The sequence below is a fragment of the Clostridioides sp. ES-W-0018-02 genome (genome assembly GCF_020658175.1).
Classification (GTDB): domain Bacteria; phylum Bacillota; class Clostridia; order Peptostreptococcales; family Peptostreptococcaceae; genus Clostridioides.
In genome coordinates this window covers 1-57671 of sequence record NZ_JACVVY010000012.1, presented here as the reverse complement: position 1 = coordinate 57671, position 57671 = coordinate 1, and the positions used below count along the sequence as shown (strand labels likewise).

The 57671-nt window shown below is 28.4% G+C and carries 50 protein-coding genes, 1 pseudogene and 1 riboswitch (1 of these 52 running past the window's edge); of the genes and pseudogenes, 33 read left to right on the top strand and 18 right to left on the bottom strand.

Translation table 11 applies throughout. The features are described 5' to 3' along the window. The 8 genes and pseudogenes from IC219_RS18320 to IC219_RS22095 all read left to right on the top strand — a co-directional run. Nucleotides 1-452, top strand: the 3' portion of a protein-coding gene (locus IC219_RS18320) for a beta-glucoside-specific PTS transporter subunit IIABC (RefSeq protein WP_227825109.1). 1420 nt of this gene lie to the left of the window's left edge; only the last 452 of its 1872 coding nucleotides appear in the window; the start codon falls outside the window, past its left edge; the stop codon is at nucleotides 450-452. An 85-nt stretch (nucleotides 453-537) separates the two neighbouring features. Beyond that, nucleotides 538-1944, top strand: coding sequence for a glycoside hydrolase family 1 protein (locus tag IC219_RS18315; RefSeq protein ID WP_227831728.1), 1407 nt, complete (start codon nucleotides 538-540; stop codon nucleotides 1942-1944). Nucleotides 1945-1968: 24 nt separating this feature from the next. After that, the gene (locus IC219_RS18310; RefSeq protein ID WP_227435366.1) at nucleotides 1969-2817 is read left to right on the top strand and encodes a PRD domain-containing protein; all 849 of its coding nucleotides are present in this window, start codon (nucleotides 1969-1971) and stop codon (nucleotides 2815-2817) included. 426 nt (nucleotides 2818-3243) lie between these two features. Next, entirely contained in the window at nucleotides 3244-3723 is a 480-nt protein-coding gene (locus tag IC219_RS18305) for a GyrI-like domain-containing protein (RefSeq protein ID WP_227435363.1), read from the top strand. 128 nt (nucleotides 3724-3851) lie between these two features. After that, complete coding sequence (locus IC219_RS18300) at nucleotides 3852-4301, top strand: hypothetical protein (RefSeq protein WP_227831727.1); 450 nt, start codon at nucleotides 3852-3854, stop codon at nucleotides 4299-4301. Between the two features lie 336 nt (nucleotides 4302-4637). Next, the gene (locus IC219_RS18295) at nucleotides 4638-5492 is read left to right on the top strand and encodes a helix-turn-helix transcriptional regulator (RefSeq protein WP_227435346.1); all 855 of its coding nucleotides are present in this window, start codon (nucleotides 4638-4640) and stop codon (nucleotides 5490-5492) included. A gap of 251 nt (nucleotides 5493-5743) precedes the next feature. Next, complete coding sequence (locus IC219_RS18290; protein ID WP_227831726.1) at nucleotides 5744-7861, top strand: 3'-5' exonuclease; 2118 nt, start codon at nucleotides 5744-5746, stop codon at nucleotides 7859-7861. Nucleotides 7862-7981: 120 nt separating this feature from the next. Beyond that, nucleotides 7982-8254: pseudogene (locus IC219_RS22095) on the top strand (DUF4368 domain-containing protein); the annotation flags it as partial. On the opposite strand, the gene IC219_RS18280 reads toward IC219_RS22095, so the two are convergent. The 4 genes from IC219_RS18280 to IC219_RS18265 form a co-directional block, all read right to left on the bottom strand. Next, nucleotides 8238-8591 (bottom strand): hypothetical protein, encoded by a 354-nt coding sequence (locus IC219_RS18280; RefSeq protein WP_227831725.1) that lies wholly within the window; start codon nucleotides 8589-8591, stop codon nucleotides 8238-8240. The pseudogene IC219_RS22095 and the gene IC219_RS18280 sit on opposite strands and share 17 nt — an antisense overlap. A gap of 59 nt (nucleotides 8592-8650) precedes the next feature. After that, the gene (locus tag IC219_RS18275; protein WP_227831724.1) at nucleotides 8651-9436 is read right to left on the bottom strand and encodes a CPBP family intramembrane glutamic endopeptidase; all 786 of its coding nucleotides are present in this window, start codon (nucleotides 9434-9436) and stop codon (nucleotides 8651-8653) included. A 56-nt stretch (nucleotides 9437-9492) separates the two neighbouring features. After that, nucleotides 9493-10158: a TetR/AcrR family transcriptional regulator gene (locus IC219_RS18270; protein WP_227831723.1), complete on the bottom strand. Its 666-nt coding sequence runs from the start codon at nucleotides 10156-10158 to the stop codon at nucleotides 9493-9495. Nucleotides 10159-10708: 550 nt separating this feature from the next. Beyond that, nucleotides 10709-12967, bottom strand: coding sequence for an excinuclease ABC subunit UvrA (locus IC219_RS18265; RefSeq protein ID WP_227831722.1), 2259 nt, complete (start codon nucleotides 12965-12967; stop codon nucleotides 10709-10711). Nucleotides 12968-13302: 335 nt separating this feature from the next. On the opposite strand from IC219_RS18265, the gene IC219_RS18260 reads away from it, so the two are divergent. The 4 genes from IC219_RS18260 to IC219_RS18245 all read left to right on the top strand — a co-directional run bounded on the left by IC219_RS18260 (nucleotide 13303) and on the right by IC219_RS18245 (nucleotide 18618). After that, complete coding sequence (locus tag IC219_RS18260; protein WP_227831721.1) at nucleotides 13303-14019, top strand: hypothetical protein; 717 nt, start codon at nucleotides 13303-13305, stop codon at nucleotides 14017-14019. 28 nt (nucleotides 14020-14047) lie between these two features. Next, nucleotides 14048-14983 (top strand): penicillin-binding transpeptidase domain-containing protein, encoded by a 936-nt coding sequence (locus tag IC219_RS18255; RefSeq protein ID WP_227831720.1) that lies wholly within the window; start codon nucleotides 14048-14050, stop codon nucleotides 14981-14983. A gap of 294 nt (nucleotides 14984-15277) precedes the next feature. Beyond that, nucleotides 15278-15961: an ABC transporter ATP-binding protein gene (locus IC219_RS18250; protein WP_227435330.1), complete on the top strand. Its 684-nt coding sequence runs from the start codon at nucleotides 15278-15280 to the stop codon at nucleotides 15959-15961. Further along, nucleotides 15958-18618, top strand: a complete 2661-nt coding sequence (locus tag IC219_RS18245; protein ID WP_227831719.1) for an ABC transporter permease — start codon at nucleotides 15958-15960, stop codon at nucleotides 18616-18618. Before IC219_RS18250 ends, IC219_RS18245 begins: the two co-directional genes overlap by 4 nt. A gap of 129 nt (nucleotides 18619-18747) precedes the next feature. Here IC219_RS18245 and IC219_RS18240 read toward each other — a convergent pair whose 3' ends face one another. The 4 genes from IC219_RS18240 to IC219_RS18225 form a co-directional block, all read right to left on the bottom strand. Continuing rightward, a complete protein-coding gene (locus IC219_RS18240) occupies nucleotides 18748-19929 on the bottom strand; it encodes a sensor histidine kinase (RefSeq protein WP_227831718.1) in 1182 nt (393 codons plus the stop codon). After that, nucleotides 19929-20591 carry a response regulator transcription factor gene (locus tag IC219_RS18235; RefSeq protein ID WP_227435324.1) on the bottom strand — a complete coding sequence of 221 codons (663 nt, stop codon included), beginning with the start codon at nucleotides 20589-20591 and terminating at the stop codon, nucleotides 19929-19931. The genes IC219_RS18240 and IC219_RS18235 overlap by 1 nt, the downstream gene beginning before the upstream one ends. Nucleotides 20592-20705: 114 nt before the next feature. Continuing rightward, on the bottom strand, nucleotides 20706-20903 hold the full coding sequence (locus IC219_RS18230; RefSeq protein ID WP_227435321.1) for a hypothetical protein: 198 nt from the start codon (nucleotides 20901-20903) through the stop codon (nucleotides 20706-20708). Between the two features lie 161 nt (nucleotides 20904-21064). Next, entirely contained in the window at nucleotides 21065-21703 is a 639-nt protein-coding gene (locus tag IC219_RS18225) for a TetR/AcrR family transcriptional regulator (protein WP_227435320.1), read from the bottom strand. A gap of 167 nt (nucleotides 21704-21870) precedes the next feature. Between IC219_RS18225 and IC219_RS18220 the strand changes: the two genes are divergently transcribed. From IC219_RS18220 to IC219_RS18200, 5 genes are all read left to right on the top strand, one after another. Continuing rightward, nucleotides 21871-22479 carry an MBL fold metallo-hydrolase gene (locus IC219_RS18220; protein WP_227831717.1) on the top strand — a complete coding sequence of 203 codons (609 nt, stop codon included), beginning with the start codon at nucleotides 21871-21873 and terminating at the stop codon, nucleotides 22477-22479. A gap of 97 nt (nucleotides 22480-22576) precedes the next feature. Further along, nucleotides 22577-23308 (top strand): PadR family transcriptional regulator, encoded by a 732-nt coding sequence (locus IC219_RS18215; RefSeq protein WP_413926960.1) that lies wholly within the window; start codon nucleotides 22577-22579, stop codon nucleotides 23306-23308. Between the two features lie 101 nt (nucleotides 23309-23409). Further along, on the top strand, nucleotides 23410-24168 hold the full coding sequence (locus IC219_RS18210; RefSeq protein WP_227831716.1) for an ABC transporter ATP-binding protein: 759 nt from the start codon (nucleotides 23410-23412) through the stop codon (nucleotides 24166-24168). Between the two features lie 3 nt (nucleotides 24169-24171). Further along, nucleotides 24172-24912: an ABC transporter permease gene (locus tag IC219_RS18205; protein WP_227831715.1), complete on the top strand. Its 741-nt coding sequence runs from the start codon at nucleotides 24172-24174 to the stop codon at nucleotides 24910-24912. Then, on the top strand, nucleotides 24912-25964 hold the full coding sequence (locus tag IC219_RS18200) for an ABC transporter permease (RefSeq protein ID WP_227831714.1): 1053 nt from the start codon (nucleotides 24912-24914) through the stop codon (nucleotides 25962-25964). Before IC219_RS18205 ends, IC219_RS18200 begins: the two co-directional genes overlap by 1 nt. A 129-nt stretch (nucleotides 25965-26093) precedes the next feature. Here IC219_RS18200 and IC219_RS18195 read toward each other — a convergent pair whose 3' ends face one another. Next, entirely contained in the window at nucleotides 26094-26753 is a 660-nt protein-coding gene (locus IC219_RS18195) for a CatA-like O-acetyltransferase (protein WP_227831713.1), read from the bottom strand. After that, entirely contained in the window at nucleotides 26746-27324 is a 579-nt protein-coding gene (locus tag IC219_RS18190) for a TetR/AcrR family transcriptional regulator (protein ID WP_227831712.1), read from the bottom strand. Before IC219_RS18190 ends, IC219_RS18195 begins: the two co-directional genes overlap by 8 nt. A gap of 344 nt (nucleotides 27325-27668) precedes the next feature. Between IC219_RS18190 and IC219_RS18185 the strand changes: the two genes are divergently transcribed. Next, on the top strand, nucleotides 27669-29747 hold the full coding sequence (locus IC219_RS18185; RefSeq protein ID WP_227831711.1) for a penicillin-binding transpeptidase domain-containing protein: 2079 nt from the start codon (nucleotides 27669-27671) through the stop codon (nucleotides 29745-29747). A 428-nt stretch (nucleotides 29748-30175) separates the two neighbouring features. Here IC219_RS18185 and IC219_RS18180 read toward each other — a convergent pair whose 3' ends face one another. Both IC219_RS18180 and IC219_RS18175 read right to left on the bottom strand, forming a co-directional pair. Then, nucleotides 30176-31978: a BlaR1 family beta-lactam sensor/signal transducer gene (locus IC219_RS18180; protein WP_227831710.1), complete on the bottom strand. Its 1803-nt coding sequence runs from the start codon at nucleotides 31976-31978 to the stop codon at nucleotides 30176-30178. Between the two features lie 2 nt (nucleotides 31979-31980). Beyond that, on the bottom strand, nucleotides 31981-32367 hold the full coding sequence (locus IC219_RS18175) for a BlaI/MecI/CopY family transcriptional regulator (RefSeq protein ID WP_227435294.1): 387 nt from the start codon (nucleotides 32365-32367) through the stop codon (nucleotides 31981-31983). 261 nt (nucleotides 32368-32628) lie between these two features. Here IC219_RS18175 and IC219_RS18170 point away from each other — a divergent pair, with 261 nt between their 5' ends. The 3 genes from IC219_RS18170 (at nucleotide 32629) to IC219_RS18160 (ending at nucleotide 34592) form a co-directional block, all read left to right on the top strand. After that, nucleotides 32629-33306, top strand: coding sequence for a flavodoxin family protein (locus IC219_RS18170; protein ID WP_227831709.1), 678 nt, complete (start codon nucleotides 32629-32631; stop codon nucleotides 33304-33306). An 11-nt stretch (nucleotides 33307-33317) separates the two neighbouring features. Continuing rightward, nucleotides 33318-33743 carry a MarR family transcriptional regulator gene (locus IC219_RS18165; protein WP_227831708.1) on the top strand — a complete coding sequence of 142 codons (426 nt, stop codon included), beginning with the start codon at nucleotides 33318-33320 and terminating at the stop codon, nucleotides 33741-33743. Between the two features lie 69 nt (nucleotides 33744-33812). Then, the gene (locus tag IC219_RS18160) at nucleotides 33813-34592 is read left to right on the top strand and encodes an EFR1 family ferrodoxin (protein WP_227825130.1); all 780 of its coding nucleotides are present in this window, start codon (nucleotides 33813-33815) and stop codon (nucleotides 34590-34592) included. 155 nt (nucleotides 34593-34747) lie between these two features. Here IC219_RS18160 and IC219_RS18155 read toward each other — a convergent pair whose 3' ends face one another. Next, nucleotides 34748-35371, bottom strand: coding sequence for a uracil-DNA glycosylase family protein (locus tag IC219_RS18155; protein ID WP_227435286.1), 624 nt, complete (start codon nucleotides 35369-35371; stop codon nucleotides 34748-34750). Nucleotides 35372-35743: 372 nt separating this feature from the next. Between IC219_RS18155 and IC219_RS18150 the strand changes: the two genes are divergently transcribed. Continuing rightward, on the top strand, nucleotides 35744-36259 hold the full coding sequence (locus IC219_RS18150) for a hypothetical protein (protein ID WP_227831707.1): 516 nt from the start codon (nucleotides 35744-35746) through the stop codon (nucleotides 36257-36259). A gap of 354 nt (nucleotides 36260-36613) precedes the next feature. Here IC219_RS18150 and IC219_RS18145 read toward each other — a convergent pair whose 3' ends face one another. After that, nucleotides 36614-39037: an FtsX-like permease family protein gene (locus IC219_RS18145; protein ID WP_227831706.1), complete on the bottom strand. Its 2424-nt coding sequence runs from the start codon at nucleotides 39035-39037 to the stop codon at nucleotides 36614-36616. Between the two features lie 592 nt (nucleotides 39038-39629). On the opposite strand from IC219_RS18145, the gene IC219_RS18140 reads away from it, so the two are divergent. Beyond that, nucleotides 39630-41618, top strand: a complete 1989-nt coding sequence (locus IC219_RS18140; protein ID WP_227831705.1) for a sensor domain-containing diguanylate cyclase — start codon at nucleotides 39630-39632, stop codon at nucleotides 41616-41618. A 363-nt stretch (nucleotides 41619-41981) separates the two neighbouring features. On the opposite strand, the gene IC219_RS18135 is transcribed toward IC219_RS18140, so the two are convergent. Both IC219_RS18135 and IC219_RS18130 read right to left on the bottom strand, forming a co-directional pair. After that, a complete protein-coding gene (locus IC219_RS18135; protein WP_227483345.1) occupies nucleotides 41982-43142 on the bottom strand; it encodes a sensor histidine kinase in 1161 nt (386 codons plus the stop codon). Next, a complete protein-coding gene (locus IC219_RS18130; protein ID WP_227831704.1) occupies nucleotides 43130-43804 on the bottom strand; it encodes a response regulator transcription factor in 675 nt (224 codons plus the stop codon). The genes IC219_RS18135 and IC219_RS18130 overlap by 13 nt, the downstream gene beginning before the upstream one ends. 483 nt (nucleotides 43805-44287) lie before the next feature. On the opposite strand from IC219_RS18130, the gene IC219_RS18125 reads away from it, so the two are divergent. Continuing rightward, a complete protein-coding gene (locus IC219_RS18125; protein WP_227483343.1) occupies nucleotides 44288-45070 on the top strand; it encodes an EFR1 family ferrodoxin in 783 nt (260 codons plus the stop codon). A 111-nt stretch (nucleotides 45071-45181) separates the two neighbouring features. On the opposite strand, the gene IC219_RS18120 is transcribed toward IC219_RS18125, so the two are convergent. Continuing rightward, a complete protein-coding gene (locus IC219_RS18120) occupies nucleotides 45182-46009 on the bottom strand; it encodes a carbon-nitrogen hydrolase family protein (protein ID WP_227435271.1) in 828 nt (275 codons plus the stop codon). 217 nt (nucleotides 46010-46226) lie between these two features. Next, a riboswitch (guanidine-I (ykkC/yxkD leader) is annotated at nucleotides 46227-46332 on the top strand. 72 nt (nucleotides 46333-46404) lie between these two features. Here IC219_RS18120 and sugE point away from each other — a divergent pair. Continuing rightward, a complete protein-coding gene (gene sugE / locus IC219_RS18115) occupies nucleotides 46405-46725 on the top strand; it encodes a quaternary ammonium compound efflux SMR transporter SugE (protein ID WP_227435269.1) in 321 nt (106 codons plus the stop codon). Nucleotides 46726-46995: 270 nt separating this feature from the next. Here sugE and IC219_RS18110 read toward each other — a convergent pair whose 3' ends face one another. Continuing rightward, nucleotides 46996-47676: a phosphoribosylaminoimidazolesuccinocarboxamide synthase gene (locus tag IC219_RS18110; RefSeq protein WP_227435267.1), complete on the bottom strand. Its 681-nt coding sequence runs from the start codon at nucleotides 47674-47676 to the stop codon at nucleotides 46996-46998. A gap of 397 nt (nucleotides 47677-48073) precedes the next feature. On the opposite strand from IC219_RS18110, the gene IC219_RS22090 reads away from it, so the two are divergent. The 8 genes from IC219_RS22090 to IC219_RS18070 form a co-directional block, all read left to right on the top strand. Then, complete coding sequence (locus IC219_RS22090) at nucleotides 48074-49126, top strand: galactitol-1-phosphate 5-dehydrogenase (RefSeq protein ID WP_227831703.1); 1053 nt, start codon at nucleotides 48074-48076, stop codon at nucleotides 49124-49126. A gap of 54 nt (nucleotides 49127-49180) precedes the next feature. After that, nucleotides 49181-49597, top strand: a complete 417-nt coding sequence (locus tag IC219_RS18100) for a PTS sugar transporter subunit IIA (RefSeq protein WP_413926642.1) — start codon at nucleotides 49181-49183, stop codon at nucleotides 49595-49597. 28 nt (nucleotides 49598-49625) lie between these two features. Continuing rightward, on the top strand, nucleotides 49626-50099 hold the full coding sequence (locus IC219_RS18095; RefSeq protein WP_227483340.1) for a PTS sugar transporter subunit IIB: 474 nt from the start codon (nucleotides 49626-49628) through the stop codon (nucleotides 50097-50099). A gap of 43 nt (nucleotides 50100-50142) precedes the next feature. Beyond that, the gene (locus IC219_RS18090; protein WP_227435258.1) at nucleotides 50143-50901 is read left to right on the top strand and encodes a PTS mannose/fructose/sorbose/N-acetylgalactosamine transporter subunit IIC; all 759 of its coding nucleotides are present in this window, start codon (nucleotides 50143-50145) and stop codon (nucleotides 50899-50901) included. Nucleotides 50902-50925: 24 nt separating this feature from the next. Next, a complete protein-coding gene (locus tag IC219_RS18085) occupies nucleotides 50926-51765 on the top strand; it encodes a PTS system mannose/fructose/sorbose family transporter subunit IID (protein WP_227435256.1) in 840 nt (279 codons plus the stop codon). A 480-nt stretch (nucleotides 51766-52245) separates the two neighbouring features. Beyond that, nucleotides 52246-52893, top strand: a complete 648-nt coding sequence (locus IC219_RS18080) for a response regulator transcription factor (RefSeq protein ID WP_227483339.1) — start codon at nucleotides 52246-52248, stop codon at nucleotides 52891-52893. Next, nucleotides 52886-54271 (top strand): sensor histidine kinase, encoded by a 1386-nt coding sequence (locus tag IC219_RS18075; RefSeq protein ID WP_227435252.1) that lies wholly within the window; start codon nucleotides 52886-52888, stop codon nucleotides 54269-54271. The genes IC219_RS18080 and IC219_RS18075 overlap by 8 nt, the downstream gene beginning before the upstream one ends. A gap of 472 nt (nucleotides 54272-54743) precedes the next feature. Then, on the top strand, nucleotides 54744-57671 hold a 2928-nt coding region (locus IC219_RS18070; protein ID WP_227861664.1), incomplete at its 3' end, for a cell wall-binding repeat-containing protein.

Sequence of the window (57671 nt, the reverse complement as noted above, 5' to 3'; positions counted from 1 at the left end):
TTGATATAACTTCACCTGTGGAAGGAGATTGTATAGAATTATCAGAAGTAAAAGATGATGTATTTGCATCAAAAGCTATGGGAGAAGGTATAGCTGTATTACCTACAAAAGGCGTAATAATAGCTCCTACTGATTGTGAAGTAGCTTCTTTATTTCCAACACTACATGCAATAGGATTAAAGCTAGATAATGGAGCAGAAATGTTGATACATGTTGGAATTAATACAGTAGAGTTAAATGGAAAACACTTTGTAAAACATGTTAATCAAGGAGATTTAGTGAAAAAAGGTTCTAAACTGATAACTTTCGATATAGATGAAATAAAAAAAGCTGGATATGATGTAACTACACCAGTTATAGTAAATAATACATTTGATTTTGCACAGGTGATTTCTTGTAAATCCAGTCATGTATCTACAAATGATAAAATAATTTCATTAGTTAATAATTAAATTGATTAGAACTATAAAAATTAGCTTAGTGCAATAAAGCAACAAATAAAACGATTAAAACATTAATATAAAAGGAGTGACACTTATGAATACAGGATTTCCAAAAGATTTTTTATGGGGAGCATCATCTTCAGCATTTCAAGTGGAAGGAGCTTGGGATAAAGATAATAAAGGAAAAACAGTGGCTGATTACAATTCTTTTAAAAAGTCTCACTTGCAAGCAGACACTAAAGTAGCATCAGATTTTTATCATAATTATGAAGAAGATATTGAACTGATGAAAGAATTAGGAATGAAAACTTATCGTTTCTCAATTTCATGGGCAAGGCTAATTCCAGATGGGGAAGGAGAAATAAACCAAAAGGGAATAGATTTTTATAATAAAGTAATAGATAAATTAATAGAGTGTGACATTGAGCCATTTGTAACTTTATATCACTTTGACCTACCTTTTGCACTAGTGGAGAAGTATAATGGTTGGGAAGGTAGAGAGACTGTTTATGCCTTTGAAAGATTTGCCAAAGTATGCTTTGAGCATTTTGGAGATAGAGTGAAATATTGGCAACCTCATAATGAACAGAATTTAATAGTTAGAGTAGAAGAGAGAATTAATATATATAATGAAACAGACCCATGGAAGATAGATAAAATGCGTGCTCAAATGGATTATAATCTTTGTTTAGCCCATGCATTGGCAGTTAATGCATGCCATGAAATGATAGAAGGAAGCAAGATTGGAGCAGCAGTATCATCATCTGTAACATATCCTCTTACATCTAAACCAGAAGATGTATATGCAGCAAGAATGAATGACAACTTTAAAGTGTACTACATGCTTGATATGCATTATTATGGAGAGTATCCAGGGTATTATATGAATTATCTTGAGAAAAGAAATATAGTCCCTCATATGGAAAATGAAGATAAAGAAGTACTTAAAAAAGCTAAAATGGATTTCATAGCTGTAAATTATTATAGAACAAACTGTGCAGAGGCCTTACCTGAGGATTCACAACATCCATTTGGACTAAGAGAAGGAACCGTTGACTTTAGTATGTATGGATTATTTAAGATGTCAATGAATCCTAATCTAAAGGCTTCAGAGTATGGAGCATCAATAGATTCATCAGGACTTAGAGTTGCATTGAATGAATATTGGCAAAGGTATCACTTACCTGTTATAATAACGGAGAATGGTCTTGGAGCTAAAGATGTCCTTGAAGATGGTAAAATTCATGATGACTATCGTATAGATTATTTAAATACTCATATAAATGCATGTAAATTAGCTATTGAAGATGGTGTAGAAATGATGGGATATTGTCTATGGTCATTTACAGACCTTTTAAGTTCTTCACAAGGTTTCAACAAACGTTATGGGCTTGTTTACATAAACAGAACAGACCATGAAACCTTAGATTTAAAAAGAATAAAGAAAGATAGTTTTTATTGGTATAAAGAAGTCATAAATAGTAATGGAATAACAAAATAAATATAATATATTGAGGTTTTTAGTATGTACATTACAAAGGTATTAAATAATTCGTTGCTACTTGCAAAGGATGATAATGACGAAGAGATAATATTGATGGGAAAAGGAATTGGTCATAATTATAAGATTGGGTCTGAGTTAAATAAAGAAGATATAGAAAAAACTTTCGTTCTTCATGATGAAAATATAAAAAAGAGCATTGTACAACTTGCATCAGAAATAGATGCAGAATACTTTGGTATAGCTCAAATGATAATCTCATATGGAATAGAAAAGTATAATTTAAAACTTATGAACCATATATACTTGGCTTTAACTGACCACATCGCCTTTGCAGTGAGACGCTTTAAAGAAGGTATAATGATTGAGAATTACTATTTGTTTGAAATTAAAGAATTTAATCCAAAAGAATATGATATAGGAAAATATGCGATTACTGTTTTTAAGGAGGTTCTTGGTCTAGACCTACCAGAAGAGGAAATTGGTAATATAGCAGGCCATTTTATAAATGCACAACAAGACAATCCTTATAGTGATAGAAACAAGAGAAGTGCTAAAATTGTGAATGCCATTTTACAAATAGTTCATTATCACTTTTCTATTGTATATAATAAAGAATCATTTTATTATATGAGATTTGTAATGCATCTAAAGGCTTTTTCTCAAAGATTTCTGGCTAATGAACCATCAAAAGAAAAGATAGATTTTATATATAATCAAGTGCGTAAAAATTGTAAGGAAGAATATGAATGTGTAAAGAAAATAGGAGCCTATATACACAAGGAATACTCTAGAAAATTGCCTCGTCAGGAGGAATTATATTTAATGATTCATATTCATAAGATTCTAGGGGAGCTAGATGAAAACTGTTAAAATGTTTTAGTATATTAGTAACTTGATAATAAAAATAAGATTTAGTTAAATTCAAATAGTAGAATTATTTTAAGAGATAGCTATTAAACTATCTCTTAATTTTATGCAAAAAATGACTCTAAAAGTAGTAACCTAGAAAATATGTTTAATCCTAATGTTATTTATATATTAGAAGAACTACAAGATTAATATTGATTTTCTTTATGAATTTCAAGGATGAATACTAGTGATTTATAATAAGCAGTACTATTTCTTATTTGAGTTATTCATTATTTTCAATCCATTTGTATTTACTTAAAATAAGAGCACTGTGTGACAAGCATCATAATATTGGTTTTGTTATACTGTTAATATAAAGATGCAACTAAGAATAAAAACTACGAAACAGAGGCTAAGAAATAAAAATAAAGTAATGGAGGATATGAAATGGCTAGAATATCTAATATAACGATGGCTGAACAGCCTTCGTATTGCATTTTAGCAATACGAAAAACTATTGACTTTATGGTAGAATTTTCAGAGTTTTCACAGCAAAGTTTTCGAAAAATTTCCAACTATCTGGAAGAAAAGGGAATATTGTCTGCAGGAGCACCAATTGTATGCTTTCATAACATGGACTTAGAAAAATTAGATGTTGAAGTAGGTTTTCCTGTAGCTAATCATTCTGTATTTAATAATATGGATACAGAAAATGAAATTTTGCAAAAGATTGTTCCAACACAGAAAATAATAACTGCAATTGATTTAGGACCATATGAACTGCAAGACCCTACACTTGAAGAATTATTTTTGTGGGCGAAGGATAGTGGATATGAACTTCATGGAGATATCTATTATCAGTACTTGAATGATTTAAATCGTCCTGAAAGTGAGTATCTCACTAAAATGATGTTACCTATTCTATAAATAACAAAACAGAATAGAAATTCTGTGGATACATAGGTTTAAATGTAAATTTTTATAACTATCATTCTTATGAAGCATATGATTATGTTTCCAAGGGGGAAGTTGATATAGCTCTTATTTCAGATGATATGTTTTTTAATGACATAGAAACAATACCAATATTTAAAGAAGCCATGTTACTGGTAACAAGTTATGGCTCAAAATACAATGGAGAATTGCATCCATCTGTTTTAGATGTTGCCGATGAAATAAGACTTCCATGGAATCCTGAATATGATTTGTGGCATAATTTTTGGTTTCGTTCAACTCTTCAACCTAAAGTATTTTTAGACCAAATGTCTCTTTTAGAGTATTTTATGAGACAAGAAAATGTATGGGCCATTGTGCCAGTATCAGTAGCATATCACCTTAAAGAAATATCTAATATCGAGATACATTACATAAAAGATGCTCCACCAGATAGGTTTATTTATTATTTAGTTAAAGAATCTAATAAACAGGAAATAATAGATAAATTTTTAGATTTATTAAACGAAAAACTATTGAAAATTAAAGGGTTGGAGTCTTTAATTAAATAATAGAAGATAGTAAATCTTAAAGTTAAAAGTTTATTTAGAGTTAAATAAATTAAGTGTATATTTAAAAATAAAGAAATATTTATATAAAGAAGAGTATTTCAAGAGAATATTAAGAATCTCAAATGAAATACTCTATTTTTCTTTTTCAATGATTATATTATATGAAAAAATGGATATTATTAAGTTAGAAATATGTAAGAAAATTGAAAAATAGGTTACAAGATGAGATAAACATATAAAAAATAATTTTCACATTATAAAAAATAGCAAGATTTATTAAATATGACTAAGAAGTAATTGATATAATGTCTCATGGATAAAAGGAGGAGAGCTGCAATGTTTTATAAAGTAAATAATGTTATAACTGCTATTGATTATATAGAGGAGCATTTATCAGAAAAGCTGGATTTAGATATAGTTGCTAATGCTGTTCATTATTCAAAATATCATCTACATAGAACTTTTACAACTTCTGTTGGGTTGACAATGCATGATTATATAAAACGAAGAAAACTCACAGAGGCAGCAAAACTATTAGTATTTTCTAAAAAAACAATTATTGAAATTGCATTGATAGCTGGCTATGAAAGTCAACAAGCATTTACTTCTGTATTTAAAGATATGTATAAAAAATCTCCAAATAAATATCGAAAAGAACAAGAATTTTATCCTTTGCAGCTAAGATTTGTTTTGAAAAAAGAAAATCTATTTTCAAAAGATATATCGGAATTAGAAAAAGATATTACACTTGCTAAAATATCTGATATACCATCATGGATGAGTTTAGTGAGATTAGTCATAGATGGATTCCCAAATTTACAGGAGGAAGAATATATCTCTCAATTAAAACAATATATTTTGGAAGAAAGAGCCTTGATATTAAAATTTAATAACATTGCTATTGCAAATATGGTATTTAATAAAGAAACTGGGAGCATTGACTTTTTTGGAATACACCCTCAATATCGTAATTCAGATATTGCACAGGTGTTTCTAAAAAAGGTTATTGAGAATTTTTTGATAGATAAATCTATCTCAATCACAACTTTTAGAGAAGGAGATAAAGCTGATACAGGACATCGGAATATGATAAAGAAGTTAGGTTTTGCAGAAGCTGAATTATTGACTGAATTTGGGTATCCTACTCAAAAATTTATTCTGTCTTCTGAAAATGAAAAAGACACTGAATAGTACTAATAATCTATTGTATTAAAAAATAATTTTACATTTTTAGGTGTATTTATTTTGCTGTCCATGTTTCTCATAACTTTGATTATAAATATAAGAAAATGTATTTTTTATTTAAAAAGAAATATAAATTTTGAGGCTGAAATTTAAAGCAAAAACTAAATTTGAATCAAAGAGCAAGAATGATTAAAAAATATAAAATTCAATTCAGTATAATGATTTAAGATAATACTTAATTGGCAAGGAGGATTCAAATGTCTAAAAATCAGCAATTAGAAAGTTGTAATTCTATTACATCCAATCCTAAACATAATATATCTGGACAAGAGATGGAGTTAGCAACATCTTTTCCAGATGAGATTGCATACCTTATAGATATAAATAATAAGCTGGATAATGCTTTGGAGAATGCAGAAAATTCAGTTGATAAACTAGATAAAGATTACATGGATGCTAAATTATATATGGTAAAAAATCGTGGAGAGATAGACCCACATGAAATGTTCCAAAATGAACTGGCACTAAAGCAAATAGATAGTTATGGGGCTTTTATGGTAAAAGTTCGAGACAAGATTGCTAAAATGAAAGATTCGCCATATTTTGCTAGGATAGATTTTCAACTAAAAGATGAAGGTTATGATTCAAAGTATTATATTGGTCGATTTGCATTTGATTATGAAAATGAACTTCTAATACTAGATTGGCGTTCTCCAATGGCCAGTATGTTTTATGACTGTGAGATAGGACCAGCAGGGTATAATGCACCACTTGGATGGATAGATGGAGAAATAACACGTAAACGACAGTTTAAAATTAAAAATGGAATACTGGAGTATGTACTTGAAAGTTCTATGAATATACAAGATGATATTCTTCAACAGGAACTTAGTAATACTTCAGATGAAAAGATGAAATCCATTATTTCAACAATACAAAAAGAGCAGAATCAAATTATTAGAAATGACAAGGCTGACACCCTCATTATTCAAGGAGTAGCTGGTTCTGGAAAAACATCTATAGCCTTACATCGAATTGCTTTTCTTCTTTATCGATTTAAAGATAAGATATCAGCAAATAATGTAATTATTCTATCACCTAATAAAGTCTTTGGTGACTATATTTCTAATGTACTTCCTGAACTAGGAGAAGAGCCTCTATGTGAATTAAGTTTTGAAGATATAGCAGAAGTTCAATTAGAGAGGATTATTGATTTTGAGGGAGAAAAAGATTCTCTGGAAGTAAATGATGTACAATGGGAAAAAAGAGTACGTTTCAAGTCTACACTTGATTTTTTAAAGCTTATGGATAAATATATAAAGCAAATGCCAAATATGGTCTTTATTCCTAAAGATTACACTTTTGGAGGTTTTATAGCTAAAAGTGACTGGATACTAAAAAGATTTGATGCATATAATAAATATCCAGTTAAGCGAAGACTGGAGATGGTAGCAGAAGATATTCATTATAGATTTGAATCAGATAATATTATGGAAGATGACTTACCAAAAGTAAAAAATATACTGAAAAGTTTAAATAGAATGCTAACAATAAAAAATACTCTAACAGTGTATAAGGACTTCTTCAAACAGATGAATATTCAAGATATGTTTGTAATGCCATCAAAGAATACTCTTGAGTGGGCAGATGTGTATCCATTTATATATCTTCATGCTGCATATGAGGGATTACAAGAAGACAAAGTGATAAGACACATTGTTATTGATGAGATGCAGGATTACACTCCTATTCAATATGCTGTAATAAACTTGCTTTTCAAATGTAAAAAAACTATTCTTGGAGATTTTGGACAACTAATCAACCCTAATCATTTACATACATTAGATGATATGGTACAGATTTATGATGGTGGAGAGTTAGTAATGTTAAACAAGAGTTATCGTTCTACTTTTGAGATTATTAATTTTGCCAAGAAAATTCAAAATATAACTTCGCTGGAGGCTATTGAAAGACATGGTGAGGAGCCTGTTGTGATTAAATGCAGTAACGAACCAGATGAGATAGAGAAGATAAAAATGGAGATTGAGCAGTTTGAGGAAAGCAACAATGCTACCCTTGGTATTATACTAAAAACCAACAGCGAGGCTAAAGCAATATATGATGTTATTAAGCAAGAATATGATGTTAATTTAATATCTCCTGAAAGTTCTAGTTTTGTAAAAGGTGTATCAATTACTTCTATTAAGATGTCAAAGGGGCTAGAGTTTGATGAAGTTGTTATTCCTTCAGTAAATAATAAAACATATTACAATGATTACGACCGTAGTTTATTATATATTGCTTGTACACGGGCTATGCATAAACTTAAGCTTACATACACTGGAAATTTAACACAGTTGATAGAACTTAATTGAGATATATAGTTTACATTGTAAAGATTGATTTTTCTAACTTATTATGAGGTATAACATCTTGACACTCAATTACTTGAAAATCTGATTTCATGTGCTTTTCCGCTTGTACTCTTAATGGGGGAGCTTATTGACCTCATTGACAAATACAAAAACTTTGACACCATGACAACAACTATGCTTAATGAGTTTGTTGAAAAAATCCTTGTTGTGCATGAGCGTTACCGCAAGGGTAGCCAAGAAGGTAGTCCTACGATCAGAGGATATGGCTGGCTAAGGGCGTATATGCCCTTACCAGAAGTTTATCAAGGCAAGAACCCGTGTCGCCATTATTTGAAAGAAACTGGGGTATCACTTACGATTCTCCAGTTTAATCAATTTATTTTATCGTGTTAATAAGTTTTTTCGTTGATATTATATCTGTTTGAATAATTTGTGCACTGTGCTTGACGTTGAAAATAATATATGCAGGCAAGTCTTGGGATTTCAAAATTTCTATTTGCTTTGAAGTACCTATATTGCTTTTTTCAAGATATTCTAATCGTTTTGTAAGAATATCAACTGATTCTTTTCTATCTAAGAATTTAATAAAAAAAATAGTAATCATAAAAGGAACAAGGTTATAATTAAAATTTTGAATAAATGATACAAGTGTACCTTTCAACTCAATATAATCTGTCATAGAAAGCAAATAAACGGTTTTGTTAGGTATATTTGCATTTTCTTTAGCCATATGAACTTCTTATAGTTCAGCAAACTTGCATTTCGATATGAAGCATTGTATCTTCTGAGTTACTTCCAAGACAAATTCATATGGATGTAAGCAATCATAGCTAAAATAACTTGGAGACCTAGAAGCACAATTGACTTTGCTTGTATTGGCTGGATAAGAAGGTCCATTGTGAATAGACCACCAATCGCATTGCACCACGCATGAAAACACACACAGATCATGACACTTCCAGTCAGCCTGTATAAGACTGCTAACATAAAAGACATCGCGATACACCAACACAAAAACGAGATGAAGTTCATGGAGGATTGGTTTGCGTTCTGTAGCAACCAGAGCGGAAGATGCCAAATGGCCCATATCACGCCTGTGAGAAGACATGCAGCAAAAAAAGGGAGTTTTTGCTCTAATGCTGGCTGCAAAAAACCGCGCCAGCCAAGTTCTTCCAATCCGCCTCCTATAATCATGAATGGAAACATAAGGAGTATCGTATACCAAGGCTTTCCCAGATATCGATTGCAAAGGATATTGATCACAATCTGGCTGGCAAAGAAAATAGCAACAATCAGGGCGCGAGAGCTGGATATATGATTGGTTCTGACGATACGTTCACAAAGTTCTTTAATCCCGTGAATCTGTCCGCTTTTTTTAAGAAGAATCGTAACAGCATAAGCTGGAGCAAATCCAATTGAGAAACCCACTAGTAAGTAGTATACGACAGTTCCAATCGGCCCTGCAAACCATTCAAGCCGTTCGCCTATTATGACGATTGTTGTAGCACTCCATGCAATTAAAAATACAAGCAATAAGTATTGTAGTATTGGTTTTTTCTCATAATAATTCCACATCAGCATAACCTCCTCATTGTAAATAAACTATGGACTCATTCTTGTTGTCCTTATTTTCAGACAGGCTGGTTACTGCTTCCCAACATGAAAAGGACAGATGTACACAGGCTGAACAGTAATCCATCCGTATTCAACTGAATATATTGCATAGCAGGGTAGCACCTTGTTAGAATCAAGTCCCTTTCGATTCCGCTGAGACATACTGTAATGAAAGAATATATTTCATCTAACGTCTGTTTAGGAGAGAAATAGCCTTTTTGTATTTGCTCTTCAATATATTGATATGCTTGCGTTTGTAAATAATCGCTATGGGATGCAACCTTCACATTTGCCCGAAACCTCTGATAATATTGCTGGTCGCTGGCAAGCGTAGAAAGCATTTCATTTAAAATCTTACCGTACCCAGTGATGCCAATCATAATCGCATCAAAATATAGCGAAAACAGCTGCTTTACAACATCTTCTGGAGAATGTCCTGAGTGCAGTATTTCATCAACTTTAGCAGACACGTCAATAATTGATGTGTCTCTGTTAATGAGGGCAAATAGGATATCCTCCAAATTAGTAAAATAACGATATACAAGCCCGTGACTAAAGCCTGTTTTCTCAATAATATCTTTCATTTTAACTGTATATACTGGCTTGGACATGCAAACATCAAATGCAGCATCCAGTATCTGATCCCGTTTTTCCTCCAAATACTGTTCATTTACTTTTGGCATTACATCAACCTCCCTTAAAATGACTTTATCGTCATTATTATATGATATACTATACTATACTCTCTTTTCTATGTCATGTCAATGTTAAAATGACGAATGTGTCATTTTAATGTTGTGGATGTGGTCCAGTCAATCACAGGCAACATAGCTGTTAATAAAACTGTGGCTGGTATCAGGCAGAACGAAGTGGCAATAGGAACCGAAAACGATGTGAAGGCAGATGATTGTGTGGTAAAGTAAGTCGGAACATGAAGCTTAGCGCTAATTAAAGCAATGTATCCGCTACTATATCAAGGAGGAGGCACTTTAAACTACGCCAGCACTGGATAAAACGATTTTTCCCTTGTTGATTTCTGATAGGGGAAATACTGAGATTTTGTTAATTCTATAGATTAAAGTGTCTTCTATAAAATTAACAAAATATCAGAAGTACTATTTGAGGTAATTAGAACTGTACAAGCCATAAATAAAATATATAATTATGTGTATTCTTATTCCATACTTTAATAGATATTTTTTAAAATAAAAAGCATTTCTTCTGTAGTTTTATTTACACCATTGTTCTTATTTTTTTTATTGATTTTCTAAGAAAGTCTGATGTTATAGTATTACCTTTTTTTAACATTTCTGATGGAGTACCTTCAAATACTACCTGACCACCATTTTTACCACCATCAGGTCCAATATCTATCACCCAATCTGCTTGCTTTAAAACATCTAAATTATGTTCAATGATAATAATTGTATTACCTCTGTCTACTATTCTTTCAAAAATCAACATAAGCTTGTCAATGTCAGACATATGAAGACCAGTAGTTGGTTCATCTAGAATATATATAGTACCTTTTTTATTAAGATTTTTTGCTAGTTTAATTCTTTGACATTCTCCGCCAGATAGTGTACTAAGTGGCTGACCTAAAGTCATATAAGATAATCCAACATCTTTCATAGTTTGTAATATTTTACAAAGTTTCTTTTCCGTAAAGAATTCAAGTGATTCATCTACTGTCATGGAAAGAACTTCAACTATATTTTTACCCTTATACAATTTTGACAGGACTTCTTCATTATATCGAGTACCTCTACAAGCTTCACATATATTAACAACAGGGTCCATAAATACCAGTTCTGTAACAAGTACCCCTTTTCCATTACAAATAGGACAAGCCCCTTTAGAATTAAAGCTGAATAAACTTTCACCAACATTATTTTCTTTAGCAAAAAGTTTTCTTATTTCATCAAAAAAACCAAGAAAGGTAGCTGGCATAGAGCGATTTGTAGTTGTGATAGGGTTTTGGTCAATTTTAATAACATCTTTTTCATATTTTTTTGCAAAAATACTAGAAATCAAAGTACTTTTTCCAGAACCAGCAACTCCAGTAACAACTGTCATGATTCCAACCGGTATATCTATATCAACATTTTTTAGATTATACAAACAAGCTCCTCTAATGGGAAGAAAGCTTTTTGGTTTACGAGTGTTAGATTTTAGAGATAATGACAAATTCATAGCTTTTGAAGTAAGTGTATTTGCTAGAAGTAATTCATTATAGGTACCTTGAAATATAATATTTCCCCCATGTTTACCAGCATTTGGACCAATATCTATAATCTCATCTGCTATAGATATGACATCTTTATCATGTTCTACCACCAGAACTGTATTTCCTCTGTCTCTAAGTCTTTTTAATAATTGATTCATACGATGTACATCTCTTGGGTGCATTCCAGTGCTAGGTTCATCAAAAATATAGGTTAGACCTGTGAGGCTACTTCCCATATAGCGTACAAGTTTTAATCTCTGAGCTTCTCCTCCAGATAGAGAAGTTGATTCTCTATTTAGATGTAAATAAGGAAGTCCAATATCAATCATTCTTTTCAAGCCATCAGTAAGAGTATCTACAACAGTTTCAACTCTATCATCATTTATTTGAGAGAGTAAATTGTAAAGTTCAGTAAATTCCATATTACTCATATCTGCTATAGAATACCCTAAAATAGTGCAGTTAAGAGCATCTTTATTTAATCTTTTTCCATGACATTCAGGACATTCCTCATCAGTTATAAGTCTTTCCGACTTTTCTTTGGTGTGTTTGCTCATATTGCTAATATCTCGATTTAGATATGTTTGATTGTATTTATTAAAAATACCTTCAACTTTTGAATTTTCAGGCTTGCTTTTTCCATCTTTTGAGCCATATAGCAATAAATTATATTCCTCCATAGAATAATCCTTCAGAGGTTTATCTAAATCAAATAGTCCAGATTCAGCATACTGTTTCCAATACCATGAATTAGGTTTAAATAGAGAGTCATTTACACAACCTGCATTCCATGAATTTTCAGGATTTAGAATAGACTCAATATTAATCGCTTTGACTCTACCAATTCCAGAACAGTTTTTACACATACCATTTGGGTCATTAAACGAAAAATATGATGTTGTTCCTATATATGGTTTGCCAATTCTAGAAAATAATAATCTTAGTGAAGAATACAAATCGCTTATAGTTCCTACTGTAGAACGTGCATTGCCACCAAGAGGAGACTGGTCCACGATTACAGAAGCAGTTAAATTATCAATCAGTTCTACATGAGGTTTTTTGTATTTTGGAAGTCGACCTCTAATAAATGCTGAATATGTTTCATTCATTTGTCTTTGTGATTCTGCCGCAATTGTGTCAAATACAATACTTGATTTTCCAGAGCCAGAAACTCCAGTAAAGACAATGATTTTGTTTTTTGGAAGTTTAAGTGAGATGTTTTTTAAATTATTATGTGTAAGTCCCTTTATTATGATATCTGACATAAATACTAAGCCCTTTCTTTATATATTTTAGTAGCATAATTATATTATGTAGTTATATTATAATAAGATTAAAATTTATTTTCATGATATATTCTGCTATATTACAGATATTATTTTTAAATTTACTTACAGTGTAAACAGTATTAATTAGTATGCTACATATAAAAACAAAACTCCTATTATAAAACTTATTTAGAATTTAGTAAAAATGAGCTAGTTTAAAAGATTTAAATAACTTGACTTTTAAAACTTACTATTGTAATATTTTAAATATTACAATAGTAAGTTTTAAGTGTATACTCAGACATAATTTTACTACTTGAAAGGAGAGAACAATGTTACTGATAGTTATAATAGCTGTTTTTATAATAGCTTTAATCAACATAATTATATTAGGTAAAGAAAATATAAAAGGAATAATTATTCCTGTAGCTTTATTTCTTGTAAGTGACTTCTTATTTCTTTGTGGAAATATTATATTGAGAGGAGGAGTGATTTTACTATTCATAGGATTATTTGCAATACCATTAATGTTGATTGCTTTCATATGGATTTGTGTACATATTATTAAGCTACATCTTAGAAAAGATTTAAATAAAAGAAAAGTAATCGGATGTATAGTTTGTACTTTTATAAGTATATCTACTATATTTCTTCCTAGACCAAGTGAAAGTTTTAGATTCCAACTTTACAAAAAGGATTATATAGAGGTTGCACAAGCAGTCTTAAAAGCATGTGATGAAAAAAAGTTAAATTCTGAATATAATCTAAATATTAAACTTGGCAAAAAGGAGTTAGAAAATATTTTTTCCGAAGAAGTAGTAAATAAAATAAATAAGTTAAATAGAAATGTAGATGTAACTAAGATAGTTGGTAATAAAAAATCAGTTTGTTTTTTCTTTGGAGCTGAATTACAATCTGTTGATGGGATTGTATTCTTTAAAGATTTAAAAGGAAATAAGCCAGAGTTAGATTTTATAAATAAACACATTCAAGCTCCACGTTTAGAGTATATGGCAGATGATGTCTATTATTTTAAAGGAGGATTATAAATATACATATATAGGGAAGGAGTAAGATATGAAAAGAAAGACAAGTTTTATTTTAATAATTATTCTATTAATCATTGCATTTATAGCAAAACATTCAATGGAAAGTAATCAAAAGAGTAAAGAACAAAATATTAAGAGTAACAATACAAATTTTAAATCAAATGAATTGGATAGTAAAGATAGTACACAACAGAAAAAAGATAAAGTTAATGTAGTTGATTATAGTAATTGTTTTAAAGATGTTAGTGGAGGGGCTGTTTTTTATAGTAGTAAAAATAAAGAATATAATATATACAATAAAGAGTTAATTGAAACAAGGGCTTCACCTTGTTCTACTTTTAAAATAATTTCAACATTAATTGGTTTAGAAAAAGGAATAGTAAATTCAAAAGAATCAGTTATGGGGTATAATGGCACAATTTATGAGATTGAAGATTGGAATAGAAATCTTAATTTGGAAGAAGCATTTAAAGTATCTTGTGTTTGGTATCATAGAAAACTGATGAATCAAGTTGATGCTAAATTTGTTCAAAATACACTAGATAATCTAAAATATGGGAATTGTGACATTAGTGAGTGGGAAGGAAATTTAAAAAATGGAAGTAAAGATTTAAATGGGTTCTGGTTAGAATCTTCATTAAAAATCTCTCCCAAAGAGCAAACACAAGTATTAACTAAAATTTTTGAGGGTGATACAAGTTTTAAAAAAGAGAATATTAATCTCTTGAAGGAGATTATGAAAATAGATACAAATGATAAGAAAATAAATGTATATGGTAAAACTGGAACAGGATTTGATGAAAAGAAGCAATGTGTTGATGCATGGTTTGTTGGGATGGTAGAAAATGAAGATGATAAATATTACTTTGCTATTAAATCAGATGATTATAATAAAAAAATTGGAGGACCAAAAGTAAAAGAGATTGCAATTGATATAATTAATAGCTATTACAGTACTATATAATAGACATAACTTTATACTAAAATATTAGGTAGATTTAAGTAACTATGCAATGAATTGATAAATATATTGCATAGTTTTTATTTTATTTATATTATTTTAAGTATATGTAAAAGGATATGAGCAAAATTTTAATAAAAAATAATCTTATATTGGTTAAAATTTATAAGGTGTTTATGTAAAGTATCATATTTAATTGAAAAAAGTATTTTGAGAGAGAGTCAACATTTAGTTTGAAGTGTCACTATAATGTCATTTTGGATTGCTAAACTTTAACTATAAAGGAGATGATTATATATGGAAATACTAAAATGTGAAAATTTAACAAAGACATATGGCTCAAATCAAACTATGGTGACGGCTCTTAATAATTTGAATTTATCAGTTCAAAAAGGTGATTTTGTATCCATAGTAGGAGCCTCTGGTTCTGGAAAATCTACATTACTCCATATGCTTGGAGGAGTAGATAGACCTACATCTGGAAAAATTTATATTGAAGATACTGAGATAGCAAGCTTAAAAGAAGAAGCATTGGCAATTTTTCGACGCAGAAAAGTAGGGCTTATATATCAATTTTATAATCTTATACCTACTCTTGATGTTAGAAAAAATATATTATTACCAATGTTACTTGATAAGAGGAAAGTGGATGAAGATAGGTTTTCGGAAATTGTATCTACCTTGGGATTAACTGATAGGCTAAAACATCTTCCAGGTCAACTTTCAGGTGGGCAACAGCAAAGAGTAGCTATAGCTAGAAGTTTAATATATAGACCAGCTATTTTATTAGCAGATGAACCAACAGGTAATCTTGATAGAAAAAATTCTGAAGAAATTGTAGATTTACTAAACTTATCAAATAAACGATTTAATCAAACAATACTTCTTATTACTCATGATGAAAAAATAGCATTAGAAGCAAATCGCATTATAACTATGGAAGATGGTATGATAGTTTCTGAAAAGGTGGTGAAGAAATGAATATTCTTCAAGAATACACCTTAGATTTTGTACGTCGTAATAAGCGTAGTAGTATAGCTATAATGTTGGCTATATTACTTACTACAACTATGATGTCTTCTTTATGTGGATTATTATATACAATGTGGAGTGATTTTATAAGACTTTCAGTTGAGAAAGAAGGTAATTGGCATGGAGAATTATTTGATGAAACTCATGGAAGTGACTTATCATTAATTGAAAATTTCTCTTCAGTTGATGATGTGATGATTAAAGGACCATGGTATGTAGGTAAAATTAATGATGATAAAAGGGATTACATAATTTATAGAAATGCCACATCAGAATATTGGAATTCTATGCCAGAAAAAGACACTATACTAGAGGGGCGTCGACCAAATAATGCTAATGAAATTGCACTCTCAAAACAATATTTTGAAAGTAATCCAAATGTAAAAGTTGGTGATAAGATTACTATCCCAATAGGAGATAGGGTTTTAAATGAAAATTATATTGTACCTACAGCACCAACAGCAAAAGGTGAAAGTTTTAGAAAGATTTCAGAAACTGTGTTGACAATAGTAGGGAAAATAGATGTTACTACTTCATCAGTTGTACCTGCATATACAGCTCTTGGTTATCTTGATAGAGCAAGTATAAAGCCTAGTGATAATATTACTGTATATTTGCGATTTAAAAATATTAGAGATACATATAAAGAGCTTCCAAAGCTTGCTAAATCATTAGGATGGAAAATGAATGAATATGGAAAATACAATCTTAAGTATAATAGTAATTATCTTTTAAAGATGTTAGTCTTTTCTCCAGAACAGAAAGCATCTATGAACAGTATAGAAAAATTTTCAACACCTCTTATGTATTTAACAATAGCAATCTTTATAGTGGCTGTATTTGTAATGGTGATTTATAATGCTTTTGCATTATCAGCAAATGCTAGACTTACTCAATTGGGCATACTAGCTAGCATTGGAGCATCTCCAAAGCAGATTAAAAAGTCTGTAGTTTTTGAAGGTTTTTTATTGACAATTATCCCTTTACCTATAGGTTTATTTTTAGGGTGGGCATTGTGTAATGGCCTTGTAAGTTATATTAATTCAGTAAATATTAATATTGATAATCAACAGGTAATCTTTACTTATGGTATTCCTGCTTTCTTACCAGCTGTTTTACTTACAATAATAACAGTATGGGTTTCCGCACTGATACCAGCACGTAGAGTATCAAAACTAGCACCTATAGAAGCAATCAGACAAGGTGATAGTGTTAAAATTAAAAGTTCTAATAAATACTCATTAACAAGGTTATTTGGTATAGAAGGAGAACTTGCAGTAAATGCGCTTCGTGCCCGTAAAAAATCTTATCGTACTGCAACAATATCTTTAACACTTTCTTTTTTATTATTGACAAGCTTTCTAAATATAATTGCATGTCAAAAAGGTGCAGAGAGTGTTTATGGTAGTGATATTTATGCGAGTCAAAGGGATATATCATTGTATTTGGAAAATAGTGAACCTACAGAAAAACAGTTTTTAGAGCAATTAAACAATACACAAGGTGTAGAGAGTTCATTATATTATCTAAAAATGTCTGCAGCAACTTGGTTAACTGAAAAAGATGCTTCAAAAGAGCTTGCAAAGAGTGGAGGATTTAAAAATATAGTCTCAGCTAAAAAATATTCTCCTATAGAACGTGATGGTAAGTTTCGTATCACTTCAACTATGATTGGACTTGATGATGAGAGTTTTGCAAAATATTGCAAACAACTTTCTATAGACCCTAAACCATATTATGATACAAAAAATCCAATTTCAATTGTATATAATCGTGAGGAAGATGTTGAGCGTAGTACACGTAGGGATAAAGTATATATAGATTATTTAAATCTTTCTGTAGGAGATAACATTACATTGAATGAAAAAGTATATGATGAAGATGAGGGAAATTATACTTTTAACATGAAAGTAGGAGCTATTACAGATACACTTCCACAAATAGCAGAAAGGCTTGGTAGATACACACTAATTCAAGTAGTACCAATGTCTACAGTACAAGATATGTCTAAAAATTACCATGAAAATCGTAGATTAAAATCAAATAGGATAACAGGGCTATTTAAAATAGATAATCATGATAATATTTCTAAAGTAAGAAAAGAGTTTGAATCTATTTGCAACCAATATTATGGGTCAGGTGATTATAGGATTAATGATGTTGTAGAAAATGAAGAGTTAAGTGATAGTGGACAAATAACTATGAATTTAATAGTAGGATTTATTACAGCATTGTTAGCTGCAATTGGTTTATCAAATGTATGGGCGACTGTTTCAGGGAATCTTAGAAGTAGGCGACAAGAATTTGCTATGTTACGTTCTGCAGGATTGTCTCCAAATGGCATGAAAAAGATGATTATCTTAGAAGGATTATTTTTTGGTCTTACACCATTATTACTCAGTATTCCTGTGCAAATAGCTATATTGTATGCTTTCATCCATATAAATGAAATAAGTTTTATGGAGTACTTATTATTTGCACCAATATCCATAGTGACGAGTTTTACCATATTGATACTTATTGTAGTAATAGCATCGTATATTATGGGATGTAAACAATTAAATAATGAAAACATAGTAGAATCTATAAAAAATGAGACAATATAAACAAGATTTATTTGAATATTTTTTTAAAGCAACTTTAAATAATATTGTGTGTAAGTTATAAATAATGTATAAATGATAAATAAGATATAATGTAACTGGATTATAGGTGTTTTCCTATAATCCAGTTTTTTATGTATAAAACTTAATTATGAATTTTGCACCACCATGATGACAATTTTCTGCATGTATAGTACCATTTTGATTTTCGATAATAGACTTTGATAGAGCAAGACCTATACCAATGCTGTATTTGCTAGCATTTTTACCACGATAAAATCGATTAAAAATATATGGCAGGTCTTCTTGAGCAAAACCTTTACCATTATCTTCTATAATAATTTCAATGTATAGAGGATTTTTACTATAATAAGCAACAATCTGTCCACCATCTTCTACATGTTCACTACAGTTTTTAAGAATATTTAAAAGAGCTTCCAAAGTCCAGTTAATATCAATGTTAAATTCTACAAACGAAGAGTCTTCAATAAGAAATGTCTGGTTTTTTTCTTTTAAAATTTCTTCTATAGGTTCAACTGCATGAGTAAGAAGAGAATGGACATCTATAAGCTTACTTTCAAATATTAAAGTACTTGCATCTAACTTTGACAAAGTAAGTAAGGATGACACCAATCTTTCTAATCTTAATATTTGATTTGTAAGTCTGTTGAGGTAATCTATTTCTTCCTCGGGACAACTTTCTGCAAGTAACTGTGCCATGAGCGACATAGAAGTAATTGGAGTTTTAAGTTGATGTGCGATATCTGCAAGATTATCTGAAAGAGTTTGTCTTTCTTTTAAAGCAAATTCTTTTGAGCAACGAAGTTCTCCCACAGTTTTGTATATCTCGTCTTCAAGATGTGAAAACTCATCTTCACAACGTAAAAGTACAGATTCTTTTCCTAAATTTACTTCTTCTAAATAGCTCGTAAGCATATTTATTCTATTCATATTTTTTCTTTTTTCTCTATACTGAATTATAAACATAACTATAGCCATTGTTGACACTATAATAAAGGACACTATCATGAAATAAAAAAAGTTTTTATACCAAAATGTATTTTTAGTATAACCATGTTTTAATAAAATCTCATTTCCCACATTAAAGTCATGAGAATCTGAATTTTTTAGTGATTCTAAAATATGTTCTGTAGATTTAGGATTAAGTTGATAGGATGTACCAATGGTTTTAGCTATCATATTATATTCTTCAGAAGAAGTTACAGTTGTTAGAATTATACTTAACAAAATAGTAATAACTAAACAGAATACTATAAAAATAACAGTATTATTGATATATTTTTTTATTTTCACTAGCTGTCCTCCATTCTGTATCCTATACCTCTCAAGGTTTTTATACAGGATGGATTTTTTAGTTTTTCTCTAAGTCGCTTTATTGTAACAGTAAGAGTATTATCATTTACAAAGTTGCCATCTATATCCCAGAGCATTTCTAAGAGTTTTGCACGAGTAAGTGCTTTATTTTTATTCTCCATTAGACTTAGGAGTAGTTTGTATTCTCCTGCTGTCAAAGAGATTTCAATATTGTCCAAATATACTTTGACTTCATCTTTATTCAATCTTATATTTTCACATGTAAGAGTGCTAGTAGTGTTAGAATGAGTACGTCTAAGTACAGCATTAATTCTAGATTGAAGTACTGAAAGTAAGAATGGCTTAACCACATAGTCGTCTGCACCCATATCCAAACCTTGTACAATATCTTTTTCATCATCGCGCACTGTCAAAAATATCACTGGAATATCTCTTATATTTTTAACATATTTACAAAATTCATATCCAATCCCATCAGGTAAATTTAAATCAAGTAGAATTAAATTGATATCTTTGTCAAATTTTTTCTTAGCTTCAGTGATTGTACTATAACAACAAACTACATGGTTTTTCTTTTCTAGGGAAGCTTTTATCCCAAATGCAATTGTATCATCATCTTCTAAAAGAAGTATTTTTGCCATTTATTTTCAGTCCTTTCATTTAAAAGAAATTATAGTGTAAAAATATGGTTATCAGCATAAATAACTAACTGCTTGTGTGATATTGAATATTCAGTTACCAAACTGGAATTTGTTTTAATCTTTACTATTGCTCTTTTCTATAATAGTTCCAAGACCAGCTCCTACTATCATTCCAAATACTAATCCATAACACATAGATATTCCAGTTTTTCCTTGAGAGATACCAATCGCAAAACCGATAGCAATACCAATACCTGCACCTATAAACATAAATAAAGTAACATAACTATTTCTTTTATCTTTTTCTTCCATACACAGTCCTCCAACGTAAATTTCTATTTATACAGATATTATACAGATACACAAAATCATACACAATGGAAATCCTTGTTCTACAACAAAGTTATCATTTTATCCTCTAGATTATCCTGCACAGAAAATAAAATTCCTGTCAAAAAACTTATAAATTAAAACTACGCTTTAAGTGAATCTATCAAAAGACCAAGAGTGGTTTCAATAAATTTTTTTTCTTCTATATTAAAATTGTTGAGATACGATTTTCCTGTTATAGATAATAAATTAAAAAATCCTGTAAGTGTAAATATTGATGAATACATAAGAGTGGGTATCTCAATATCTGACCTAATACTTCCATCAACTTTTCCTATTTCAAATAGTTCTTGTATTTCTTCAAACATAAACTTATTGAAAGAAAAAAACTTTTCTTTAAAAGGTATCTCTAAGTCTGAGTTTTTAGATTGTACAAGTCCAATCATTCCCATTAAAGCTAATAAAGAAGGCTCTTTACAGTAGAATTTATGAAATGCAGAATATGAAAATTTTAATCTTTCAAATCCAGTTTTACCTCTTGAACTTTCTATTTTAACACTATCCCAAAGTCTTTTATACCCTCTTAGTACAACAGCAAAAAACAAATCTTCCTTGCATGAGAAATATTTATATATAGTACGTTTTGTATATTCTGTTTCCTTTGCTAGTTCATTCATAGAGGTGTTATCAAATCCATTAAGACAAAATAATTTTTCTGCTTTGACAACAATTTCATTTTCTCTTTGGATTTTTTCTTTATCTCTTTTTGATAATTCTGGCATATAAAACACTCCTTTTTACTGATTCCATTGATAAAATAGTATACTAGTGGTATACTTATATAACAACGGTATACTATTGCGAATAAAATTAATGTAAAGCACTATAATTTATTATAACTTTACTAATTAATTATATAGGTAAAATATAAAAAAAGGGGGATTTATTTATGCAAATAAAAGAAAATATCTTGTTGTTAGATAGTACTCGTGGTGCAAATTGTTTTATTGTGTTTGATGAAGAGATTACATTGATAGATACAGGACTTCCTTTTATGGGGAATGGTATAATTAAAGAATTAAAAACACTTGGGATTCAACTAACTGATATTAAGCATATTTTACTGACTCATCATGATGTTGACCATATGTCTAATATTAAGTTATTGAAAGAATATACAGGAGCAAAAGTGTGGGCTCATATGGAAGATATCCCATTTATTATAGGAGAGAAGGATAGACCTGGATTCAAAAAATTTATTGGAAAGACAATTGCAAAAAGAATTATTAAAGATATAGAGCCTCATAGAGACAATATGCAAGTTGGAAATATAAAAATTATTCATACACCAGGACATACACCAGGACATGTTTGTATGCTTTTTGAAGATGTTTTATTTGCAGGAGACTTAGTTAAGAATAAGAACGGAAATATAATTCCATATCCTAATCTGTGGAACTGGGACTCTGAAAAAATGATGAAATCTGTAAATGAGTTAGAAAATTTAAAATACAACTGGATATGTATGTCTCATGGAAGCCCTTGTACTAAAGAATAAAAATAATAACTTATGATACATTATTTAAAATAATAACTATTGACTATATACAACGTTGGTGATAGTATAATATCCAAGATAGAGTATAAGGTGGTGAATTTTTCTGATACGTACTTTAATTTTATATTATTTAAATATTAAGCCAACGCATGGATATGAAATTCAAAAATTTTTACAAGTTTCTGGTGCAGATAGATGGACCAAAATACAATCTGGTTCAATCTACTATGCTTTGACAAAGTTAGAAAAAGATGGATTAGTTAGAGTTTTGAGAGAAGAAAAAAATGGTGCTAGAATTCGTAAGATTTATGAGATTACACAAAGTGGTAAAGTGGAGCTAAGAGAAGAACTACAAAAAGAACTGCAAATGCCTATAGTTCCAATAGGTTCAAATAAGTTTTTGTTGTATAATATTTTAGATGTATTACCAAGAGATACTATACAAACCAATCTTGAAAAGCATATAAAGCATCTGATAGAGCAGAAAAAGTATTGGGAAAACTGGAAAGAAATTAAAAAGATTGATAAAAAAAGCCTTCCAACAGAAAGAATTGCCTTTGATATGACAATAGATAATTTGAATTATCAAATACTATGGCATGAGGAAATACTAAATAATATTGATAAGTACATATCTGTTGGTTATGAAACACAGAACGTCATTAAATCTATAGATTTTTCAAATATAGAAGAAGATTTTTTATTTGCAAATGAGGCAACAAGTGAACTATTAGAGGTTCAAAAACTCAGAGATGAAATAATTAATAATCCAGACAAAGCTATAGAAAATATAGATAAAATAATACTAAAATTACAAAATAAAAAATAAGTTTATTCATAATAACACGGGTCAAAGGCTCGTGTTTTAAAAAAACAATATATACAACGTTGGATATATAATATTGGTTAAAATATTAGGAGGTTTTATAAATGGAAAATGTACTATTAGAGATTGAAAAGTTATCTAAAAGATATAAAAATAAGGAAGTTGTATCAAGGGAGAGTTTTAAAATACTAGAAGGGGATATTTTAGGTTTTATTGGGCCAAATGGAGCAGGAAAAAGCACCTCTATTAATATGTTTACTACGATTTTATCTCCAGATAGTGGAGATATATATTATAAAGGTAAAAGTATCAAAAATCAGCAAAATGTTTTTAAAAGTGCTATTGGTGTTGTGCCACAAGAACTGGCAATATATGAAGATTTAAGTGCATATGATAATGTTAAATTCTTTTGTTCATTGTATGGTTTTAGAGGAAACGAACTCAAATCTCGAACTAAAGAGGCCTTAGAGTTTGTTGGACTTTGGGGTAGACACAAAGAACTTCCATCAAAATTTTCTGGAGGAATGAAACGCAGATTAAATATAGCTTGTGCAATCGCACATAGCCCTAACATTCTCATTATGGATGAGCCAACAGTTGGAATTGACCCTCAATCTAGAAATAAAATTATGGAAGCAATTAAAACGATTAATAAGAATGGTACAACAATTATTTACACTAGTCACTATATGGAGGAAATAGAAGCTTTATGTAATAGGATTGTTTTAATTGACAAAGGAGTAATTTTAGAAGACTTAGATAAGAGAGTATATAAAGATAAGTATTTAAAACTTGGTTGCAAGACTTTGGAGGATATTTTTTTATATCTTACAGGTACAAATTTGAGAGATTCGGAGGAATAATATATGAGATATTTTTTACCATTGTTTAGATTAGGAATAAAAAGAAGAAGTAAAGATTTTTTTATTTTATTTTATAATATTGTTTTTCCATTAATAATCATAATGTTATTAGGATATTTAACATCAAAATCTTATGGAACAGAATTTACATCATATAACTATTATACTATTGTCACAATACCATTTTGTGTACTTATGGGAATTATTAGTGTTTCATATGCGGCACAAGATGAGAAAATTTCTAGTACATCATATCGCTATATGATTTCTCCTATTTCTATAACAGCACTAGTACTTTCAAAACTTTTTTCTTGTACAATTATACTTTCACTGTGTAATGTAATAACTTTAATGATAATAAAAAGTGTTTTTCAGATAAGTTTTGGTGGAAATTTTTTAGTTATTATTTTTCTTTTAGTGTGTGAATCAACTGTAGTATCAGCGATAGGTTTATTTTTAGGTCTTGCATGCAAAAACTTAGATATACTACGTAATATCATTAATATACCAATAGTGATTTTTGGTTTCTTAGGAGGAGTATTTTTTCCAGTTAGTTCATTAAACCCAATTGTTTCATTAGCAATTAATATATCACCATTGACTTGGGTCAATAGGAGTATAGTTACTTGTATTTATGATAATAATTTTCAACCTATTTTTTATATATCATCTATATTTGTAATGATAAGTATTTTAATTACAGTACTTACAGTTAAATTTTTTAAAAAGGAGGCATTTATATAGTGAACTTAATAGGTATTTTTAATAATAATTTTAAAAGAAATATAAATAAAAAATCAGGATTTTTAGTAACACTCTTATTTCCAATAATTATAGTAATACTTGGAGTAATGGCAAACTACATAAGTAAACCATCTTTTAATATTGGTATTTTAAGTGAGTATAAAAATGAGCAAGTTTTAAATGAATCTGAAAAGAATATTTATACAGATATGGTTAAGGCATTAAAAAGTACTCAAGGAATTGATGTTGAAACTGCAGATTTTAAAACAGTTAAAACTGATATTATAACTGGAAAATATTCTGCTGTTATATATTTTAATAAGGGTAATTTCGAACTTTATTCTATAAAAGATAAAAGTACAAATAATATATTAGAGTATTTAATAGAATCATATAAAGAAGATTCAACACCTATAAATATAAGTAAACTACAAGAAAATACATTAGGGGTTTTGCAAAGAATAATTGCTTTTATTGTATTATTTTTAATGATAACATCTACTATTACAGCATCAATGATTATTAAAGATAAGAATTCAGGTACATTTACAAGAATATTATATTCACCACAAAATATAAGAGGATATGTGTTAGGGAATATGCTATATAACTTTGCAATCACATATTTTCAATATCTAGTTTCTATAACTATTATTAAATTATTTAATATTGATATTAGTATCAGTTATATAAATTTACTTTTAATGGGTGTATGGATATCGGCTTTGGCAACTTCTTTTGGAACATTTGTATCTTTCTTGTTTAATAAAGAGATGTATGCAAATTTATTTGCTACTGGTATATCTCTTATATTATCACTTGTTGGTGGTTCATTTATTCCAATTGATAAAATGCCTACTATGTTGCAAAATATGAGTATCATAAGTCCCATACGATGGTTTATAAGTATTTCCACTTACATGGAAGATGGGAAAGGATGGTTTTCTAATATGAACTATATTTATATTTTAACAGCAATAATAGTAGCTTTAATTTTGTTAACTGTGGGATGGACTAAAAGAGTAAAATATTTAAATAAAATTGAGAACTAAATAAAATTAAAGAAAAAATAAATAGTTATAATTAAAATAAGTAAACAATCACATTATCCTATCAGTGCAATGTGATTGTTTATCCTAGATTATAAATATTATAATACATGGTTATAATACAGATGTTTTTTAGAATAGCCATGTATCAGTATTAAAGCACATTTTTTGTATATCATCAATAAAACAACTTACATGGTATCCATCAGTAGCTGCATGATGTACTGTTATAGAAAGAGGGAGAAGTATTTTTTCATCTTTTTGATGATACTTACCTGATTCAACTGTAGGGAAATAATAATTTTCAAGACCATGATTATGTACAGTAAAGCTTTTAAAACTAATCCATGGAAGACATGAAACAGTATAGCAATTTTTTGGAGGATTAGGTTTTGCTAAAAAACCATAATTTTTTCCATATTGTTCAACATCATTTAAGTAACTCTTATAGAATATTGAAAAATCTTTATTGTATTCTGTCCATATTGATGAAAAAGTTTTATTATCATCATGAAAAATTGCATAGAATGGAGTTAAAGTATCCCAATATCCTAGTTCATTTCCATCATATGCAATCTTTAGTTCTTTATATCGATTTAAACAAGTTGTTACTATATATAGATATGCTGGATAAAATTTGATATTTTTCTTTTTTGTTTCATCAAGTAAATGAGTAATATCTATTTTTATAGTTAAATCAAATCCTACATTTGTCATCTTTGAAAAATAATAAAAATGTGTATATCGTTCCCAGTTTTGTAAGTCAATTTTATGGAATTGTTGTTTACTCATATAAAATCACCATATCTTTTATGAGATTTATTTGATTATCAATATCGTTATCTGTAAGTATTAAAACAGGTGCGGATGTCTTCATACTATCAAGCAAGAACATTATGTGTGTTGCAAGTATTGTAGAATTACATTTTTTAAATTCATTTTTAGATTGTCCATAATCTATTAACTTCGAAAGCATTGTAATAGCTGAGTTATATCTTTTGTTCATATAATCACGCTGGTCTTTTTCTACAAAAGCAAATTCATGGATTGCAAAATCTAGTCCTGAATATTCACTTTGTATTTCTGACTTTTGTTGATTAAGAAAATACTCTAACATTTGCCTAGCTGATATATTTTCTTTGATACTTTCATCTAATAAATTTTTAGCATTGTTTTTATGAGAATTTAGCATATCAATAAAAATTTTTTTTGTTGAATTAAAATGTCTGTATAGACCACCACGACTTAAATTACATGCTTCACAAATATCTTTCATAGTTACATTACTGTAGCCTTTTTCAGAAAATAACCTTATTGAAGTATCAATAATAAATTGTTTAGTTTGCATTCCTTTTGTTGCCATAGATTTTCCTCCTTTGCGACATACATGTCGCTTTTGATTATAAGACACTTGTGTCGCTTTGTCAATTTAAATTTATATAGTATAAAACAGTTAGGTGTAAGATAACTTAATTTATTTTAAATTAAGAAAGAAATTTATTAAAGATAGTAATAATAATATTGACTTTTAAAACTTACATATGTAATATATAAATTACTATCAATTATAATATTTAAGATACATATTTTTTATGAGTATATTTAAAAACAATAGACCAATAAAAAAGTATATAATTGATATATTTATGGGCTTATTTTAAATTTAAAGCTTACATATGTAATGTATTGAAGAATAAGGGGGTTTGTATGAAAAAAAAGATAAAAACAAAGAAATTACTAATCCTTGGAGCTTTAATCTGTTTAGTTACAGTTATTATTGGTCTTGCAATTAATTTTGTATTGAATGGATTTAATAAAATCAAACCAGATGAAGTATTAAAACAGTATATGTCTTTAGCAAATGAAAGACAATATGAAAAAATGTACAATCTATTAGATGAGAAAAGTAAACTAGAAAACAAAAAAGAAGATTTTATCTCTAGAAATAAAAAAATATACGAAGGAATTAGTGCACACAATATAAGTATTGATATTAAGGACATTAAAAAAGATGAAGATGAAGGTACAAAAATAAATTATGATTCTAAAATAAACACTTTAGCAGGAGAAATCTCATTTTCAAATGAAGTATTGTTGACTAAAGACAAGCAAAAAAACTATAAAATAAGATGGCAGTCAAAAGTTATATTTCCAGAACTTGAAAATGATAATAAGGTTCTAGTATCAACACTTAAAGCTAAAAGAGGAAATATTTTAGATAGAAATGGTGAAGTACTTGCTGGTCAAGGTCTTGCATCTGTTATAGGATTAGTGCCTGGAAAGATGAGTAATAATGTAGAAGACCTAAAAAAACTATCTGATTTACTAGATATACCAGTTGAGAAAATCCAAAAAAAATTAGATGCATCTTGGGTAAAAGAAAACTCAATGGTACCTATAAAAACTATTGAAAAAATAGAAGAAAATCCAGATGGATCTGTAAAAGAAAAAGATAAATCATTACAAGAATCATTACTTAGCATTTCAGGAGTTAAAATATCTAATACAGAGGTAAGAGCATATCCACTAGGTGAAAAGGCTGGTCATTTAACTGGGTATGTTCAAAATGTGAATGCAGAAATATTAAAAGAAAAAAAGGGAAAGAACTACAATGTTAATAGCATAATAGGTAAAATTGGTTTAGAAAGTTTATTGGAAGACAGAATACGTGGTATTGATGGATGTGAGATTATCATAGCTGATAGATATGGAGATAAAAAAGAAACTTTAGCAATTGTTCCAAAGCAAGATGGGGAAGATGTCAAACTGACCATTGATTCGAAGATACAGAGTAAATTATATGACCAGTTGAAAAATGATAAAGGTTGCGCAGTAGTTATGAATCCTAAAACAGGAGAGATTTTATCTCTTGTAAGTAGTCCATCATACAATCCAAATGAATTTATACTAGGTATGTCAGGGGATAGATGGAAGGAACTCAATGAAAATGAAAATAAACCAATGTATAATAGATTTAAAGCCAGACTATGCCCTGGGTCTTCTTTCAAACCAGTTACTGCTGGTATTGGTATAACAACAGGAAAGATTAATCCTAATGAAAATTTTGGACATAGCGGTCTTAGTTGGCAAAAAGATTCTAGTTGGGGAAGTTATAAGGTAACTACATTAAAGGATTATGGAAATACTGTAAATATGAAAAATGCATTGATTTACTCTGATAATATTTACTTTGCCAAAGCAGCATTAAAAATAGGTGAAAATGTATTATCAAAAGAATTGTTAAAACTGGGATTTGAAGAAAGTATACCATTTGAATTTGGATTAGCTTCTTCAAAATTTGGTACTGACAATAAATTTGATACAGAAATACAATTAGCAGATAGTGGGTATGGTCAAGGTAAAGTACTTGTAAATCCAGTACATATGGCATCAATATATTCAACTTTTGTCAATGATGGAAGTATGATAAGGCCTTATCTTGAATTTAAAGAAAATCCACAGGCTGAATTCTGGAAAAAAGATGTGTTTTCTAAAGAGTCTGTGAAAATTATTCGTGATGATTTAATTCAAGTTATTGAAAATCCAAATGGAACAGGCCATAGTGCTAAAACTGAAGGAGTTACTATTGCTGGAAAAACTGGTACAGCAGAAATTAAAGCATCAAAAGATGATACTACTGGAACAGAACTTGGATGGTTTAATGCTTTTACAGTTGATGAAAATAGTGACAAACAGTATTTAGCATTAGCTATGGTTGAAGATGTGAAACATCGTGGAGGAAGCCATTATGTTATACCTATTATAAAATCAGTATTTGAAGATTAATATGATGTATTAGAGATTATATTTTTGGCTTATTTTTAGATAAAAGTCAAACTAATAAGAGACTTCACTATATAGTGAAGTCTTTTATTAGTTCAAAAAATAAAATAGTGGCAACAATTGAGGATGTGAGGGAGAGTTGCCACTATTTGTATAGGGTATTATATTATGTTTTTAAGCTAGTTTTACTATCTTCTATGTTTATATAATAAACCTTGTATATGAATTTTATAGAGAATTAATTTGAATATTGTATGAAGTTTTTAAATCTTAAAGAAAAAGTATTAGGTTTTATGTAAATAAATAAAAACTTACATAAATATTTAAACTATTTATAAATAAAATCACATATTTAGAGTATTTATATAGATATGTGTGAACAAATTACAACCATCAAATTTTTTTATTGTAATTTTAAAAGTATATTTGCATTAATTTGTCTTATATATTTTTTTATCATTTAAAATAGATAATGTTATTTTGGCTGCTGTGATACCATTAGAATAATCTTTACTTTGAATGTTTGTTGCAAATAAATAAGTATTTCCATTTTTTTCTACATAGCCTATAAACCAACCATTTACATCTTTTCCATTTATATTAGCAGTACCAGTTTTTCCATAAAGCGATACTCCAGCTTCTTTAGATATCAATAATGAATCTTTTACAATTTTTATATTGTCATCTTTAAATTCAAATTTATTTGTATAAAAATCTTTAAGTAAATTTACCTGTTCAATAGGTGAGATTTTCAAAGAAGATTCTAACCAATAGTTTGATATCCCAGATGAAACATCACAATTTCCATAGTTAATTTTTTTTAGATAAGTTTGTACTTTCTTCATACCATTTTTTTTGTCTAAATCTTGAAAATACCAGTTAACGGAGTTTTCCATAGCAGAAAATAAGTCATGGTCTTTATTCCAAGAATCATTAGTAGAATACTTCCCATCCCAATGAATGTATGAATTATCTCTTGTTATCACACCATTTTCTAATCCCAACAAAGCACTATAAATTTTATAAGTGGAGTCTGGTGAAATTCTCGTTTTACTTTTTTCTTCATTATAAATATGATACTGATTTGACTCTAAATCATACATTACAAAACTTCCATCAAAACCCTTGAAATACTGACTTAAATCTTCATATAAAGTTTGATTACTTGTAATATTATATTTTTCATTGACATCTGCCATAATGGATAGTGTAGGGCTACTTCCAAATACAATTAAAGCTATTATTGTAAAAATTAAAATACTTTTAAGTTTTAAAGCTTTTGACTCAATTTGGAAATCTGTTATCTTTAATATACGTCTTTTTATTTGCTTTTTTGAACCACCAATATCTGAAGTAAGTGTGAGATTAGATGGTTTTGATAGATTGTCTATAAAATTTATTATGGTATGTCCATATTCTATGTAGCTATTCTCATCAAGTCTTTTTAAAACTGAAATATCACATGTAATCTCACGGTCTAATCTCATTTCTTTAAGTGCATACCAGATAAGAGGATTAAACCAATATAATATTTGGAAAAAACACATTAGATAATTTACTAAAATATCTTTGTTTTTAGAGTGTTGTAATTCATGAAGTAAAATATATCTTATGTCTTTTAAATATAATTTAGATATAGATTCGCTTGGTAATATAATATGTGGCCTAAAGTATCCAAATGTAATAGGTGTATTTATAATAGATGATTTACATAGTATAAAATTCTTATCTAAACCTATATTTTCTTTACAGTGCTTAAAAAGTGAAAGTATCTCTTCATCTTCTAAAATTTGTACTGATTTTTTTATATTTCCTATTTTAAAATTACAATGAACTGTAATAATTATCATGGTTGTAATTCCAATTATCCATAATGTTAGCAATAAAATATTTAAATTATCGAAATTAGATTGACTCAAAGATACTGAAAAATCTTTTAATGCATTTGAATTATTAATTATACTGTCTGAAGAGTTTTTTACAATAGAAGTATTTGCTGTATTATTTTCAATCTGAGTAAAACTAGATATATAGCTAAATATATTTAAATGATTAATATATTTAAGCGGAATAAATGGGATTATTAACATTATAAGTATCATAAACCCGATATTGTATTGATACATTGCAGAAATATGTTTTTTTAATATTTTTTTAGCAAGCAAAATTATAATAATTAAAAAAGATAAGGTTATTGTGCTAAGCAAGAATCGAATAAAAAATGGAGCATACATACTTACTTATCCTCCTTAGTTTTCCTTTTATCTAAAATATGTCTTAATTCTTCTATATCATCTTCTGATAATTTATCATTCTCTAAAAAATTTAGTACCATAGAATTAAGTGTTCCATTATAAAAGCGATTTAAAAAAGAACTACTTTCTGTAGATACATACTCTTCTTCTTTAACAATTGGAGTATAAACAAAGACTCTGCTATTTTTTTCATATGCCAAAGCTCCCTTTTTAACCAAACGCAACAACATTGTTTGAATAGTCTTAGGACTCCACTTACTTGTTTTTACTAGCTTTTCAATCACTTCATTCGTACTAATAGGAGCATATTTCCAGATGATTTTCATTACTTGATATTCTGCTTCTGAAATCTGTGGTAGTTTTTTCATAAGATACCTCCTTATACTTACATTTGTAATACATAAAGTATATTATCATTAGTTCGCTTTGTCAATTTTTTTAAATAGTTCATTTTTAGTCATCTAGAAAGTACATGTATTTAAACATAAATAGTATTAATTAAGCTGTATATCTATGACTAATTAATCTGTATGTATGGTAAAAAATTAAATATAAGGATTATATTGACAGTTAAAAAAATGGTTGATATACTTATTGTTGATATAACAACTAAAATGGAGGTATAAATTATGATAATTACAGTTATAAATGGAAGCCCTAGAAAAAATGGGGCAACATCAAAGGTTTTGACTCAGTTATGCAAAGATATAAAAAAAATTAAACCAAATGTCAAAATCAATTTTTTTAATCTAAGTGAAGTCAATCCAGCATATTGCATTGGTTGTTTAAATTGTTATAAAATAGGTAAGTGTATTAATCAAAATGATAAAGTAGAGTATATTCATGATATAATTACTAAGAGTGATGGCGTTATATTTGGTAGTCCAACTTATGGAAGTAGTGTAACTGGTCTTTTTAAAGTGTTTACAGATAGAGCTCATATGATGTTAGAGCGATTATTGTATCATAAACCATGTATAGCAGTTACAACATATGAAAATGCTCGTGGTTCAAAAGCTATTTCTTTTATGAAATCAATGGTTTTAGATTCAGGAGGTTATGTTTGTGGTCATTTATCTGTAAAGGTTGGATTTAATCAAAATCCTATAGTTGAAAGAGTAGAATCAAAGATACAAAAGGTATCTAAAAAATTTGTTTATTGTATAGAGGAAAAGAAAAATCCACCTGTGTTTTCTCAAATCTACGACTTTATTGCTATGAATATTATTTTAAAGCCAATGGCATTTAAAAATATTGAGCAATATAAAGGAATAATTGATAGATGGGAGGCGCAAGGTATTATTTAGATGGAGGTATTATGAGAGATTTTGAGAAATTATATGAAGTTACAAGTAAGTTAATAAGTACTTCATTAAAAGTAAAAGAAGATTTAAAAAAGATGTTTAAGCAAAATGGGTATGATATAACAACTGATCATTATGCTTTATTAAGATTTCTATGGGAACAAGATGGAATTTCTCAAATAGATTTGTGCGAAAAATCATGTAAAGATAAATCTAATACAACAAGAATTTTAGATGTTATGAAAAATAAAGGCTTGATTGTTCGTAAAGTAGATGTTAAAGATAGACGAAAATTTCAAATATTTTTAACAGATGTAGGCAGAAAATTGGAAGAGCCATTAAATAAAATTGCAGATGTATATGCAACAGAGACATTTAAAACTATTTCAGATGAGGAGCTGTCTTTATTTACTGAAGCTTTAGATAAACTCAGTAAATAAGTATAAACTATGTTTTAAGAAGTCTTTTTAACTCATTGATGATACAAAACAATAGAAAGAGGGATAAGGATGAGTTCTAAGATTTATTATTTTTCTGGAACAGGAAACTCTTTAGTGGTTTCAAAGACTTTAAAAGAAATGTTAAATGAAAATGGGGAAGTAATACCTTTAGCTATACATAGAAAAGAAAGACATATAGACGTAAATGAAGATATATTGATAATTGTTTTTCCAGTTTATTTCGCTGATGTTCCTGATATAGTAAAGTTTTTTATAGATAAGTTAAATTTTAATAGTAATACTCATATATATGCTATTGCCACTTGCAATGGGGTGGCTGGACACAGTTTATTTACTATAGATAAATTACTTAAGAAAAAGGGTAAAAAATTATCTGCTGGTTTTTTAATTAATATGCCTGGAAATGCTTTGATAACACCTCCAGATGTTGAAGAGGAAAGATTGAGAAGTCAAACTAATAGAGTAGCTGAAGTTGCAAAATGTATCAATAACTTGGAATTTGGAAATATAGAGGGAAAAAACAATTTAAAGTCACATATAGATAGTGTTGTACTTCGTCTAGTAGGTAAAAACATGCAGATTGCCACCACTAAATTTTTTGCAGAAGATAATTGTAATGGGTGTGGAACATGCAAAAGAGTTTGTCCATTAGAAAACATAAGTATAGTTGACAGAAAACCAAAGTGGGGTAATGAGTGTGAAAGATGTTTAGCCTGTTTTCATTGGTGTCCAAAAGAGGCTATTAATATAAAAAAATCGTTTTTGACAGATAGAAAGAAGTATCACCATCCAGATGTTACAGTAAAGGATATATTTTTAGAAAAATAGATAAGTTTGATTTGTTCAATGATGGACAATATTAAAGGTTAGTGATAAATAATATTAAATAAAAATTTAAATTTACTATAAAAAAAGTACTATAATTATAACTTATGATTTGAAAAGTAGAGTGCCTCAAAGCGTTTTTATGAGGCACTTTTCTATTATTTTATAAGTTCTATCATTTTTTGAATATCTTCTGAGGCCATTTCGAATTTTGATTTTTCAATCAATAAGTTCCCACCAGTCATAATATATGATGGAAATATTCGTAAATTGTCATAATAAAGTTCATTATTACGAAGTTTGTATGTTGAAATAGAAGGAACTGCATTCTTTTTTGTATGTTTTTTAGTAATCATATTAAAAGATTTTTTTGCTACATCTCCCATTAACATTATTACCTTTAGATTACTGAATAATTTAATTTCTTCTTCTAAAATAGGCATGTGCGATTGAATAGTGTCGCGAGTTATTGTATATTCTGATTTAGGTAATTTTACTGCATTGGTTATATATATGCCTAGATTTAAGATATCGTTTATGCTAGATACTTTTATACCTGCATTTTGGAATAAAGGGATTGTATTTTTTAAGTAGTCAGCATGCTCATCTAAACTATAAAAATCATCATTAGGATTACTTGGTACAACTTCGTTAATCATTATAGTTTTTATAGAGTCTGTATCTATTGTTATATTGGGAAGATATGATAAGACTTCATTATCCTCAAAAAGATTATTATTTTTAATAAATTCATTTAAAGTTGATTTTATATTTATCTTCATATGTTTAAGCTCCTTAATTTTAAGCCTTAAATACTATAAAAAGTAATTGTAAAGCAAAAGAATTTTAAAAACATAATAGCACAATAAACATGACAACATAATGTCATGTTTATTAATTAATATCTTATATAAAGAATATCCTTTGAAAAGTTCAATTCTATTTAAAAACATAAATATGCCCTCCAGAAATAATATTAATCTATTACCATTATAAAAGAAATTAATTCTAAACTGTTATAAACCAAAGATAGTAAAATTACATTGACTTGTAAAGTTTTTAGAAGTACGATGTAAATATTAAAATTAATAAATCAATGTTTTTATAATGAAATGTATTAATAAGATTACATAAAGATTGGATGGAGATTTTATATGAAAAAAATGCCAGAAGGAAAAATAAATATAGATACACAGGAAGTATTACAACAAAAAGTTAAAGAATGGAAAGCTGTATATGAAAAATATAGAAGTACTTTAAATGTAAATGCTAAGTCTATTTTGGAATTAGTAGAATATTTGAAACAAAAGTATACACTAAAAGAAGAAGCTTCGGAAGAATTTAAAAATGTAGTCATTAATAATATTAAGTTAAACAAACCTTTTTCAAAAAAGATACCGAGCAATAAAGAATTGAAACCTATTGTATTTACAATTCAAAATGAAGGAAAAGCAAAGACTTTATATGAAAATCAAGAAGAAGTTTATAGTGGTTGTTCTATTGTTGTAGGTATGGAATTTGAAACAGGTTGTGTTTTTGTGGAAGGTAGTAGTGAACTTGCTGATGAAATAACTTCATTTAAAGGATTAGATGAAGATGATATAAATAATTATTATTTAGTAGCAAATTATGTTAGATGTATAAAGAAATATAATCTTATAGATGAATAAATACTTTAAATTAGGCAAATTAAATCTAGCTGACATACTGTAGAAAATCAAAAGAAATAGATAACTGTGTATTTAAAAGTCAATTAATGTGATTTTTCTCAAAATCGTTTGATTTTACAAATTGTATTAAACTTATATACTATTTTTGCTAATTTACTACTTTTAAACCATAAAATATATCAAGATACGAGAGTATATGTAAATATACACCAAATGAAAACATAAAAAAAGACCATAAATAAAGGCGATAGCAATATTTGTGGTCATAAAGATATATAATCAAAAAATCTATAGGATTATAGTTTTAAAAAGATAACTTATTATGTTTTATTTATAGATATTAATTTATTATTATCATTCTATAATATCTATACAATCAATAATATCCATTTTTTTAATTCTCCTTAAAGGAATAAGAGTGGCTATAATACATGCAACTATAGAAACAAGTGTAGCTTGTGAAATCGAAACAATTGGGATATTAGTAAAATCAATTTTTTCTATAGTAGCCATGTTTATTATAATAGCACTGGCATATCCTGCAATTGAACCAAATATAGAAGCAGAGATTCCATAATAACAACCTTCCCATAAAAACATTTTGTATAAACTACTGTTACTCATACCAATAGCTCTCTTAACTCCAATTTCATTAATTCTAGTATTAATGTTTGTATGAGTTGTGTTAATAATGTTTAAAGTACCAATCAAACCTACAAATAGTATAATAGTCCATGCTAAAAATTGTATTTGTTTGAAACTTTCTTTAAGTTGGTTGTCTGATTCAATATACGATATCCAACGAGAACCTGGATTGTTTTTGCAAATTTGTTCAATAGATAATTTTATTTCTTCTAAATTTGATTTATCTTTAGCATAAACATTTATCTGACTGAATCTATTTTTATTTGTTAGGGTGTCATATACAGTATCATATACAATAACATCAATACCATTTAACCAACCATTACCCTGCAAATTAATCATTTTATCTACAGTATTGTATACTTTTAATTGTTTTTTATTAATTGTAATATTATCCTTTGGTTTTAGATTTGTAGCCTTAAATTTTGTATCTGATGTAGAAATAGCAATTGGATTTTTTATAAGACATAGAGAGCCATTTTTGAAATCCTCCAATAAAGAATCTTTTACAGAAGGTATTAATTCTTTAAGAGTTTGTTCATCAACTCCAATAACTTTTAACATTTCAGAACCATTTTTAAAGTTAATATCTGTATTTATTTCCCCTTGTTTATATTCAGAGTATTTGATAAAAGAGGTACGATTGATATTTTTCATGTTAACTATTTTATCTAGCGTAGATTTATCAAAGCCAGGCACTTCATTTATTAAAGAAAAATCTCCTTTTTTTAAGTCACTAACCGATTTGGATACATCTAATACATTAGAAAATTCACTCAGTGCAACAAATACTGTTATACTCATAAATAATGATAGTATAGTTATTATAGTTCTACCTTTATTTCTTTTTAGATTTAGCCATGCTAGATGTCTTTCGAAGTTTTTGATTGGTTTTTCTCGTTTAATCTTAATTTTTCTTTTGATTTTGATAGTGCTACCAGCCATAGCAATTTTAGGAGAAACATGTGAAGCATATATTGCTGATGGTAAAGCCGCAACAAATGAAAATACTAGTGAAATACTAACACTTAATAATAGTGGAATTAAGTATGCTGTTGAATTTCTCTGTATAATCTCAGGCATTTGTTTACTGTCATTTACTAAAAATATATCTGGATTTAAAATATTCGTAACCATCTCAGTTATGCTTTCAGAAGAAACAATTCCAATTATAGCTCCAATAGGTATAGCGATAGCGCATAAAAATAAAATTTGTAAGATAATAATTTTATATAGTTGCCTTGGTTCAGCTCCAATTGCTCTTAAACATCCATACTCTTTGATTTTCTTTGTAACAGAAATTTTTAAAATATTATAGATTACAAGTCCAGAGGCCAGTAGTACTAAGAGTGCAACAAATAAAGATATTATTATAATTATAGACATGCTATCACTATTGGAACTGTTTTTATCTCCTTCAAAGTTAATTCCTAATGTATTTAAATAAACCCAGTTGTATTGAATTGAACTACGAGAAATATTGACTTTTTTGGCTAATTGATTTACAATTTCCTGAAATTTATTTTGTTGCTTTATTTTAAAATCCAATGATGATAAAGCATATCTTTTAGGTAATAGATTTTCTGATGTACCTTTACCTACAACACTATTTACTATTCCACTTGCATAGCCTGTGTAGTCATTTTCTAAAATACCACTTAGTTTAAAACTGGTTTTATAACCATAGGGTTGTTCTGTATCATTTAAGAGTGAGATATTTAAATCCATAGGAATAGTTATACCAAGTTTTGGTTTTATTCCCATAAGTTGTAAGGTGTTTTCATCTAAAGCAATCTCATTTTTATTTTTAGGAAGATTTCCAAACTTTAGTTTCATTAGTTTTGGATAGTTGGAAAGTCCTATTTTATCGTATTCTTTTACAAGTATAGAGATACCTGTATTCTTTATTTTACTAGTACCAAGTGTTGTTGAAAGACCAGCTTGGTAGATTCTATTATCTTTTTTTAGTTTATCAACTTGAGTTTTATTGAGTTGGTGAAAGGATACATGTCTATCACCATTAAAAGAGCGAGCTTGCTCTTTTCTTAAGTTTTGAAGTATGCCAATTGATTGACCTACTACAGTTGTCATTATAGTTGACATTATTATTGCAATAACAATTAATGTAGTCATAAGTTTTTGGTTTTTTTTTGTATAAGAAGAGTGTAAGTCATAAAACTCAATTTTCTCTCAACTTTTATACAATTATATAAATAAAAGTAAATTATAGACAAAAAGGATATAAATATATTTAAAATACTGTGTTAAAAAATAAGATAGATAGACTTATCTATATCTATTATTTTGAATCTCAATAGAAATTATAATTTAATAAAGAAATAAGAATAAAAAATTAAAATGAAATTTCCTTAGAGAAGTTTAATTAGTTTAAAGAAAATATTTAAAGAAAATTTATTAAAACTAGGCAGATTTAAGGGTATTTGTTGAGTACAATTCAATTCGTAGGGGTATAAGGGTTAAATGGATGTAATTTACTATTAAAGAAAAAGATTCCAAAATAAAGTAGGAGTTGCTATGAACATTTTTACTTAATATTTTTATTTGTTCATAGTGGTTGATATAGGAGGAGGATAACTACTAATAAAATTAACTGTAGCTTTGAAATATAAAGCTGTTATGGATTATTATTGTGATATAATAATTGTAAACATAAAATTAAACCAGATATTGGGAGGACTATAGAATATTGGGAAGACTATACAATATGAAGATAGTATTCGCAAAACTGCGAATAGGTGCAGTTCCACTTATCTTGAGCATTGCCCTAATTTTGACAGGTATATTGTCAGTTCGTTCTATCAACAACCTTGAGGGAGATGCACGTGTTATCAATTATACAGGTATTATCCGTGGTGCTACACAGAGACTGATAAAAAAAGAACTTGCTCATGTACAGGATGATAGTTTGATTGCACATCTAGATGATATACTAACAGGGCTTTCTAATGGAAGTGCTGAACTTAATTTAATAAGACTTGAAAGTGAAGAGTATCAATCATTATTAGTAGAAATGAAAAAGGATTGGTCAGATATTAAGGTAGAAATCATGAGTTATAGAGATGGTAGTTCTGGGGACAAACTGTTTGAGATGAGTGAAGATTACTTTAACTTAGCGGACCAGTTGGTAATGGCTGCAGAGGTATATACTGATAAAATCGTTCAAGATGCTCGAAATTTATTGTTTTATATTAATATAGTGTTTATATTGATGGCAGGGCTATGTACTGTTTTTGCTTTCTGCCAAGATAAACGTCGCAGAAGATTGATTGAAGTTGAAAATGAGAATAAACTAAAAAACGAACAGTTATCAAAAAGGTTGCAAGAATTGCTTGTTCCTATAAATGAAATAACAGAACTAATGTATATATCAGACATTGATACCTATGATTTGCTATTTGTCAATGAAGCTGGAAAGAAAACTTTCAATATCAATGACGAAGAGCATTTGAAGTGTTATAAAGTATTGCAGGGATTTGATTCTCCATGTTCATTCTGTCAGAATTCTATTCTAAAAAAGGATGAAAATTATACTTGGGAACATACAAACCCAATCACTAAACGCCACTACTTATTAAAAGATAGATTAATGGAGTGGGAGGGCCGCACAGCAAGAATGGAAATTGCATTTGATATTACTGAAGCAACTAATGAAAAAATTGAACTAGAGAGCCGTTTGAAGAGAGATAATGTTCTTGTTGAGTGTATTCGAGAACTTTATCGCAATCATGAAACGTTAGATGCTACTAATTATGTATTGGAACAGGTAGGAAATTTGTTTTTAGCTGAACGTGCCTACATTTTCTTATTTCATGGTGATAATCTATCTAATATTGCAGAATGGTGTAAAGAAGGTATAATTCCACAAATTGATAACCTACAGGATTTACCACAGTCAGATTTTGCAATGTGGCTCAATGTGTTTCAAAAGCGAGGCAATGTAGTTATTCATGATATAGAAGACTTAAAATTGACTATGGAATTTGAATATGAGATTCTTTTACAACAGAAAATTAAGCGTCTGGTCATGGTTCCATTAGAGCGTAATGGAAAATTAGATGGATGTATTGGACTGGATAACCCCTCTATAAACTTAACGGAAAATGCAGCTACATTTCTTGAAACTCTTAGTTATTTTATTATGATTGCAATGCATAGAAATGAAAATGAGGAAGTTCTTTATCGTTTAAGTTACTTAGACACTCTTACTTCTTTTTATAATAGAAACCGTTATATTCACGATATTGATAACCTTGTGGGCGAAAAAAATTCTATTGGCGTAGTATATTTAGATGTAAACGGACTCAAGGAAATCAATGATAATTTGGGACATGATTCTGGTGATGAGTTGCTTAAAGCATGTGCAAAAATCATTCAAAATAGCTTTGAAATAGGTTCCTACTATCGAATTGGTGGTGATGAATTTGTAATTATTTGCATAGATATAAGTGAGAATGAATTCAATGAAAAAGTTCAAAAATTAAGGAATAATTTTATGAATGATGAATGTAAAGCTGCCATTGGTTCAAAATGGGAAGAAAATTGTGAAAATATTCAATTCATTATAAAAACTGCAGACGAACTCATGTATGCTGATAAAAAAGAATTTTATCATAACCATCGTGCAACAGGACGCTATCGACATAATACTGATGTATTAGAAGATTCAGATAGATTGAAAGAAAAAAATATTTAATAAACAGTTTCAAGTTTATCTGTACATAAATTTATACATAAAGAGTAAAGAAGTTATTTAAGCAGAAGCATTAGTATGTTATTTGAATGATAATGGACTGAGTTAATTGACAGATAAATTTATTATTGTATTATAAAAATTAAATTTAATTAGCGAAATAGATTTTTATGTATTTGAAATGTGTTGTGTAAATCTATCTGATTTAAAAAAATCAGATAGATTATATTTATGTTTAAGGTTGCGTCTTTTTATTAGAATGTAGGCTATAGGGTATATTTTAATAAAACTTAAAAGTTTATTATACTTTATACAAAGTTTATTATGTTTTATACAAGAAAATCTAGATTAAAAATTAAAGTACCTCTAGTCTTTTGTTGAGAACTTTGTTGTAATTTTGGCACCACCAATTGGATTGTTTTCAATAAAAATAGAACCACCATGTTTCTCACATAATACTTTAGATATATAAAGACCCATACCAAAATTTAAGTTGTTATTATTTAAAGTCTTATCTTTATAAAAAGGTTTTAATGCTGATTTTATAGATTCTTCACTAAATCCCACACCATCATCTTCAATTACGAAAGTAAGGAATTCTTGCTCAAGGTATATAAGTATAGATATTTTATTTTTTGCATATCTAAATGCATTTGATATTATATTTTCAATAACTCTATGAATAATATTTTCATCAAATAATACGTTTATATTATCCACTTTATTTGTAATTTTAAAAGATTTTCCAGCTTGTTTTGATAGAATAGAGATATTGCTATCTAAGTTTTCTACAAAAGCATTTATACTTGATGTAGATTTTGTAATAACTAGCTCTTCTAATCGTTGAGCATTACTCATACTATTTACATAGTATTCAATTCTGTTGATATGTTCAGACATAAGTTGTGCAGTTGATAAAATTTTTTTATCACTAAGTTTTCCTGTTGGCATGTATTTTATTAAATAATCTGAGTATCCCTTTAGAACAGTCAGAGGATTTCTTAAATCATGAGAAAAAGCAGCATTAAGCTGTTTTCTATCGTCTATCATAGTCCACATTTTTATATTATTTTTATTTAGTTGCAACCTCATTTTCTCAAAGGCACTACACAGATTACCTAATTCGTCATTACTCTTATATTCTAAGTAAAAATCTAAGTTATTATTGGATATTTCGTTTGCTCCTTTATTAAGTATTTCAATAGGTATCTTTAATTTTACCTTATAAAAAATTATATCAGCCAATAATAGAAGTCCTATAAAAAATACGAGTGGGAGTATAAGCTGAAGTGTACTAATTATATTAATCAATACTTTATCAAAATCACTATATTGATTTAAATTATTTTGCACTATGGTTATAGTTTCTGTGTATAAAGGAGTTTGTAAATATTTGTCTTGTATAGAGTGATATATGTAATTAAGTAAAATGTATGAGACCGTTGTAAGTACTGATGCTATAATTAATGAAGATAGAGTGAGAAAGAAAAAAGATTTTTTTAATGACATATTCTTTATTTTATCCATTTGTAACCAGCTCCCCATACTGTTTCTATGTAATTATCAAGAGTATATCTTGATAATTTAATTCGTATTTTTCTGATATGTTCCATTATAACATCACTATTTCCATTTTTATCATAGCCCCATATTCTATCATAAATTCTCTCTCTATCAAATACTTGACCAGGGTTCGTAGAGAGAAGTTCTACGATATCAAATTCTTTTTTTGAAAGTGAAACTTGGTTATTATCAATGGAAATTGACCTTTTTTCATAGTCTATTACTAAATCTTTATAAAAATTGACTTTAGTATGATTTGATTTTCTTTGTTCGCGTCTTAAGTGAGCAGAGACTCTTGCCCCAAGTTCCTCTAAATCAAAAGGTTTTACGATATAATCATCAGCACCAACACGAAAACCATTAATTTTATCATAGTTTTCAATTTTGGCTGTTAAAAATAAGATAGGACATGATATATAGTTTCTAATTCTACTGCAAACTTCAATTCCATCTATTTCAGGCATGTTTATATCAAGTAGAATAATGTCTGGATTTTTAGATATTTTTTCTAGTGCTTCTTTTCCATTTTGGGCAGTGTAAACTTCATAATCATTTATTTCAAAATAATCTTTTAATAAAGTGGTGATTCCTTTCTCGTCATCTACAACAAGTATTTTACTGTTCATAAAAATTCTCCTTTCTAAATAAAACTTTTTAAACAACTTCTATTTTAGTATAAAAATCTCAAGAATTTCTCAAATTATTAAATTTACATAAAAATATAATAGTTTTAATGATTAAAATTAGTATATTTTTATATACTAAATAAATCAAGTGTCTAATTATTGGAAAATTTAAGCATGTAGTTAATAGTCTTTATTTGAGTATTCTAATTTTAATATATAAAGATGAAGAATTTTAATGAGAAAATTAATATCATAATTTAAATAAAAGATTGCTGAATGTAAAAGAGCTTCTCATTAAAAAAGACACAGGTTATAAAAACTAATTAATATACATTATATAGTTGATATATCAATTATTATTGATTTTTAAATTCGATTGGAATATACTTGGCATATCAACTAATTTTAAGGTTTTTACATATCAAACAAATAAGAAAGTTTGATGAATAATTTTCCAAAAGGGTATCTTGGGAGGAGTATTTTATGAAAGATAAAGTTATTTATTATTTTACATCAACTGGAAATAGCCTAAGTGTAGCAGAGAGTATATCGAATAAAATAAATGCAAATATAATTAGAATATGTGAAACAACTGATGTAGATTGTAATAGTGATATGATAGGATTTGTATTTCCATTATATTTTTGGGGGTTACCTAATCTTGTTTCTAAATTTATATCAAATCTAAATATTAAAAGTGATAAACCATATATTTTTGCTGTAGTAACTTGTGGAGGCATGATAGGTGGAAGTGCGCTTCATGATGTGGATGCTTTATTGAAAGAGAAGGGTCATGGACTAAATCTAGGTTCAAGGATACAGATGGTTTCCAATTACATTTGTGAGTTTAAAATAAAAGATGATAAAAAAATTGATAATTTACTTAGAAAAGCAGAAATCAAGGTTAATGAAGTGTCAGAAGATATTGTAAATAAGAAAAGTAATAAAATTGGCAAAACAAATTTTATATACAAGAAGTTTTATAAAAAATATATTTCATCTTGTGCAAGTCAAGATAGCCATTTTTCAGTTGAAAATACCTGTATAGAATGTGGTATTTGTTCAAAAGTATGTCCTGTAAATAATATAGACGTTGAAAAGGGGAGACCGAAGTTTTTACACAATTGTGAACATTGTTTAGCATGTGTACATTGGTGTCCTAAGCAAGCGATTCAATGGAAAGATGTAACTAAAAATAAAAAGAGATACCATAATCCAAATATAAAGTTGGAAGATATGATAAGTGAGAAAAGTAAAGATATTTAATAAAAAATGACTACTATTAATCAATTAGTAACTAAGAGTAGTTGGGATAATTACCATAATAAAAACCCCATAAATATTTTAAATAATTAATTTAGGGGGTTTTATAATTTTTTATTTTAAAATATTAAGTTCATATAAGTCTGTTCTTCTATGTTTAAGTAATGGTAATTGTTGTCTTATGTCAGGAATTAAATCTCTATCAATATCAGCATAGATAATGCATTCCTTTTCATCAGCCTGAGCTATAATTTTTCCCCAAGGGTCTGAAATTCTTGAATTACCAAAAGCTATGTAAGAAGCATCTTTATTTCGAGCAGGTGCAGCACCAACATAAAATATCTGATTATCTAAAGCACGCATTCTGATAGATAATTCCCAATGTGCAGGTCCAGTTGTCATATTGAATGCTGCTGGCAAGATAACGATTTCTGCACCTTCAAGAGCCATTAAACGTGATAATTCAGGGAAACGAATATCATAGCAAATAGCAATACCCATCTTTCCATATTCAGTATCTATTATAGTAACATCATTTCCAGCAGTAAGAGTATCAGATTCTTTAAAGCTAACTTTTCCTGTAACTTCAATGTCAAATAAGTGCATTTTGCGATGTTTTCCAATTAAAGTTCCATTTTTATCAAATACATAACAAGTATTATAGATTTTGCTATCTTCTAACTCTGGAATACTACCAGAAATTAGATAAATACCATGTTTTTCGGCTAGTTTACTCAATGTATTTGTTGTTTCACCTGGATATTCTTCTGCAAATTTAGGAAAGTATTTATTTTCATATGGACAATTAAACATTTCCGGTAAAACCACAATTTTAGCCCCATTATTGGCAGCTTCTGTTACCATTTCTACAGCATGATTAATATTTTCAATCTTGTTTTCTGTAGTAATCATCTGACACACTGCAATTTTGTAGGAATTCATAAAAATTACTCCTTTCGATATTTTTATGTTATTATAACATATTAAATAAAAATTAGATATAAATACAAAATATGTAAGTTGAATATGTTATATAACCAAAGAGTACAAATTACTATAGATATATATTTTAATTTATACTCTTATAATTTATATCATATCAATATATTGACTTTTTTTACCTATGTTGATAGTATTATTTTAAAGACAATAAAATAATACTAGAGTTTTATAGGGTTCCGCAATTATTAATGATTGGTCTGGTCCAAGATAAAACCCACAACATAATTTTGTTGTGAACACGGAAGGATAAAAACCTGGGAGATATTTTATAATATTTCTCAGGTTATTTTATTGCTAAAAAAGAGATATATTATTTGAAAAGAGGGATGATTTATATGAAATGGTTATTTTTATTTATTGCAGGACTATTTGAAGTTTTTTGGGCATTTCAATTAAAAAATTCACATGGATTTTCTAAGTTGACTCCAAGTATACTTACTGTTGTTGGGATGATTGTTAGTTTTTATTTTTTATCATTGGCGCTTAAACATCTTCCGCTTGGAACGTCATATGCCATATGGACTGGAATTGGTACAGTTGGAACTGCTATTGTAGGAATTGCTCTTTTAAATGAACCAGTTAATATGGCTAGAATTTTATGTATAGGTCTTATTGTAGTGGGGATTGTAGGATTGAAATTATTATCTAGTAACTAATAAGTATGAATTAGGATAAATAGTAGGAGGTGATAGTTATAGAATATAGAAGCTAATTTATAGGAATTAAGTGCATCAGCAGAATAAAAGATGCTATAAAGTTAGAAATTATAAAATGTTGTAATAATACAATAAAAAAGCTATGAAATTAGAAATTATAAAATGTTTTAAAGTAATTGATATTTTATAGAATTTCTGATTCATAGCTTGTTTTTATTTATAAGTTTATTAGATTTGTATTTGAAAATTATATGTATATATTCTGTATAATTATTTTGCTAATAATAAAGCAGTTAAATCCATAGGGTCAACTATTACACCATCTTTATAAACACGCATATTTCCAGATGCTATCTCATCTATTAATATTACTTCATTATTGTAGAATCCAAATTCAAACTTAATATCATAAAGTTCAAGTCCTTTTTCAGCTATAGTATCACGAACTATGTTAGAAATTTTTTGGGTCATACTCTTCATTGAATCAAATTGAGCTTGAGTCATAATATTTAAAGCTTCTAAACCTTCAGATGTTATAAGTGGGTCACAACGGTCATCATCTTTTAAAGTTGCTTCTACATAACAGTCTAACTTAGCTCCTTCTTCAACACATGAACCATAACGACGTAAGAAACTACCAACAGCTCTATAACGACAAATAACTTCTAATCCATTACCAAAAACTTTTGCTGGTAACACTTCCATAGTTGCATCTTCTAAATTAGCACTTACATAATGAGTTTTAATTCCAGCATTGTTTAGAATTTCAAAGAACTTAACAGATGTTTCTAAATTAGCCTTACCAATTCCATCTATGCTTAGCCCTACAGTATTTTCACCTGGATCGAATACACCATCTTTGCCAGTTACATCATCCTTAAATTTAAGTAAGAAATTTCCATTATCTAATTCAAAAACATCTTTAGTCTTTCCTTGATACACTTTTTTCATAAACAACCTCCAAAATATTAAATTATTATATTGAATAAGGCATTAGTGTCAAAAAAGTTCTGGTATTCGTATAAAAATCTATATTGATGCCTTATATTTAATATTATATCACAAAAATAGAGAATTTTTCCGAACATTTTTATAAAAATAATAAAAAAAGTACATTTTATGAAAAATTTTAGAAAAGTACTCAGAAAGAAAGTGAGTGTCATTTGTATTAACACACATAAGTTTTTGTAGGAAATTTTTTTGACACACTTTGACACACATATAATAACAGTGTGATAAATGGCATGAAAACTATATTTACAAATGTTGGCATAAAAATTGCTCTATATATTTTACATAAAAAAGATGAGTATATATCTAAATAAAATAAACAATAGAGGTGGTTAATGTGAAGTCAGTTAAGTTCTATGGTGTAAGAGATACAAGAGTAGAGAATGCAGATATACCTAAAATATTAGAAAAAGATGATGTAATAGTTAAAGTAAAAGTTGCTGGTATATGTGGCTCTGATATATCAAAATACTCAAAGACAGGCCCTCATATGGTTGGAGAAATCTTAGGACATGAATTTTCAGGAGAAGTAGCAGAAGTTGGTGCAGAAGTAAAAGATTTTAAAATAGGAGACAGAGTTGCTGTTTGTCCAGCTATGCCATGTTTTGAATGTGATGAATGTAAAAAAGGGTTGTATTCAAGATGTAATAATGTAGCAATAATAGGCAATAAAGAGCTTGGAGGATGTTTTGCTGAATATACAAAGGTAAAGGAAAGAAATTTGATAAAAATACCAGAAGAAATAAGTTATGAAACGGCTGCTGCTTTAGAACCAGTGTGTATAGCAGGGCATGGGCTTTTTAGGTCAGAAACTAAGGTAGGAGATACTGTTGTAGTACTTGGAACAGGACCAATAGGCTTATTTTCGATACAATGGGCAAAAATATTTGGTTCTACAAAAATAGTGGCTATAGATGTATTTGATGAGAAATTAGAATTAGCGAAGGAATTAGGAGCAGATATTTGTATAAATGCAAAAGAAAAAAATATTGTAGAAGAGATAAAAAAATTAACTAATGGAGCTGGAGCAGACATTGTTATTGAATCAGCAGGAACTCCAATGACATGTGGTCAGGTATTATTATTAGCCAAAAAAGGTGGGACAGTACTGTATGCAGGAGTACCATATGGAGATGTAGCTTTAAGCAGAGAACAATTTGAGAAGATAGTGAGAAGTGAGCTAACTGTGAAAGGAACTTGGTTTGGAAATTCATTTCCATTTCCAGGAAAAGAATGGAGTGCTGGCTTGTATCATATGCAAAAAGGTGACATGAATGTTGAGAAATTGGTGACACACAGAATAAACTTAGATGAAGTGCCAGATTATTTTGAAAAAATATACAAAAGAGACATTTTCTTTGGTAAGATAATGATTAATGTGGCTAATTAAGGTAGAGCAATAAAGATAGTAATTTATAATGTATATAAAAAAGTTAAGAGAGGTATGATTCATATGGCAGGAATAATTATAGCTGCACATGGGAATATGGCTAAAGCAATGTTAGAAAGTGCTGAATTAATAGTAGGGAAACAAGAAAAAGTAGAAACTTTAGGATTAAACCATGGTGACAGTATAGATGAGTTTAGTAGAAAATTAGAAAATGGAATTGAAAAATATAAAGATGAAGGTATTTTAGTATTACTTGATTTTTATGGAGGAACTCCTTTCAATACATCTGCTGTTATAATAAATAAATTTGCTAAGGAATGTGAATTAGAATGTTTAACAGGTGTAAATTTGCCTATGCTTTTAGAGCTGTTTTTAAACAGAGATACTATGAAGTTAAAAGATTTAAAAAATTTATGTGAAGAAGTTGGAGTTTCAGGAATTAAAGATGTAAAAGCAGCTTTAAATATATAAAATAAATTAAAATTTTGGAGGAATTATTATGAGCAATATAGCATTAACAAGAATTGATGATAGATTAATACATGGGCAAGTTATAACTGCTTGGTGTAAGATTACATCAGCAAAGAGGATAGTAATAGTAGATGATTTAGTTGTAAAAGACCCTTTTATAGTTCAAGTATTACAAATGGCAGCACCTTCAACTGTTAAGGTTGAAGTGCATGATATAGAATCAGGTGCTGAAGTTTTAAAATCATATGATGGAGATGAAAATTTAATAGTATTAGTTAAATATCCTAAAACTGTTTTAGGTCTAGTAAATAATGGAGTAGATTTAAAAGAATTAAATGTTGGGGGTATGGGTGCTGGTCTTGGAAGAAAAAGTTTTTATAAGAATATATCAGTATCAGATGAGGAGAAAGAAATATTTAGGGAATTAATATCAAAGAATGTTAAGTGTTTTATACAAATAGTTCCAGATGCAAAGAAAATTGATGTAGGAACATTGTTGTAAGACCTATTTTGTAAATATTTAAAATTAAATAAGGAGGAAGAACATGCAAATTTCACTAATTCAAGCAGTTTTAATAGCAATTTTTTATTATCTTTCTTGGAGTCCATGGCTAACTTATGTTGGATTTTTTACATGGAATAGACCTTTATTAGCTGGATTTGTAACAGGAATTATACTAGGAGACCCAGTTCAAGGAGCAATTATAGGTGCAGGTATAAATATGATATATTTAGGATTCATATCAGCAGGAGGGGCTCAAATGGGAGACCCAGCTTTTGCAGGATATGTGGGGACTGCTTTAGCTATAGCATCTAATTTGGATGTAAGTACTGCAATGGCAATAGCTGTTCCATTAGGTACTGTTGCAACTGTACTTTGGATAGGTAAAATGACAGTCAATTCTTTTTTTGCACACTGGGCAGATAGAGAGGTTCAAAAAGGAAATATAGATAAAGTAGCATTTATAAACATAGTTCCACCTCAGATACTATTGTTTGTAATGAGTTTTATACCAGCATTATTAGTTGTTTATTTTGGGCCAAATGCAATAGATGGAATGTTAGAAGTAATGAATGATAATGTGTTACATGTATTCAATGTAATTGGAGCTATGTTACCAGCGTTAGGAATTGCTATGAACTTAAAATTAATTGGAAATAAGTTTACTATGCCATTTTTCATATTAGGTATATTAATGGCTGTTTATTTTAAAGTAGATATAATAGTAATATCTGTTATTGGAGTAATACTTGCTCTTACAATTACTTCAATTAAATATGGAAAAGATGGTGCGACATCTTAAATATATAAGAAAGGGGAAAAAATTATGTCAGATACAAAAAGTGAAGTAGCTAAGAAAACGTTAAGCAAAAAAGATGTGATAAAGTCATGGCTAAGATGGTTTTTCTTTGCACAATCTAACTACAATTATGAAAGATTACAATCAACAGCATTTTCACATTCAATGTTACCAGTACTTAAAAAGTTATATCCAGATAAAGAAGAGTTAAAGCAAGAAGTAGAAACTCACTTGGCATTTTTTAATACAGAGCCTATATGTGGATGTGTTATACATGGAATAACAATAGCTATGGAAGAAGAAAAAGCTAATGGTGCAGATGAAATAAGTGGTGATGGTATGAATGCCATAAAGACAGGTTTAATGGGACCATTGGCAGGTATTGGAGATACTTTAACTCAAGGAGTTATAACACCTATAGTATTAGCTGTTTGTATTGGTTTAACTGAGGGAGGAGCATCAATTGCAGGACCGATATTATTTGTATTGGCTCAATATATAATAATGACCTCAATTTCATTTGGAATGTGGACAAATGGATACAAGTATGGTAAAAAAGCTGTTGAAAGTATACTTCAGGGTGGAATAGTAAATAAAGTTATAGAAGGTGCTTCGATACTAGGGACTTTAGTTATGGGCGGACTAGTAGGTAGATTTATTAATTTATCTACACCAATAAGTTATACTAGTGGAGATTTTAAATTTAGTCTTCAGACAGATTTACTTGATAAGATATTTCCAGGATTAATTCCTTTGGTACTTACTTTATTGGTACTCTTTGCTTTAAAGAAAGGTCTTTCTCCAATAAAAATAATGGGTATATTGATAGTGGTAGGTGCTATTACAGGTATATTAGGATTATTTTAAATAAATGCATATGATGTATTAATGAGGATTTTAGATAAATTGGCTATATCTATAAAATACAATAGCAATTAGGGTAAATTAGATTATTAATAGATTAAGATTTAAGCTTTAAGCTTAGATAAGTAGTGTAGAATATATAATTTTGTAAAAGGTATCTCAAAATGATTTTTAAATCATAGGTGAGATACTTTTTTATTTATGTATAAAATCTTATGGGATTGGATAAAAATATTAATTTTATATAGAAGAGTTATTTTGTAGGTTTCTGCTTTATATTAATATTTAGAGAGTAACAATTATATTTAAAAATTTTGCAGAGTTAACTATGTGTTTAAATTTATAGATTTAGTATTAAAGCTTATCTGTACTCTATTTTATATTGGTATTTAGTAATAATTGTAAACTTCTTGTAACATATATTTTATATAATTGAAACAATGGATATAATATGAAATATAATAAATTTAGGGATGTGAATATATGAATGTATTAATTGCTGATGATGAAGTGAGTATGATTAAGATACTTTGTGCTTATTTTAAAAAAGAAGGCTTCAATGTATTTACTGCAAAAAATGGGGAAGAGGCTTTAGATGTTTTTTATGAAAATAAAATAGATTTAGCAATACTGGATTGGATGATGCCAGTAATTGATGGAATAGAGGTTTGTAAAGAGATAAAGGAAAATAGTAACACAAAGGTACTTATGTTGACAGCTAAAAGTCAAAGCGAAGATGAAATCGAGGCACTCAATATAGGTGCAGATGAATATGTTAAAAAGCCATTTGACCCTAGAGTCTTAATAATAAGGGCTAAGAAATTGGTAAATTATAAAGATACAATTAATATAAGAGATTTAAAAATAGATTTTGAGTCAAATAAAGTTTTTAAAGGTAATGATGAACTACTATTGACTAAAAAAGAATTGGAATTAATGCATTGCTTAGTTAATAATAAAGGAATAGTTTTATCTAGGGAAAGACTTTTAGATTTAGTCTGGGGATTGGATTATGATGGAGATTTTAGAACAGTAGATACTCATATAAGAAGACTGAGAACAAAAGTAGGAGAAGATATAATAAAAACTTACAGAGGATTAGGGTATAGTCTGGAGGATTTTGATGACTAAACTAAATAAGAAGTTATCTATAAGTATATCAATAGTAGTTGTAGTTGTTTATATAATATCTATAGCTATAAATAGTATGTTTATTCATAGGTATTATTTACATGAAAAAAGAAATGTATTGAACAACATTGAAAATGAAATAAAACATAAGGATATTAATAAATTAAAGTCAAATATTGAATTAATTGAAGAAAAAAGTAATACAGCCATTGTATATGTAACATTAGATAAAAATTACAAAAATAAAAATAGTATGGATAAAATAAATCAAGATTTGCTAGACGCTTTTTGGAATAAAGGTTTGAGCTTAAATAAATTTTGGATTGAAGGAAGTGTTTTAAAAGATATTGACAATAAAAGTATTAATAAAATATATAATCAGGGAAAAACCAAATATAGTCTACTAGTAAAGTTTATGAAAAAGGATAATTATTTATTTGCTATATCTATACCAATAGAACATTCAGAAGAAACAATTGGTATAGTAAATAGATTTAATATAATAATGGGGATATTTTCAGTAATTATAATAACTATACTTACATTTATACTGTCAAACAGAATTATAAGACCTATGGAAAAGTTAAAGCTTTTATCGAAGGATATATCTGAGTTAAATTTTAGAACTGAGGCCATAAAAACGAATGATGAAATAGAGGAGTTAGCTTATAGCATAAATATAATGAGTGTAAAGCTTGAAAAGGCACACAATGAATTAAATAAAAGAAATGAAAATTTAAAATCTTTTATATCTGATGCATCTCATGAAATGAAAACTCCAATAGCACTTATAAAAGCATATGCTATAGGTATGAAAGATGGTTTGGATGATGGTACTTATACAGATACAATAATTGAACAGGCAGAAAATATGTCTAATACAATAAATACTCTTTTATATTGGGCTAAATATGAGAAAAAAGAAGTTAGTTTGTGTGAAGTAGATTTAAAGGAAAGACTGCTTAAGAATTTAAAAAATTATGAATTATTGATATCTAAGGATAATATAAGTGTTCAATGCGATATAGAAGATAAAAATCTTATAATAAATTCTGATAAAGATAGTATAGATATGGTACTTAATAATTTGATTAGTAATGCAATAAAGTATACTAGTGATAATGAGATAGAGATTAATCTTTTTAGAGATAAGGATAAGATTATTTTATCTATAAAAAATGGAATAGATTATGATAGAGAAGATGATATTGATGATATATGGAAGCCTTTTTATGTCTTAGAGAAGTCAAGAAGTAAAGAACTTTCAGGTACTGGTCTTGGTCTTACAATAGTTAAGACTATACTTGAAGAAAATAATTTTAGATATAAGGTTGAAATTTGTGATGGAAAGATAGAATTTTATATTATCTTTATATAAGCTTTATACTATTTTTATATTGTCTCGTAAAAATACAACAAAATAAAATATAAATATAAAAAATAATTTAAAAAATATCAAATTAATTTGTTTTTCATATGGATAAAATTGGTTATTTAATATATAATCATAATAAGCATAAATAATGAAATTTATTTATAAAACAAGTAGCACTTTTAATTCTAAGAGCTACTTTTTTTTACATAAAACCTACTATTTTACAACAATTCATTAACATAAAAATCAAACTCACCTTAAAATTAAAATTTACTAATTTTTCAATCAATTAGAAAATCTACGCATTCCTTTATAATAACTATAATATAAGAAAATAATAAATAAATTATATATTAATTATAAAATCATTATAGTTAGAAAACCTCTTTAAAATTAGTCTTTAAGTATCCCTTAGAATTAAAACGGGAACAAAACGAAACAATTAGGTACTACTAATGGACAAGGGGGAAATATAATGAAAATACCAAAGAAGATTGCTGCTATGCTTACAGTTACTATGATAGCTGGAAGTTCTACAGCAGGTATAGCTAGTGCACAAACAGTAGCAACAAATTTAACAGGACAAGAGAGATATGAAACTGCTGTAAAAATAAGCCAAGATGGATGGAAAAATGCTGATGAGGTAGTAATAGTAAATGATTCATCTATAGCAGATGCTCTATCCGCAACACCATTTGCAAAGGCAAAAAATGCTCCTATACTTTTAACAGGTAAAGATAAATTAAATGATAAGACAAAAGCAGAGTTACAAAGACTAAAAGCTAAGAAAGTATATCTAATAGGTGGGACTTCTGTACTAAGTGCAAATATAGAAAAACAAATAAAAGATTTAAAAATATCTTTTGAAAGAATATCTGGTGCAGAGAGATACCAAACATCTTTAGAGTTGGCAAAGAGATTAGATGCAGTAAGTGATGTTAAAAAAATAGCTGTAGTTAATGGTGAAAAAGGGCTTGCAGATGCAGTAAGTGTGGGTGCTCCAGCTGCGCAAAATAATATGCCAGTAATACTTGCTGACTCTAAAAATGGAACAGCAGTTGCAGATAAATTTATAAAAGATGCAGGAATAACTCAATCTTATGTAATAGGTGGGGAAAGTTCAGTTTCTGAAGCTGTAAAAAATAAACTACCAAATAGTACAAGATTAGGTGGAACAGATAGAAATGATACAAATGCAAAAGTAGTAAAAGAATTCTATAAAAAGACAGATTTAAAAAATGCATATGTAACTAAAGACGGTATGGCTAAACAAGACCAACTTATAGATGCTTTAGCAGTAGGTGTATTAGGTGCTAAAAATCAATCACCAGTAGTTTTAGTTGGAAAAAATCTATCAGCTTCACAAAAAACTTTAGTTAACTCTAAGAGTTTTGATAAAATAACTAAGGTTGGTGGAAATGGTAATGAAACAGCATTTAATGAAATTAAATCATTACAAGAAGTAAGTACATCTGAAGCTAAAACAATTGCTGAATTAAAGTCAGCTGTAGATAAAGCAACTGCTAATGATGTTATAAACTTTAAACCAACTAGTGAAGTTAAAGAAGCATTTACAATACAAACTGACAAAGCAGTAACAGTGAATTTAAATGGTACATATACAAAGGCTGTAACTATCAACATGCCTAATGGGGATGTAAACAACTATGCAAAAGTAGATGATGTAGTTATAGATGATGTTAAAGACGGAACTTTCGTTAACTATGGAAAAATAACTAATTTAAAAGTTAATGATAAAAATGGAGCTAAGATAGAAAATAATTCAAAAGGTGAGATTGGTAGTTTAACAGTAGCATCTGGAGCAAGTCAAGTAAAAGTAACTAATGGTGGTAAGATAACTACAGTTACAAATAATTCTAAAGGTACTACTATAGATAATAAGGGTACAATAAGTACTGTTAAGGGAGATAATTCTCCATCTATAAGTGGAAATAATCCAAGTTCTAACTCATCAGGAGGAAGTTCATCAAGTGGAGGAGGTTCACATGGAGGAGGTTCTTCTTCATCAAAAAGTAGTGCTAAAGAGCTATTATCTACAGTTATAGGTACCTTAGACAAGGTAAATCACAAGGTAACAGGAATAGATAAAACAACGAAAGTAAGTGAATTAAAATCTGGATTAAAAGTATCACCAAAAGCAAGCGTTGAGATATTAGATAAAATAGGTGGTAGTGAAGTAACAAATCAAGAAAATACGATAGTAACAGCAACTATGATAATTAGAGTAACAGCAGAAAATGGAACAACACAAAATTATACAATTGAATTAGCGGTGGATAATAGTGCAAATGATATAGAATCAACAAGTATAGGAACATTAGATGAAGCGAATAAAAAAGTAACAGGTGTTCCAGTGTCAACAAAAGTAAGTGAACTAAAAAGTGCAATAACACCATCATCAGGAGCAAGTGTTGAGATATTAGATGCAACAGGTGGAAATGCAGTAGAAAATCAAAGCACTACTAAAGTAACATCAACTATGGTAATAGAGATAACAGCAGAAGATGGAACAACTAAACAAGAATATAAGATAGAATTAGCGACAGCTAGTAGTGCAAATGATATAGAATCAACAAGTATAGGAACATTAGATGAAGCGAATAAAAAAGTAACAGGTGTTCCAGTGTCAACAAAAGTAAGTGAACTAAAAAGTGCAATAACACCATCATCAGGAGCAAGTGTTGAGATATTAGATGCAACAGGTGGAAGTGCAGTAGAAAATCAAAGCACTACTAAAGTAACATCAACTATGGTAATAGAGATAACAGCAGAAGATGGAACAACTAAACAAGAATATAAGATAGAATTAGCGACAGCTAGTAGTGCAAATGATATAGAATCAACAAGTATAGGAACATTAGATGAAGCGAATAAAAAAGTAACAGGTGTTCCAGTGTCAACAAAAGTAAGTGAGCTAAAAAATGCAATAACACCATCATCAGGAGCAAGTGTTGAGATATTAGATGCAACAGGTGGAAGTGCAGTAGAAAATCAAAGTACTACTAAAGTGACATCAACTATGGTAATAGAGATAACAGCAGAAGATGGAACAACTAAAAAAGAATATAAGATAGAGTTGGCAGCTAGTAGTGCAAATGATATAGAATCAACAAGTGTAGGAACATTAGATGAAGCGAATAAAAAAGTAACAGGTGTTCCAGTGTTAACAAAAGTAAGTGAGCTAAAAAATGCAATAACGCCATCATCAGGAGCAAGTGTTGAGATATTAGATGCAACAGGTGGAAGTGCAGTAGAAAATCAAAGTACTACTAAAGTGACATCAACTATGGTAATAGAGATAACAGCAGAAGATGGAACAACTAAAAAAGAATATAAGATAGAGTTGGCAGCTAGTAGTGCAAATGATATAGAATCAACAAGT

Bases quoted from the DNA above. Each gene is read 5' to 3' on its own strand.
- IC219_RS18210 (WP_227831716.1), top strand. From the start codon at position 23,410: ATGGAAAATGTACTATTAGAGATTGAAAAGTTATCTAAAAGATATAAA.
- IC219_RS18165 (WP_227831708.1), top strand. From the start codon at position 33,318: ATGAGAGATTTTGAGAAATTATATGAAGTTACAAGTAAGTTAATAAGT.
- IC219_RS18315 (WP_227831728.1), top strand. From the start codon at position 538: ATGAATACAGGATTTCCAAAAGATTTTTTATGGGGAGCATCATCTTCA.
- IC219_RS18075 (WP_227435252.1), top strand. From the start codon at position 52,886: ATGACTAAACTAAATAAGAAGTTATCTATAAGTATATCAATAGTAGTT.
- IC219_RS18300 (WP_227831727.1), top strand. From the start codon at position 3,852: ATGTTTTTTAATGACATAGAAACAATACCAATATTTAAAGAAGCCATG.
- IC219_RS18250 (WP_227435330.1), top strand. From the start codon at position 15,278: ATGGAAATACTAAAATGTGAAAATTTAACAAAGACATATGGCTCAAAT.
- IC219_RS18245 (WP_227831719.1), top strand. From the start codon at position 15,958: ATGAATATTCTTCAAGAATACACCTTAGATTTTGTACGTCGTAATAAG.
- IC219_RS18275 (WP_227831724.1), bottom strand. From the start codon at position 9,436: ATGTGGAATTATTATGAGAAAAAACCAATACTACAATACTTATTGCTT.
- sugE (WP_227435269.1), top strand. From the start codon at position 46,405: ATGAAATGGTTATTTTTATTTATTGCAGGACTATTTGAAGTTTTTTGG.
- IC219_RS18190 (WP_227831712.1), bottom strand. From the start codon at position 27,324: ATGGCAACAAAAGGAATGCAAACTAAACAATTTATTATTGATACTTCA.
- IC219_RS18235 (WP_227435324.1), bottom strand. From the start codon at position 20,591: ATGGCAAAAATACTTCTTTTAGAAGATGATGATACAATTGCATTTGGG.
- IC219_RS18225 (WP_227435320.1), bottom strand. From the start codon at position 21,703: ATGCCAGAATTATCAAAAAGAGATAAAGAAAAAATCCAAAGAGAAAAT.
- IC219_RS18305 (WP_227435363.1), top strand. From the start codon at position 3,244: ATGGCTAGAATATCTAATATAACGATGGCTGAACAGCCTTCGTATTGC.
- IC219_RS18095 (WP_227483340.1), top strand. From the start codon at position 49,626: ATGAGCAATATAGCATTAACAAGAATTGATGATAGATTAATACATGGG.
- IC219_RS18140 (WP_227831705.1), top strand. From the start codon at position 39,630: ATGAAGATAGTATTCGCAAAACTGCGAATAGGTGCAGTTCCACTTATC.
- IC219_RS18205 (WP_227831715.1), top strand. From the start codon at position 24,172: ATGAGATATTTTTTACCATTGTTTAGATTAGGAATAAAAAGAAGAAGT.
- IC219_RS18180 (WP_227831710.1), bottom strand. From the start codon at position 31,978: ATGTATGCTCCATTTTTTATTCGATTCTTGCTTAGCACAATAACCTTA.
- IC219_RS18255 (WP_227831720.1), top strand. From the start codon at position 14,048: ATGAAAAGAAAGACAAGTTTTATTTTAATAATTATTCTATTAATCATT.
- IC219_RS18220 (WP_227831717.1), top strand. From the start codon at position 21,871: ATGCAAATAAAAGAAAATATCTTGTTGTTAGATAGTACTCGTGGTGCA.
- IC219_RS18135 (WP_227483345.1), bottom strand. From the start codon at position 43,142: ATGGATAAAATAAAGAATATGTCATTAAAAAAATCTTTTTTCTTTCTC.
- IC219_RS18145 (WP_227831706.1), bottom strand. From the start codon at position 39,037: ATGACTACATTAATTGTTATTGCAATAATAATGTCAACTATAATGACA.
- IC219_RS18185 (WP_227831711.1), top strand. From the start codon at position 27,669: ATGAAAAAAAAGATAAAAACAAAGAAATTACTAATCCTTGGAGCTTTA.
- IC219_RS18295 (WP_227435346.1), top strand. From the start codon at position 4,638: ATGTTTTATAAAGTAAATAATGTTATAACTGCTATTGATTATATAGAG.
- IC219_RS18290 (WP_227831726.1), top strand. From the start codon at position 5,744: ATGTCTAAAAATCAGCAATTAGAAAGTTGTAATTCTATTACATCCAAT.
- IC219_RS18120 (WP_227435271.1), bottom strand. From the start codon at position 46,009: ATGAATTCCTACAAAATTGCAGTGTGTCAGATGATTACTACAGAAAAC.
- IC219_RS18170 (WP_227831709.1), top strand. From the start codon at position 32,629: ATGATAATTACAGTTATAAATGGAAGCCCTAGAAAAAATGGGGCAACA.
- IC219_RS18230 (WP_227435321.1), bottom strand. From the start codon at position 20,903: ATGGAAGAAAAAGATAAAAGAAATAGTTATGTTACTTTATTTATGTTT.
- IC219_RS18150 (WP_227831707.1), top strand. From the start codon at position 35,744: ATGAAAAAAATGCCAGAAGGAAAAATAAATATAGATACACAGGAAGTA.
- IC219_RS18080 (WP_227483339.1), top strand. From the start codon at position 52,246: ATGAATGTATTAATTGCTGATGATGAAGTGAGTATGATTAAGATACTT.
- IC219_RS18270 (WP_227831723.1), bottom strand. From the start codon at position 10,158: ATGCCAAAAGTAAATGAACAGTATTTGGAGGAAAAACGGGATCAGATA.
- IC219_RS18260 (WP_227831721.1), top strand. From the start codon at position 13,303: ATGTTACTGATAGTTATAATAGCTGTTTTTATAATAGCTTTAATCAAC.
- IC219_RS18160 (WP_227825130.1), top strand. From the start codon at position 33,813: ATGAGTTCTAAGATTTATTATTTTTCTGGAACAGGAAACTCTTTAGTG.
- IC219_RS18130 (WP_227831704.1), bottom strand. From the start codon at position 43,804: ATGAACAGTAAAATACTTGTTGTAGATGACGAGAAAGGAATCACCACT.
- IC219_RS18310 (WP_227435366.1), top strand. From the start codon at position 1,969: ATGTACATTACAAAGGTATTAAATAATTCGTTGCTACTTGCAAAGGAT.
- IC219_RS18125 (WP_227483343.1), top strand. From the start codon at position 44,288: ATGAAAGATAAAGTTATTTATTATTTTACATCAACTGGAAATAGCCTA.
- IC219_RS18155 (WP_227435286.1), bottom strand. From the start codon at position 35,371: ATGAAGATAAATATAAAATCAACTTTAAATGAATTTATTAAAAATAAT.
- IC219_RS18100 (WP_413926642.1), top strand. From the start codon at position 49,181: ATGATTCATATGGCAGGAATAATTATAGCTGCACATGGGAATATGGCT.
- IC219_RS18110 (WP_227435267.1), bottom strand. From the start codon at position 47,676: ATGAAAAAAGTGTATCAAGGAAAGACTAAAGATGTTTTTGAATTAGAT.
- IC219_RS18085 (WP_227435256.1), top strand. From the start codon at position 50,926: ATGTCAGATACAAAAAGTGAAGTAGCTAAGAAAACGTTAAGCAAAAAA.
- IC219_RS18280 (WP_227831725.1), bottom strand. From the start codon at position 8,591: ATGGCTAAAGAAAATGCAAATATACCTAACAAAACCGTTTATTTGCTT.
- IC219_RS18175 (WP_227435294.1), bottom strand. From the start codon at position 32,367: ATGAAAAAACTACCACAGATTTCAGAAGCAGAATATCAAGTAATGAAA.
- IC219_RS18195 (WP_227831713.1), bottom strand. From the start codon at position 26,753: ATGAGTAAACAACAATTCCATAAAATTGACTTACAAAACTGGGAACGA.
- IC219_RS18090 (WP_227435258.1), top strand. From the start codon at position 50,143: ATGCAAATTTCACTAATTCAAGCAGTTTTAATAGCAATTTTTTATTAT.
- IC219_RS18265 (WP_227831722.1), bottom strand. From the start codon at position 12,967: ATGTCAGATATCATAATAAAGGGACTTACACATAATAATTTAAAAAAC.